Raw genomic sequence first — 51461 nt, 5'->3', positions numbered from 1 at the left:
TCGGCCTCCGGCTCGGCGGCTTCCGGCGCGGCCTCGGTCGGATCTGGCGTCACCGCTTCCGGTTCGCTCTCGGCGGGAGCAGGGGGCGGCGTGTCCTCGGCCGGTTGCTGGACCGGTGTCTCGACGGGCGTTTCCTCTGCGGGAGGCGGGGTTTCATCGACCGGATCCGGCGACCGGGCGCGAACATTGGTGATGTCCGAAAGCGTCACCAGATCGACCGGCACGATCTGTCCCGACGAATACGGTTGCACCGCCATCGGGAAATAGATCAGACCGCTGACGATCAGGGCGCCATGCAGCGCCAGGGATATGATGAGCGCGCGGCGCAACCCTACTCCCCTTGGGATATCGGGTCGGTGATGAGGCCGAGATTGCCGTAGCCGGCGGCGCTGATGCGGCCCATGACGCGCATCACCGAGCCGTAGTCGGCATTCTCGTCGGCGCGGATGAAGACGCGGCTTTCATAGCCAGCCCCGGCGATCGCCTGCAGCCGCGGCACCAGCGTGTCCAGTTCGACCACCGTCTCCTGCAGATAGATCACGCCGTCCGCGCCGATCGTGATGGTCAGCGGCTCCTCGTTCGCGGGCATGGCCCGGGCCTCGGTTTCCGGCAGGTCGACCGCCACGCCGACCGTCAGGAGCGGCGCGGTGATCATGAAGACGATCAGCAGAACGAGCATCACGTCCACAAAGGGCGTGACATTGATCTCAGCCTGCGGCTTCCAGCGGCGGTTTCCCCCGCCTTTGCTGATGCTTCCGGCCATGACCTAGCCCTCGTCGCGGTCGGCGAGGGCGGACAATTCGTCACCGAAGGCTTCGAGCCGTGCGGCATAGCCCGCCAGATTGGCCGACAGCGCATTGTAGAAGACCACCGCCGGGATGGCGGCCAGGAGGCCGAGCGCGGTCGCGAACAGCGCTTCCGCGATACCTGGCGCGACCACGGCGAGATTGGTGTTCTGCGAGGCGGCGATGGAGCGGAAGGCATTCATGATGCCCCACACCGTGCCGAACAGGCCCACGAACGGGGCGGCCGACGAGATGGTGGCAAGAAGGCCGAGACCGCCCTCCATGCGGTTGAGTTCGCGCGAGGCTTCCGCCCCGGCGGCCTTGGCGACCCGCTCGCCGGAGCGGACACCCTTCCATTCGCGCAGCGCGGCGGCGAAAACGCGGCTGAACGGATCGCGGGGTTTGCGGGCAAATTCGTCGGCCAGCGAGTCGATCGATCGGCCGGACCAGAAGCTTTCCTCGAAATGCTTGGCCTTGCCCCGTGCGGCACGCAGCGAAAGCCACTTGTCGATGGCGACCGCCCAGCTGGCGACCGACATGATGATCAGAACGCCCATGACGGCTTTCACGACCCAGTCGGCACGCAGGAACAACTCCAGAAATCCGAATTCTTGCGCGGCGGGCGCGAGTTCGATCATCGTGGCTTCCATGCCCATTCCCCTCGTTTCAACGCGGCTTTCGAATACGGCCTCAGGCTTTTGACCGCAAAAGGGTTAACCCGGCGATTCCAGACACCACCCCAGTGCCGTGATTTCGCCCGCCTGATGCAAGCCTCGAGCCGACCCCGGAAAGACAGGCCGATTGCGGCGATTTGAGGGAGTCGGCAAAGCCGGAATCAGTCGGAAGGCAATGTCAGGACAGGCGTCCACGCCTCGATCATGAATTTCGGCGGGCGTTTCGGGCGGCCCGCCGGGTCGATGATCACGGCCTCCAGCTCGGCTGTACACAGCGTCTGTTCGCCGCGCCTGATCGCCTGCCCCATGATCAGGCGCGGGCCGCGATTGGGACGGTAGAGCGTTTCCACGATCAGCGCATCATCCACCTTGGCCGGCGCGATCCAGTCGATCTGCATCGACCGCACCGCGAAGGCGATCGGGTCGTCGCTGGCGATCAGTTCGCTGTGGTGGATGCCGAGCGCGCGCAAACTCTCCGTCCGCCCGCGCTCGAAGAAATGCAGATAGCGCGCGTGATAGACGATGCCGGAGAAATCCGTGTCCTCGTAATAGACGCGCACCGGAAGGCGGTGGATTTTGTCGGCATCCCAGGCGCCGCAGGTGGGTTGGGCTTGGCTCATTTCCCGAACAACCCGCTCTGAAGCGTCTTCGGCGCGTCGAGCCCCAGATGGGCGTAGGCCCGCGCCGTGGCAGTGCGCCCGCGCGGCGTGCGCTGGATGAAGCCCTGCTGGATCAGGAAAGGTTCGACCACGTCTTCGAGCGCATCGCGCGCTTCGGCGAGGGCTGCGGCCATCGTGTCCATTCCGACCGGCCCGCCGGAGAAGTGATGGATCAACGCATTGAGATAGCGGCGGTCGAGACTGTCGAGCCCGATCGCATCGACTTCGAGACGTTTGAGCGCCTTGTCCGCGACGTCCGCATCGATGATCTCCGACCCGTCCGCCTCGGCGAAATCCCGCACCCGGCGCAGCAGCCGCCCGGCGACGCGCGGCGTGCCGCGGGCGCGTTTGGCGATCTCCGCCGCCCCGTCCTCGGTCGCCTCCGAGCCCATGCGACGTGCGGCGCGCGACACGATGCCGGTCAACTCCTTCACATCGTAGAATTCGAGCCGCACCGGCACACCGAACCGGTCGCGCAGCGGCGTGGCCAGAAGCCCCGCCCGCGTCGTCGCGCCGACCAGGGTGAAGGGCGGCAAATCGATCCGCACCGTGCGCGCTGCCGGACCTTCGCCAATGACGAGGTCGAGGCAGAAATCCTCCATCGCGGGATAGAGGATTTCCTCTACCGCCGGGGCGAGCCGGTGGATCTCGTCGATGAACAGCACGTCGCGCGGCTCGAGATTGGTCAATATGGCGGCGAGATCGCCCGCCCGCGCAATCACCGGGCCGGAGGTGGCACGGAAGCCGACACCCAGCTCGCGCGCCACGATCTGCGCCAGCGTCGTCTTCCCGAGGCCCGGCGGACCGGACAAGAGAACATGATCGAGCGCCTCTTCCCGCCGCCGCGCCGCTTCGACGAAGACTTTCAGATTCGAGATCGCCGCCGGCTGGCCGACGAATTCGGCAAAGCTCAGCGGCCGCAGCGCCTTGTCGCGCGCGTCGTCCGGCTGGGCCTCGGCGGAGATGGGGCGGTCTTCGGTCATTCGCTCAGGATGCGGGTTTCGCCCTCGGTGTGAAGATACTCCGCACCGTTCAGCGCCTCCACGATTTCCGCGTCGGTCGCGGCGGCGGGAATGTGAAAGGCGATCGCTCGGGCCTCGCGATGCGCTTCGAGAAACGCCACGCCCTCGGGCATCTGCAGGAACCAGTAGGGGTAGAGGATGACGTCGAATGTCACACCGTCCCAGATCGAAAAGTCTGCCTGCTGCGGCTGCGTATCACCCAGATGCAGGATCGATACCCCGCCCATCTCGACCCGGTAGGTCCAGTGCTCGATCTCCTCGCGGTGGAAGAGTGGGCGGGCGTCGATATCGAGCGCGATCCGATTTGAGTGAGGAACGGGCATGGTGAGCGTGTATCGGCATTCTGACTGATCGACGGTTTCGCAGCTCCCATCGACAGTCCGTGGTCGCAATGCATGGTCATCATCGCCGCCGGCCTCAATGAACGCATCGACGACCTGATCAGCCGCGAGAAGGTAAGGGCGGCCAGGATTTTCCAGGAGAATCGCTGCCGCGTCCGGGGCATCAAAGTGGTCCCCGTGGATATGCGTGAACAGGATTGCGTCGAGTTCGCCGACGGGATCGCCACCGGTCGTCATCGCGTCCAGCATTTCCGCCGACGGCAGGGCAAACGTCTCGTCGTAGGAGTTCGAAGCCGGTGTATCGATCGCAACCGCCCGGTCGCCATGCCGGATGATGACCCCCTCATTCGCGATGAAGGTGAGCTCGACCGGTTCATCGGCGAAGGCCGGCGGCGCCAGCATCAATGCAAGAAAAAAAGCGAATTTCTTCATCGGGCCAGTTCCTTCAGAGCCGCGCGGATCAAATCGCCTTCCTTCGCGTCAGAGCCGAGCGCGCGGCCCGCGGCGGCGACGCCCTTGCGCGCCTCGCTCTCGCCATAACCGAGATTTAGGAGCGCCGAGACCGCGTCCTCGCGCGCGCCGCCATGGCCGCCGTCCTCGCCCGCCTGCGCGGCGGCGCGCGGCGCGGATTTCATCGCCTCGTCCATCGCCTTGAAGTCGGCGGCATAGCTGCGCCCGCGGGGCGGCGGTTTGTCCTTCAGTTCCGCGGCGAGGCGCTGGGCCAGCTTCGGCCCGACGCCCTTGGCGCGGGCGAAGGCCGAGGAGTCGCCCAGGATCGCCGCGCTTTCGAGATCGGCAGCCCCGAGCGCATCGAGTACGGCGATAGCCGCTTTCGAACCGACACCCTGGATCTGTTGAAGGTGCTGGAACCAGGCGCGTTCGCGTTCGGACAGGAAGCCCCAGAGCCGGATCAGGTCTTCGCGCACCTGCGTCTCGATATGAATCTCCACGGCCTGACCGGGTTCAAGCCGCGCCAGCGACCGCCCGCCCATGCCGACGAGATAGCCGACACCGCCAACGTCGATCACGGCATCGCTCTCGCCGATCGCATCGACATTGCCCTTGAGTTTCGCGAACATGGCTTACGCCGCTCCCGAGAGTTTGCGCGCGCCGCGATGGTGCGCGTGACAGATGGCCACGGCCAGCGCGTCGGCGGCATCCGCCTTGGCCCCGGTTCCCGGCAGCAGAACCTTGATCATCGCCGCGATCTGGGTCTTGTCCGCGGCCCCGGTCCCGACGACCGACTTCTTGACCAGCCGCGCCGCGTATTCGGCGACCGGCAGGCCGGCGCGGGCCGGCGCCAGCATGGCCGCCGCGCGCGCATGGCCGAGCTTCAAGGCGCTCATCGCATTCTCGGCCATGAAGGTTTCTTCCGCCGCAGCCTCGTCGGGCGCGTGTTCGGCGATCACCGCTTCAACGCCGGACATCACGGCCAGCAGCCGGTCGGACAGGGCGGCGGTTGCCGACGGTGCGATAACACCGTGCGCAATGCAGGACAGGCGTGTGCCTTCCACCCGGATCACGCCCCAGCCGGTGCGCCGCAATCCCGGATCGATTCCCAGTATTCGAATCGCGCCTGTCATCTGCTCATCATAGACCGCCAGCACGACCGCGCCGCAATCACTCCAGCGCAGCGCTATTGAGAGGCGGTCGCAAGTAAAGCGGTGGCAGCTACGGCTTTAAGTTGAAAGCCTGAACAAATATTGCGAGCAAGTCGCACTCTCACGAATAATTCTTGACCATTTTGCTCGGCATCTTTCTCTTGGCGGCGCTAGGGACCCGATCTCTATTAAGGTTTGCAGGGGGAGTATCATGGCGAAAAAAGGTAAAATCAGCCGTCGTTCGTTCCTGACCCGCGTTGCGGGCGGGGTCGCGGCGACCGGTGCGATCGCATCGGTGGCCGGCGCGGCAACGATTCAGCGTTCCGGCCGCACCGACAGCGATCCGTCCGATCCGGCGGGCAATGGCCGTACCGGCCGTACGGACTCCGATCCGAACGATATGGTCAATCACGGCACGGCCTACACGGGCTACACCGACGCAGACAGCAACAACTGCGCTGACGCGTCCGGATATGGCCGCGGCAATACCGGCTACACCGACAGCGACTCCGGCTCTTGCGGCGACCCCGCGGGCCGTGGCCGCGGCTAGACCGGACAACGGTCCAGACGGTTTGACGGGAGGTGGCCCATGGCCGCCTCCCGTTTTCGTTTCCGGATGCATGCCGAGCTCCGGGCGCGAAACCGCCCGCTCATTCCGCTCTGAGTGGCAATTTCCGCGGAATTAATAAGAACGACAATCATTCGCGCACGTTGTTGCGAACCGTTCGCGGTAAATCACCGAAAAATCACGGAAAATGGCGGTCCCGAATTGACCGGACCGGCGCGCCCGACCTACGCTGAAGTCGCGGGGGAGCCGGTCATGTGCCGGTTCATCAGACAGGGACAGTTCAGTCATGGCGAAAAAGGGCAAGATCAGCCGCCGCTCATTCCTCACCCGGGTGGCCGGAACGGCTGTCGCGACAGGTGCGGCGGCGACGATCACGGGCGCAGCCAGCGCACAGAATTATACCGGGCGTACCGACAGCGATACCGGCCGCAATGCCGACCGCGTCGGCTATGGCCGCACCGGTGTGACCGATTCCGACTCCGGTGGCGGTGCTGACCGCGCGGGTTATGGCCGCGGCACCCGCCGCTCGGGTGTGACCGACAGCGACCCGAGCGATCCGGTCGGCAATGGCCGTGGTGGACGTACATCCGGCATCACCGACAGCGATCCGTCGGATCCGGTCGGCAACGGTCGTGGCGGCAGCCGCCGCACCGGCTACACGGACTCCGATTCCGGCAGCTGGGGCGATCCTGGCGGCAATGGCCGCGGGCCGCGCCGGGGCTATACCGGCCTCACCGATGGCGACTCCGGCCGCAATGCCGACGCCGCGGGTTATGGCCGCGGAACCGACCACTAAAGAAACGAAGACGGCGCCTCACTGCGGGGCGCCGTTTTCCTGTGGTTCGCAGCGACAAGGAGGCCAATCATGGCCAAGAAGGGCAAGCTTAGCCGCCGTTCATTCCTGACCCGTGCCGGCGGCGTGGCAATCGCAACCGGAGCGGCGGGTGCCGTCAGCGGTTGCGCGACAACGGGCTACTACACCGGCATCACCGATTCGGACGCCGGGGCCTATGCCGATGCTGCGGGATACGGCCGGGGCAGCGGATACCGCTCGGGCGTGACCGACAGCGATCCCTACGATCCTGTTGGCGGCGGGCGTGGCGGCGGCAGTTCCGGGATCACCGACAATGATACGGGTGCCTATGCCGATCCGGTCGGCAACGGCCGCGGAACGCGCGGACGCGGCGGCAATTCCGGCATCACCGATAGAGATACCGGTGCCTATGCCGACCCCGTCGGCAACGGACGCGGCGGACGTGGCCGCGGTGGCAATTCCGGCATTACAGACAGCGACACCGGCACCTATGCCGATCCAGTCGGGAACGGACGTGGCGGCCGCCGCAGCTATACCGACAGCGACACCGGCACCTATGCCGACCCGGTCGGGCGTGGCCGTCGCTGCTGACCGCATGACATCGGGAAATGTCCGCCGCGTTGGCCTTTGCCGGGCTCGCGCGGCGGACTAGCTTGAGACCGGGGTGATTCACGATGCTGAATCGCCGCCTGACAACATATCAAACGACGATTATCCTTACAATCTGTATGGTTTTCGGGGGAGACGGACGACCATGAAGAATGCGCCCTGGCGGGCGAACCCGCTGGACTATGTGATCGGACCGACGGACCGGGACGATTTCTTCGCCAACTATCACGAGGCGAAAGCCCTGATCGTTCGTCGGGACGAACCGAACCGCTACAAGGATCTGCTCTCGATCGCCCGGATCGATGAGATGCTCGCCTCGATCGATCTCGACGGGGCACAGGTCGACATGGCGCGCGCCGAACCCCCGGTTCACCGCGACCAATTCCTGTTCCCCGGCGGCGGCGCGGACCGTGGTGCGATCTCCGATCTTTATCGCGATGGCGCCACGCTGATCCTGCCGCAATTGCACCAGATGGACGCGAAGCTGAAGGATTTCTGCCGCGCGCTGGAATCGGTGCTGTCCTGTCACGTCCAGACCAACATCTATCTGACGCCGCCGAACTCGCAGGGCTTCCGCACACATTACGACGATCACGACGTCTTCGTGCTGCAGGTCGAAGGCGAGAAGCATTGGCGTCTCTACAACACGCCGATCGAGAATCCGTATCGCGGCGAGGGCTTCCAGTCCGGCGCGCACGAGATCGGCGATCCGGTCGAGAGCTTCGTGCTGAAGGCCGGCGAATGCGCCTATGTCCCGCGGGGGCTAGTGCATGATGCATCGACGGCGGGCGAGGGCGACTCGCTGCACATCACCTGCGGTCTGATCGTGAAGACCTGGGCCGACCTCATGCTCGAGGCGGTTTCCGAGGTTGCGCTCGACCATCCCGGCTTCCGCCGCTCGCTGCCGCCGGGCTTCGCACGCGACGATTTTGACCGCACGAAGGCCACCGCGCATTTCAAGGACCTCGTCGCCGTGCTCGGCAAGGAGCTCGAACTCGACAGCGCGATGGATCTGTTCACCGACACCTTCATCCGTTCGCGTCAGCCCGATTCGGCCGGCGCAATCGTCGGCCGGGCCGCCCCGATGCAGCCTGGTGCGAAATTCCGGCTCCGTGCGCTCGCGCCGTGGCGTCTCGCTGAAAATGCGGAGAAGGAAGCCCTCGTCCTGATCACGGCGGGCGGCGAACTGACGTTCAAGCTGGCGGCCGAACCCGCTATCCAGGACATGCTGGACGGCAAGGTGATCTCGCTTGAAAGCTTCTCCATGCTCGAAGGCGGCGAAGCGCAGGAGACGCTGAACAAGCTCTACGCCTTTGGTGTGATCGAACCGGCCTGACGCCGTTTCAGCAGCGTCAGGGCAATCCCGGCAAGGATGAGCGCGCTGGCCCCGGCCAGCCGCCATCCCGCCGGTTCGCCGAGCAGCAGGCTCCCGCCGAGCGCCGCAGCCGCAGGTGTCGCCAGTTGAACGCTGCCCGATGCGACCACCGGCAGGCGCGGCAGGCACAGATACCAGACCGAATAGCCCGCCGCCGACGTGATCACGCCGCAGATGATGGCAATCACGATGCCGTCCCGCGTCACGTCGTCGAAGCCGGCAAGCATCATCGCCGGCAGCAGGAAGGGCCAGGCGAGCCAGAAATTGCGCGCTGTCCGCCCGACCGGCTCGCCGCCGGACCGTCCGAGCAGCGTGTAGACCCCCCAGGCGATGCCCGCGACGACCATGAGTGCTGCGGCCCCGAGCGGTGCCGCTTCCGCCCCGGGCAGGAGCAGCCAGACCAGACCCCCGAAGGCGAGCAACAGGCCGCCAATTTCCACCGGGCGCACGCCATGGCGTAGCGAAGCGATTGTGACGGTCGCACCGACGGCGGCGAACAGGATCAGCGCGCCGCTCGCCGCATCGAGCGCGACATAGGCGAAGGAAAAGAAGCCGGTATAGACCGCCAGCGCGGCCGCCCCGGGCAAGTCGCCATGCCGGGGCCGGATATCCCGGCGGGACAGAAGCCCGAAAGCCATCAGCGCGGCGGCGCCGCTGGCCAGCCGGATCGTGCCGAACGCGCCCGGTCCGATCAGCTCGCCGGACAGGGCCGCGCGCGTCAGCAGGGAATTGCCGGCGAAGGCCGCAATGGCCAGCGCCGCCAGGCCGATTGTCACCGGCAGCGACAGCACGCGCGACTCGGACGGTTTGCTCACGCCTGTCCCTCCCCTGCGGTTACCGCCTAGCACGGCAAGCCAGGCGGAACGAGATCGCCGTTGAGCCGTTCACACCCCGCAGGCGCGATTCGAACGCGTTTGCGGCGAGGACGGGGTTCGATGAATTTATTCCTTCTGAAGCAAGTGGTCCGGTCGATCTGGTTCCGGCCCGCGCTCTATGCGCTGGCGTCGGTCTTCACGATCGGCCTCACTCCCATCGTCGCCCTCTTCATTCCGGACGACTGGGTGGGGTGGATCAATGACGGGGCAGTCGAGCAGACCCTCGAAATCCTCGCTTCCAGCCTTCTGGCGGTCGCGATCTTCGCACTGGCCACGATGTTTTCCGCCTTTCAGGCCGCCGCCCAGGCGGCAACGCCGCGCGCCCGGCCCCTGATGACGGAGGACCGGACCGCCCAGACTGCGGTCTCGACCTTCATCGGCGCCTTCCTCTTCAGCCTGCTCGCCCTGATCGGCCTGTCGTCGGGGCTCTATTCCGAGGCCGATCTGCCCGTCCTGTTCGCGCTGACCCTCATCCTCGTCGGGGTCGTGATCTACGCGCTGATCCGCTGGATCCAGCGCCTGTCGGGGTTTGGCGGCGTGGAAGAAGCCATCCTTGCGATCGAACGCGCGGCCTGCGAGGCGATCCGCAGCGATGTCCGCAATCCCGGCCTTGGGGGGCGTAACGCCGCGGATCCGCCGGCGAATGCGGAAACCGTCGAGGCTGGATGTACCGGCTATGTCCAGTCGGTGGACTCTCATCGTCTCGCAGGGCTGATCGCGAAGCACGACATCAGGATCCACATTCTGGCCCGGCCGGGACATTTCGTCGGGGCGGGCCGGCCGCTGGCCTGCGCAACCGGTCTGACGGAGGAAGTCGCGGACTGCATCCGGGAGGCCTTCGTCGTGTCGACGGAGCGGACTTTCGCCGAGGACCCGCGTTTCGGACTGGTGGCCCTGTCGGAGATCGCGTCGCGCGCACTCTCGCCCGCCGTCAACGACCCTGGCACCGCCATTTCCGTTCTCGCGGCACAGGCACGCTTGTTCGAGAAATGGACATGTCTGCGCGCTGAGTGCGATCCGGCCGACCCGGCGGACGGGCTGACCGCCGAACCGCTCGATATCGGCGAGGCGCTGGAAGACGCCTTTCTCGCGATTGCACGAGATGGCGCGGGTCATGTCGAGGTCGCGTCCCGCCTGCAAATCGTGCTTGCGATGCTCGAACGCACCGACACAGACCGGTATGGCGTCGGTGTCGCTCGCTTGCGCGAGCGCGCCCTGGGCTATGCCACGGGCCGGCTCGGCGAGGGATGGGAATATGACGCGGTGAAGTCCGCCGCGGCCACCTAGCTCGCCGGCAGGCCGATTGCTCTCAGACGTTCGTTGAGGAATTCGCCCGCCGTGACCGGCGCTTCGGGCCGGCCGGCTTCGAGGCAGGACGGAACGCATTCCAGCACCACGTCGGACTTCGGCTGCAGGAAGAAGGGCATCGAATAGCGGCTGACATTCGGTCCCGAGGGATTGACCACGCGGTGCGTCGTCGCCGGGATCACCCCGCCGGTCAGCCGCGCCATCATGTCCCCGGTATCGACCACCAGATGGCCGCGTTCATTCTCGACCGGCTTCCACTGCCCGTCCCGGTCGAGCAATTCCAGACCCGACCCCTCCGCCGCGACCAGCAGCGTGATCAGATTGATGTCCTCATGCGCGGCGGCGCGGATCGAGCGCGGATCGGCCCCCGCCGGGATGGGCGGGTAGTGCAACAGGCGCAAGAGCGACGTACCGCCCTTCACCCGGTCCTCGAACCAGTCTTCCGGCAGGTCGATCCCGATCGCGATCGCTTTCAGGAGTTCGCGGCCTGTGTCGAACAGCCGGTCGAACAGGGTCTCGAACGTGTCGCGGAACCCGTCCGGAGCTTCCGGCCAGACATTGGGATGCTCGACCGTCTCGCCCGGACGCGCTTCATGCCCGATTTGCCAGAACTCCTTCAGGTCCGGCACGTCCTGGTCCTTGGCGTGTTCCACACCGAAGGGCGTGTAGCCGCGCAGCGCGCCGGCATGGCGCCGCTTCTCGGCGTCCGGCAGTGCGAAAAAGTCCGCCGATTTGCGATAGCTGGCCTCGAGCAGATCCGTGTCGACTCCGTGACCTTCCAGCGTGATGAAGCCGTGGCGTTTGAGCCCGTCCATGAGCTGACGGACGAAGCCCGCCCGGCGGGCTGTGTCGCCGCTCGTGAAATCCTTGAGGTCGAGATGTGCGATCGCGTTGGTCATGCGCCTGTGTTTCCTGCCGCGATCAGGGCGTCAACATCCTTGCGCCGCGGCAGGCTGGGCTGCGCGCCCTCGCGTGTCACCGACAAGGCACTGGCCGCGCAGGCGAAGGTCAGGGCGTCAGCGTCTGTCCGCCCCTCGAGCAAGGCGACGGTCAGCGCGGCGACGAAGGTGTCGCCCGCCCCGGTGGTGTCCACGACCTTCACCCTGGGCGGAGCCGCATGTGCTACCTCGTCGCCATCGCGACAGAGCACCGCACCGGCCGCCCCGAGCGTGACGGCCAGCAGACCGCCCGACGCTTTCAACCGGTCGAAGCCGTAGAAGGCGGCTTCCCCTTCATTGACGACGATCAGATCCGCCCGCTGCAGCAATTCGCCCGGCACCTCCGCGGCCGGTGCGAGGTTGAGGGCAACGAAGCCGGTGCATCGCGACGCCGCTTCGCACACCGTGTCGATCGGGACTTCCAGCTGCGCGATCAGCGCGCCGACGATGATGTCCGGCAACAGCTCCGGGGTGAAGGCCGCATTCGCCCCCGGCGCGACGACGATCTGGTTCTCTCCGCCATCGCTGACCGCGATCAAAGCGACGCCGGTTGCTGCACCGGTCAGGGAATGACAGCCTGCCAGACCGACCCCGTCCGCCTGCAAGAGCGACAGCGCCGCTTCCGCATTCGCATCGCTGCCGACACAGGCGAGCATCTCGACCTCGGCACCCAGCCGCCGTGCGGCGAGGGCCTGGTTCGCACCCTTGCCGCCCGGATGCTGCGCGAACACGCCGCCCAGCACGGTTTCACCCGCCACCGGCAGGTGGTCGCAGCGCGCGACGAGGTCGAGATTGACCGATCCGGCCACGGTGATGCGGGGCGCGCTCATAGGCGGGCGATCCTCTCCAGCAGAAGGTCGAAGCCGGCTTCCGCGTCGATCCCGGTCGTCCACACCGCATTGGCGTCCGGACCGCCCCGCGTCACCGAACTGTGCCCGCGCATCTCGCCTTCCGTCAGCGCGGCGATACGCGCCGGTTCGGCTGTGAAGAGGTCCGGGTGAAGCAGGTAGAGGATCACGCAGGGGTCGTGCAGCGCCGCCCCCTCCGCGCCGTAGACCTCGCCATAGATGGCGTTGACGTGCTCCATCATGTCCCAACCCGCGTGCGCGACCGGTGAGCCGATGGCTTTCAGCCGGTCCATCCGCGCGGGCGTGCAGCGCAATTGCAGCGTCGTGTCGAGCCCGATCACGGTGATGGGCCGGCCGCATGCCAGCACGATCTGCGCAGCGTGGGGGTCGGCGTAGAAATTGAACTCGGCATGCGGCGTGATATTGCCGCCCTCGATATCTGCCCCGCCCATGATGACGATTTCGGCGATGCCCGCCGCGATGTCCGGCGCCCGGCTCAGGGCCGTCGCCAGATTGGTCGCCGGGCCTGTGATGGCGAGCGTGATTGGTGCTTCCGCCGAACGCAGCGTCTCGATCAGCCAGCTGACCGCGTCGATCGGCTCCGCACCCCGCTGCGGCGGGGGCAGGATGGCGCGGCCCAGGCCGCTCTCGCCGTGGATGTGATCGGCGAAGACCGGCTCGACCGACAGCGGCTTCTGGCATCCGGCAAAGACAGGCACATCGCCCCGGCCGGCGAGCGCCAGCGCGCCGAGCGCATTGGCGGTACAGGTCTCGACCCGGACATTGCCTGCGACCGTACAGACCGCCATCAGATCGAATTCGGGGGACGCCGACGCCAAGAACAACGCCATGCAATCGTCCACGCCGGGATCGCAGTCGATGATGAGCGGGCGGGGGGCAGATTGCGGCACGCCGGATCCTTCGGCCAAGGGTATGGCCCGAGACTAGCGCCGCGATTCCTCGAGCGGAATGCTCCGCATCACTCGGGCGGCGGCCCGATGGAGATGGCGATGCCGAGATAGACGACCGTCAGGATCAGGCCCACGGCCGTGGCCCGTTTGATCTTCCGCTCCCGGATCAGGTCATAGGCCGGCAGGGCGAAGAGCAGCACCAGCCACATCGGAAGGACGGCAAACGGATTGAGGTCCAGCACGTAGCCGACGCGCGCCAGCGCTGGAAACATCAGCGACAGGCTCGCCAGCATCATGAAGCGCTTGTGCAAAGCCGGCGTATTCCGCCAGTTCAGCGCCATCAGATAGTAGAGGGCGAAGAATGTCGCGTTGAGCGTATTCACGTAGAGGATTTGCGGCGAGCCGGTCCGCAGCATGTTCTCGTAGGAGACAAAGATCCCGGACGGCAGCATCGCGGCGACGAGCACGAGGCTCGTTGCGCCGAGCGTCTTGTGCAGCGCGTACTGGCCGCGCCCGATCAGCCCCGTCTGCAGGACAATCAGCGCAAACCAGAATCCCATGAGAAGCGCATGGACGTGCAGCAGCGGACGCATCGGTGGCAGGTGGTCCGCATTCACAATGGCGTGCAGCGGAAATCCCGTCACGACGATCGCAAACAAGACAAGGCTGTAGAAAAAGAAGAAGCGTTCCCCGCGTGCGGTCTGGTTCATATCACTCCCCCCGGGTTGAACTCATTCTGATGCCGGCGGCAGGATCCGCCTGAACAGGTCCAGCCAATAGGCCTGGGACCGGCTCTCGATTGACGCTTCGACCGTGCGCTGGCGCAGCAGCGGCCTTATCGTGTCGCTCGTGCGCAGGCGCTGCGCGATCCGGGCGAAGGCCTCGTCATGCCCCTCGATCTCGCACGGTGACAGGAGCAGGCCGGGCAGCGCGTCATAGTCGCCGATCGTCAGGGTGCGCGGCTCCGCACAAACATCCGCCAGCGCGTCATAAAGGTCGCGCTCGGCGAGGGCGAAGAAGGCATAGCGGTAGGGGCGATCGGGATTCTGAAAGCTGATCTCGTCCTGCCCCGTCTCGTAATATTCGATGGCTCCGGCGATCAGCGCGTCGTCGGCGATCAGATTGATCGTCCCGGTGGAGACCAGTTCCTCATAGGTCGTGCGGATGACCGGAAAGCTGAAAATCTGCGTGGCCCGGAAGGCCTCGACCACCAGGGTGCGGTCATCGGTCTCGCGCCGGCCCTCCAGCGTGTCGAGCGCACGCTGGGCGTTGTCGGCGACCTGTTCGTAATAGGTGGTGACCCCGATGACGCGCCACTGCTCGGCCTGCATGTCCTCGATCAGGCGCGCGGTCAGCACCTCGGCCCGGTCGTTGGCCATGCGCTGTGCGTTCCACGCCGTGACCTGAAAACCGATCACCACGCCGAGGATCACGATCAGGAACTCGATCGCGACGGCGAACCAGTTCTGTTCGCGGATGGCCTTCGAGATGCGGGAGAGGATCATTCCGGACCGTCCCGACACGCCCGCCCCGTTTCCTCGGCCAGTCTGTGACAAAGTTCGACTGTGTGAGCCTCAAGCGCCACGACATACATTGCGAAGATGGCGTGCATCCGCGCGATCTGGACCAGCGCGCTCTGATAGCGAGGCTCTGCGGCAAGGCGATCCAGATCGACCCTGACATGCGTCACGGTCGGCTCGTCGCTCGGTTCATGAAATACAAATTCGCTCAGCCTGTCGGTGAATTCCGTCAGCCCGCTCCGGAAACCGTTGTGCTGGCTTTCGATCCACTCAAGTCGACCGCGATAGCGGTTAAGCTCGGCAACAAGCTCTCGGTCGGTGATCAGCGCCAGATCGCCGGACTGTTCCAGAGCCAGATAGGTGCTTTGCTGCACGGGCGGCCGGGAGAAATACATCAGTTGAGCCACGGCGCGCTCGAAGGTTTCGGTGTCGTCCGGCAGCAATTCGCCCGACATGGCGACATGAACCATCAGTGTCTGGTCGGCCTGGCGTTCGGCATTCATTGCTATCCGGCTGCGCAGCGTCCGGATCGTCTCTTCGGTTTCTGCCTGCAGCCGGACCAGAGCGAGATCGACCCGTGCAGCCGCCTCTCGCTCCGCATTCCACGCACTGATCTGGAAACCGATCACCACACCGAGAATGACGATCACGAACTCGATCGCGACGGCGAGCCAGTTCTGTTCGCGCAGGGCGCGGCTGATGCGGGAAAGGATCATGGGGCGGGCTCGATATCGAGCACTTCGGCGAGGGCAGCCTCCAGCTCATTCACTTCGGCCAGCATGCCCTCGAGCCAGTAGCGATTGACCGAACTGAGACGCAGCATGTGGCCGAGCGCATTGAGGAATTCTTCGTCTTCGGCGAGCACGTCAAAATCGAACGTCACGTTTTCGGGGTCGTCCGTCGCTGTCTGCAGACGGGTCTGGATCGTATATCCGAAGGGGGGAGCGTTGTTGCTCATCAGCGAGATATAGTCGGCATAGCTGCGCAGTGCGGCGTCCGTCTGCGCGATGCGCCGGCGCAGATCGGGATCGCGGATCAGATTCATCTGCCGGCCACTGATCAGCTCGTTGAGCGTACCCATTTGCGGCGAGCCGACGACCAGGCGGGTCGCGGCGTTAAGCTGCCATCCCGTGCCGGCGGCCTCGCGATCTCCGGTTAACAGGGCGACCCGTATCGCGTTCGCATCCTCATGCCATTCCCTTGAACGGGCGATTTCGTTTTCGAGCACGGACCGGGAGCGCACCATGTCGTCATGCAGCCTTTCAAGATAGGTCTGCTCGAGCGCGACTGCGTTGCGCGTCGCATTCCACGCCGTGATCTGGAAACCGATCACCACGCCGAGGATCACGATGACGAATTCGATCGCGACGGCGATCCAGTTCTGCTCGCGGAGCGCCTTGGCGATGCGGGAGAGGATCATGGCGTGTCCCCCGAGGATTCAAGGTAGTCGACGACATCCTGAGCCCGGACGCGCAACGCCACCAACCAGCTGAGATAGGTATTGTTGAGGTCGCGGCTGGCGACGAACATATCGCGCAGGGCAGGATCAGCCTGCAGGGCCTCCAGATCATAGTGTTCCAGCGTGCTGCGCACACCCTGGGCCGCGCGATAATTGTCGGAGTTCAGAAAGGCACCGGATTCCCGCGCGCGTTCCAGATCAGCAACACTGCCAGGCTCCAGAGACACAGGAAGCGGCGCGCGCTGTGCATTGTTGAAGCGGGCTTCAACCAGCAGGTTCGCCATGCCGTCGACGGCCTCATACCGTTCCATGAAGCGGGCCAGCGCCGCCCGCAAATCCGCGTCCGACAAGCGTGACAGGCCGCCCGAACTGACCAATTCCTGCAACGTGCTCGGAGATTGCGGTGGCTGCACGGCCCAGACCAGTGAGATCAGTCCCTCTTCAAACTGGCCGACTCGGTCTTCCGGAACCACACCGCTATCGATCGCTTCCACGACTACTGTGGCATTCCGTGCGATCTCGAAGGTCCGTTCGATGACGTCGTCGGTCTCGCTGACCAGTGTCTGAAAGTCCTCTTCCAGATTGGCCAGAATAACGGCCTCCTGGACACGGGCCGTCCGTTCCGCATTCCACGCCGTGATCTGGAAACCGATCACCACGCCGAGAATGACGATCAGGAACTCGATCGCCACGGCGAACCAGTTCTGCTCGCGGATGGCGCGGGAGAGGCGGGAAAGGATCATGTCGTGCTCCCTGTCACGGCCTAGTAGACCGGTCCGTCGGGCGGATCGCACGTCCGCCCGGTCAGGCGCCCGGTCTCCGCACACACGGCCCGTGCACTTTCCAGCGTGTCTTCCCACCACCGGTGCATGGAGCGCATCGGATTGTGACCCGCCAAAAGGTATTGCAGGAATTCGGGATCGTTTGCGGCGGCCTCCCAGTCAATCACATGCCCGACTTCGCGCATGGTACCCGGGGCATATTCCAGACGGACATAATCAAAATCCGTCAGGCCCGCGCGCGTTGTGGCGACCAGGCGGGAGTTGTCGATCTGGCCCTGCAGGAAGACAATTCTCGCCTGGTAGTCCCCCAGAGCATCCCGGAACGCCGCGTCCCCCAGGCTGGACAGCATGCCGGAACTGATGATTTCGCTATAGACACCCTGCGGGGGTGAAAAGGCTGGATGGAAACTCGTGGCGATCGCGGCGGTCCGGTTAAGCCCCGTATCGATGCCGTCCAGATTGCCGCCCGAGACCAGGCGCTCGATCACCTCCGTCCTGGCCGCGTTCAATTCCTCATATCTGCCGGACACCACGACCAGGATATTGATCGAATTCTCGATCTCGTCGTGCAGCCTGTCGAGCGCCACGGCCCGCCGCTCGGCATCGGCCCGGTCCGACGCCCACGCCGTGATCTGGAAACCGATGACCACGCCGAGGATGACGATCACGAACTCGATGGCGACGGCGAACCAGTTCTGGGTGCGGATCGCCCGCGTGATGTTCTGCAGGATCATGGCGCGGACTCCGCGTCTGCCGCGTCGCGATTCCCCGCATGGAGGGCCAGCAGCTGCTCGCGTAGCTGCGACGCCCGCCGGCCATATCCCTCGAGGCGCCGCACCTGCCTGAGATGTTGGGCATAGAGGGCCGGCAGAATCTGTGTCGCATCCTCGGAGGCCCGCAAGCGATCAATGATGGCGAGGCCGTCATCCGCGCTCAACGCGCATGCGGCCGCCTCCTCTGTTCGGCCGTACAATTCGTCGATCTGGTCCGGGGTCAGGGCCTGCGTGGCGTACCGGTTGAAAAGGTTGGCCTGGAACAGATGCGACTGCGAGGTCAGGCTGTCCGGAGCGACATCCAGATAATAATCGTCGATTTCGATCCGGACATTCCAGTCATGGAGAAAATCGAGATCGCCTGCCGCCTTCATCTCCTCATAGGCCAGGTAATTGAATTCCGCCCGCCGGACAAAGCCGGTGGACAATACGGCGCGCGCAGTCCCGCAGGGGTCCTCCGAAGCCCGCGACGGCGTCTCGAGGCTTTCGATCAGGAAGCGCGCTTGCGATGCGCGGCGTTCATAGAGGCGGGCCAGTACCGCGGCCGACTGCTGGTCACGGGCCAGATCCTCGGTCAACCGTTGAAGAATTCCGGCTTCCCGCGACCGCGCCTGTGCATCCTGCCAGAATGCATTGGCTTGGATCGCCAGAAAAACGCCCAGCATGACGATGCCGGCTTCGATCGCGACCGCCAGCCAGTCCTGCCTCCGCAGCGCGCGCGACAGTCGGACGAGGATCATTCGGCGGTCTCCTCTCCGTCTGTGTCGAATATCACAAGGGTGAAGGGCTCGGCGTTGCAGGGTTGATCGACGGCCCGGGCGACAGCCTGGCACAGGTTGAATGCCTCCTGGCGGACGAGGTCGGTATAGCGCAGGAAGATGATCTGCCCGTAGATGGAGCCGGTGATCTCCCGGACGAAAACCTCGTTCTGCACCAGGGCGTTGAAATCGGCCCGCGTCTCGCGTCGCTCCGGCAGGTCGGGCCGATAGACCGATGAGAAAGCGCCGTCGGCGATATCGTCCGGTTGAGTGGCAACCTGTCTGAAATAGGGCAGCTGCTGGGCGTAGCGGTCCAGGCTGCGATTATAGCGTGAAACCGCCTCGCGGACTTCGACATCGGTCAAGGCGCCAATGCGTCCCGAGGCAATCAGCTCGTCCGTGACGGCGCGGGGCGGCGTCAGAGCCGAGAAGCGTGTGGAGGCCCAGACGCCACGCTCGAAATCATCAATGTCCAGTCCGTTCAGCGCGCCCTCATTGAGCGCGCGGATGGACCGGTCGAGCATATGGGTGGACTCCAGACTGCTGGCCATGCGGGCGTCCACATAGTTCACCGCGCCCTCGGATTCCGAGAGCAGCCGCAACAGGTCCGCCCGCTCTTCGATCCGGGCGCTGCGGGATTGCGAAAGGCTGGTGAGCTGGAAGGCCAGCATGACGCCGGCGACCACGATCACGAATTCCAGACCGACGGCGAACCAGTTCTGTTCGCGCACAGCCTTGGTGATGCGGGAGAGGATCATTCCGCCTCCTCGCCTTCCGTGACGCAAGGCCGCTCCGTCACCTCCGCGATCGCGTCACACATTTCCTGAGCCGCGTGCAGTGTCGATTCGGTCCAGCCGGTCAGGGCGCGCTGGGTGTTGTTGCCCACCAGCATGCCCTCGATGAAGTCCGGGTCATTCGACAGCGATACCAAATCGAGCTCATAGCGCCGCTCACGGGTCGTGCCCGGCGCATAGGTGACCGTCACGTCGTCACGCTGCCAGTCGACAGGATCGACGGAGACGCTGCGCATGTATTCGATCTGGCCCTGCAGGAAGGTCAGTCTCGAATAGTAATTGCTGATCGCATTGCGCAGCGCCGGCGATCCGATTTCGGCGAACTGGCCCGTGCTGACGAGTTCATCATAAACGGTGCGAGGCGGATTGGAGGCCGGCAGAATGCCGATACTGGTGATGCCTTCGGTCATGGCTTCCACATCGGCGTCCGCCCAGTCGTTCGCGATCAGGCGTTCGATCGCCTCGGTGCGTTCGGCATTGAACCGCTGGTGCATCTCGACGAAGTCGCGGTGATAGACCACCGCCTGCTCGGCTTCGTCATGGAGCCGGTCGAGCGTCGCCTCCCGCGCCGCCGCGGCCTGTCGCTCGGATGCCCAGGCGCTGATCTGGAAACCGATTACCACGCCGAGAATGACGATGACGAACTCGATCGCGACGGCGAACCAGTTCTGCTCGCGCACAGCGCGGGAAATGCGGGAAAGGATCATCAAAACCCTCTCGCTTCGATTTCGTGGGTCACTTGCTCTCTGATGGACTCGATTTCGGAACGATACCGGACGAAATGGGCGGCCTGAAAACGGTTCTGCAAGGCCGCATAGTTGATCCGCCGCAACAATTCGTCGTTCTGGGAGACCGCGTCAAAGTCGAACTGGATGGTCTGAGTGCCATAGCCCCCTTGTGAAATATCCCTGACATCGTCCAGCCGGGCTTCGAAATGGCCGGAAATCTCGAACGCAATCGGGGTCAGGTCTGAGGCCATCTGTTCCAGGGACGCCTGCGAATTGCTGTGCATCTGGGGGATCGACGACAGCGCCGATCGCAGTGCGTCATTGCGGATGATGGTCAGTTCGCCGGCACTGATCATTTCGCGCAAGGCCGCCGGTTCCAGGTTGACGATCTCGACACTCGTGATGGCGTTGAGGCCCCAGGAACCCTCCTGCGCTCTTTCGGGGTCTCCATTCGCCACGCCGTCGAAGAAGATCTCTATCCAGTTGAAATAGGCATCGATCGCCGTTTCCATCGAGTCCAGTTCATCGGTGATGGCCGTCAATTCGGCTTCCAATCGGTGCAGATATGCGGCCTCGCGCTCGATCTCGGCACGCTCGGTGTTCCAGGCCGTGATCTGGAACGCCAGCAAGACACCAGAGACAACAATTATGAATTCCAGTGCGACGGCGAACCAGTTCTGGGTGCGGATGGCTTTGGTAAGGCGGGCGAGGATCATTCGTCGCCATGCGCTTCTTCATAATGCGTCCGCAGCCAGTTCTCGCCGTAATCGTTCGACGGGTCGCGGATCACGATGTGGAAATGGTTCGCATCGCCGCTTTGGCCCTCCCGGGCGAAATCGATGTGCAGAGACGGACCGCTGATGCGCAGCATGAAGGGTTCCGACAGGTCGTCATGATCGCCCCACCACGCGAGGTGCAGCGCCTCGAGCCCGCCGGCTTCGATTTGCGCCAGGCGGGCATCGGCCGACGCCATCGTGGCGACACCGATGAATTCCCGGATCGCGGCATGCAACATCAGCATCTGGTCCGCGGAAAGATCCGCGGCCGAAAGACCGACCGCGTCGGCGTCCATGTCAGGTACCCAGCCAGGACCGGCGAACTCTGATGCATCGCTGCGGTCCTGCGACTGGACAAGTTCGGCAAGCTGGCTCTCGTCCAGCGAGGCCATCAGATCGGCCACCCGGTCCAGCTCGTGCTGCAGGGAGCGCCGTCCGGCAAACACCCCTGACGGCATGGTCTGCGGATTGTTTCCAAGGAAGACCGGGGCGAACGTGATGCGGCCGTCGACCACGGTCGAAGTGACCGCCAGGTGATGGCCATCCAGCACCAGCGACCAGGTGCCGGACGCCGGATCGCCGAAGATACGGATCCAGTAATTCTCCGGATTGGCTGCAGCCATCGCGGCTTGCGCCCGCGCCCGCATTTCGTCCGGCATGTCCTCGCCCCGTTCGGCTATGGCGGTTTCGATCCTGGCGCGACCAAGGCTTTCCAGCGACATGATGTGCATCGCGTCGCTATACCCTTCGCTGGACAGCGAACGGGCGAGCAAACCGTGCAGCGCGACGCGCTGTTCCGCGTTCAGCGTCGCGATCTGCAGACCCACTCGGGGTGCCCTCAAGGTCGGCAGATTGCTCCAGCCTTCCCGCGCCTCGCGGTCGTCCAGGGCGAACAGCACGCGGGCGCGCTGACCCTCGTCCAGTGTTGCGAGGAAGTCGGCGGCAGCCGCCGCCATGGCCGCGGCCTCGTGTTGCATGCCGGTCTCGACGTGATCCGGATGCGCATGGGCAGCGCCGGTCAGAATCGTGCTCAGCAGCACAAGAATGAAATATTTCATGATGTCCCCCCTGACTGTTTTACTATGTCATTGCGGTTCACCGAGTCACCAAATTAATCGAGAGGCTGAGTACAGCCCTTGTACCGGTCAGCTATCCTCTTGCGCCCGGGCATGCATGATTCCCGCATCGTCCCACTGAACTGTACCCTTGAGCGGAACGGCGAACCGGTTCTGCTCACTTATGGCGCGGGAGAGGCGGGGGGGATCATTCGGCGCCCTCTGGGGCAGGCTCGCAAGCCTGTTCCGTCAGCCGCGCCGTCTCCTCGCACAAGGCGATGGCCCGATTGAGCGCCTCCGCCCATCTGATCGTCAACGTGCGGCTTCGCGTGTTCCCGAAAAAGACGAAGTCCATGAAATCCTCGGACTGCGCCGCCCGTTCGGGATCTATCGTATAGCGCCGCCGCAGCGGGTGTTCGGCGTCGTACTCGATCTCGATAAACTCGTCCTGCGCCGCAATCGATCGCGGAAAGGCATAGATTTCTTCCCGTCGCCAGGCGTTGTCCGCGCGGAGACGATCGATTTCTGACCAGTATTCTGCGAGCGCGATCCGCATCGTTTCGTCGCCTATGCGCGAAGTCAGTCCAGCGCTGACGATCTCATCGTAAACGACTCGCGATGGCGTCGGATCCACCACGTTCGATGCGGAAAATACTCCGCCAACCATCGCGCGAGGGTCGACAGTCTCGAAATCGCCGGCCAGCAGGCTTTGGATCAGAACGTCCCGACGCGCATCGTTGTCCCGCCGGGCCTCGACCTGCTGAGTGAAGTAGCGAACATTGGTTTCAGCTTCGCCGTGCAGCCGGGTCAGCATGAGCGTCTCGCGCTCCGCATCCGCGCGCGCCTGCGCCCAGATACTGATCTGCAAACCGATCACCACACCGAGAATGACGATCAGGAACTCGATCGCCACGGCGAGCCAGTTCTGTTCGCGCAGGGCGCGGCTGATGCGGGATAGGATCATTCGGCAATCCGTTCATCGAGTGCAGCGCGCAATGTCGCCACCTCGGCATGGACCGAGTGGAGCCAGAACACGTTGAATCCGTGACCCCGGCGCAGTGTCGACATGGCGGGCAGGAAGTGCGGGTCGGCCCGCATCGCGGCCAGATCGTAGCGCGACACGCCGGGGACGTCGGGCACGCCGGACTCGCCGAGCGTGTCCTGATAAACCAGATACCGGTTGAGATATTCGCCGTAGCGGTCCTGCTGGGTAAAAACGAATGCAAAGACCCGGTCGTATCGCGCCAGGAGGGCGTCGATCTCGATCAGCATTTCGCGCAATTCGGGATCTGAGATCAACGACAGCTGACCGGCCGATTCCATCTCCCGGAAAGTGGTCGATCGCGGTGGCGGTATCGTGCCCAGCAGGATCGACGACAGATCACTGCGGAACGCCGCGTCGTCGGCCGGTTCGGCCTCCCCGCTTTCGATGAAGGCCATGATGCGATCCGCGGCCTCGAACATCTCGGTGTATGAGTCGATGCCGCCCCGCGTCGTGGTCTCGATGTCCACGAAGTCGTCTCGCAGCCGTTCGATATAGGCCGTTTCGCGCGCCTGATTGACGCGCGCCGCATTCCACGCCGTCACCTGAAAACCGATCACCACACCGGCGATGACGATCACGAATTCGATCGCGACGGCGAACCAGTTCTGTTCACGGATGGCCTTGGAGATGCGGGAGAGGATCACCGGGCTTCCTCCTCGAGCGCGGCGAGAATGGCATCGATCTCCTCGAGCGTTTGCAGGGTTTCGAAGTAGAAATCGCGATTGACGTCGGCCATTTCCCAGACGGCGCCGCGCAATTCCAGATCGCTGCAATGCTCCGCCACATCCAGCGTCGCCACGGTATTGGCTGCAGCCGGCGCGTCATCTTCCTCGCTTCCGACCGACTGGATACCGTCCTCTTCCATCGAGAACGCGATGCGCGGCCAGAAAAGTCGCGCTGTGGCGAGCTGATCGACACGGCCGGCCCCCTCGATCACGGTGGCGCGTTCGAGTGTTGCGTAAAAGGTCGCGATGGCTTCCTGAAGCGCTTCATTTCTCAATGCTGAAAAGGCACCGGCGGCGCTCATTTCATCGAACGCAGCCCGATAGATCGGGGCCGCGTGAGTGCGTTGATAGCGTGCGAGTGCGAACCGGACATCGCCCTGGGTCGTATCGATCGGTTCGCAGGCCTCAAGGGCCCGCAAAAGATCGATCCAGCCATTATAGGTGCGTTCGGTATCCGGCAGGGTCGCCGCATTGGCGGTGCGCATCGCTTCCAGATCCCGTGTCAGCCGGCTGATCAACTGGGCGTCCCGGACGGCCATCTGCCGGTCCGCATTCCACGCGCTGATCTGGAAACCGATCACCACGCCAATCACGACGATCACGAACTCGATCGCGACGGCGAACCAGTTCTGTTCGCGGACGGCGCGGGTGAGGCGGGCGAGGATCATGCGGCGTCTTCCTGCCCTGTGTCATGATCCTCGGCGGTCAGACCCAAAGTCTGATCGACCGCATCATGCAGGTGGCGCAGCGCTTCGCTGACAAGTTCGTTCTGCCGGTTGTGGGACGTGAAACTGAAGGCATTCGTCGCGAAGGCATGCCTGAACTCGGTGTTGGCCCGCATGGCGTCAAAGTCGCATTCGAACTGGGGCCTCAACAGGTCGGCGTCGGGCCGGATCCGGACGGTCTCGACCTCGAAAAGCTCGGGGAAGCGGTCGTGCAGGATGACGATCTGGAACTCGGACCCGGTGTTCGCGTCTGCCGCGCGCCGGGTTGCCAGCATGTAGCGCGCTATGGCCTCCCGCACGTCAGGAGACCGGATCGTATCGAAACCACCCACGGACAGGAGTTCGTCGAGAACCCCGAGACGGTCGGTCGGATTGGTGACGGTGAACGACATCCCGATCGCGGTGCAATGCCACTCGCCGGGAGTGATGTCGCGGCGATCGTGCAGAAAGTCGGCGACCTCGACCAGGTTCGCCGCGTGCCGTTGGCGGGACGCCACCCGCCATCCCCGCAGGCTCTCAAGTTCCTCGACCTCGGCGTGAAGGCGCTCGAGATAGGCGGCTTCGCGCACCCGTTCACTGCGGTCCGCGTTCCACGCGGTGACCTGAAAGCCGATCACCACGCCAGCGATGACGATGACGAATTCAAGAACAACGGCGAACCAGTTCTGCTCGCGGATGGCGCGGGTGAGGCGGGCGAGGATCATGGCGAATCCGCTCCCAGATAATCTTCAATTTCAGTCAACAAGGAGCGGGCTTCCTCGCGCCGGTCAATCACGACATTGGCGTGGACGATCGCCCATTCGCGGGTGGAGCGCAGATAGGCCATGTAGGCCTCGCTTTCCGAAATGCGTTCGACGACCTCTTCGAATGGCAGGGCGTCAAACGTGGACAAGCCCAGCTCATATCCCATTTGTGCGCCGTCATTCCGGAATTCCCGAAATAGAGCTTGTGTATCCAGCAAGTTACTATGATTGCTGTAATAGGCCTGAACTTCCCGCGCAATGTCGTGATCGCGTACCAGATTGATATTGCCGGAATTTATGAGGCTGTCATAACCTGAGCGATTTCCCACACTGATCCGCACAAGATTGACATGACCGAGAATATTCGCGCGTCGATCCTCGCCAATGACGGGCAATTCCGGGATGGGCATGGTTGACGTAGACAGCACGAGCTCGCCGGGAAGTGGATCGCGACCCGCAGCCTCGAAGATCAGGTCAACGCCCGCAATCCGGTAGAGCGCAGAGTCGATCAGCTCCTCATAACTCTCGATATCGATCCGCAGATCATCGGCAATCTCTCTGATATGCCGGGCCTCGGTTTCACGATCAGCCATCTCTCCGGCCCACCCGGTGACCTGGAAACCGATCACCACGCCGAGGATGACGATGACGAATTCGATCGCCACGGCGAACCAGTTCTGCTGCCGGATGGCGCGGGTCAGGCGGGCAAGGATCATGGCGCGGTCTCCTGGCCCGCAGTCAGGGCTGCGTGCAGGCTCAGGGTTCGCCTCAGCTGATCGTCATAGATCACGAGGGCGGCGCGCTGGGTCGAAACCCAGAACCGCAACTCGCCATTGAGCCTTTCATCGTTCAGGAGCCGTGCGGCAAGCGCCTCCAGGTCATGCGGGGAGGTTTCGGGCGGCGGGCAGTCAAGGACTTGCTGGTTCCCGGTGCCGCTCCCGGATGAATAGCAATTGTCCCAGATATGCTCCTGCAGTTCGATCGGGATCAGCGTCCGGACATAGGCCCGATAGGGCGGCAGGGCATCCGTGATCCCGGTGATCCCGCTATCCGTGTAGTAGACGCTGAGCGCGTTGCGCAGGTCGAGATCGGCGATCAGGCGCAAATCGCCGGTGGAGAGCATCTCTTCATAGGTTGCGCGCACCGGATAGGCGCTGCCCGACTGGCTGGCATTGAAATAGGTGGCCACCACCTGCCAGCTGCTGTCGGGCTGGCGCTCCCCCGACGCAAAGGCGAGCGCGTCCAGCCCGAGCGCCCGCACCTGTGCCCGGAACGCGATATTGCCTTCCGCACGGGTCCGGTTTTCCGCGAGATCCGCGCTCAGCCGCTCGATATAGAGTTGTCCGCGTTGCAGATCGGCCTGCCGGGCATTCCACGCCGTGACCTGAAAACCGATCACGACGCCAAGAATCACGATGACAAACTCGAGCACGACCGCGAACCAGTTCTGTTCGCGGATGGCTTTCGTAATGCGGCTCAGAATCATGTCCCGAAGCCTCCCCCGGGACGGAGTTAAGCACATTCTTCAATTGCTTGGGGAGAAGAAAGGAAAACCTTGCGTCTCCGGCCCGGCAAACCGGACCGGAGATGAGACGGATCAGGCGCGCCGGGGCAGGACGCCCGGATTACGCAGGATCGCCGCCGACAGGATCGCCACCAGAATCCCGACCGGCGCGATTTCCGTGAAGGTAATCGGCATGCGGAACCACCAGTTCTCGTAGAGCGACATCATCGGGATCATCTCCGCCTCGAAGGCCGCGATCTCCGCTTCGCTGGCTCCAGCCTCGCGCCGGGCCTCGATCTGCGAGGCGAGATAGACGTCCATGAATTCCCGGCCGGACAGGTTGAAATAGAGGTCCCAGGCGATGACGTAGATCAGGCCGGCGACCAGCGTGATGCCGAGCCCGATCGCGAGCGCGGGCCAGAACCGGATCGTGCCGCCGAGATTGACGTCGCGATGACGCTTGACCGCGATGAAGATGAAACTCAGCGCGACCAGCATGAAGAGATAGCCGACGAACATCGCGCCCGAGCCACTGTGTTCGGGGCCGGACAGGGCGATGGAGCCGACCATCAGGAACGCGACGATCAGGCCGGAAATGCTGCCGAAGACGAGAATGATGCGTGTCATGATCTTCCTCCGAGTGTCCCGCCACCATTGCACCGGGACCGGTTGACGAGACGCGCAGTCCAGCCGGATCGCCGCACCTGCGTCGTCACCCGGACGGGTGATTTTCGCGAACGGGTCCAACCGGGTGACCCGCTGGCGCATCCCCCGAAACGTCACCTCGCGCCGGGATCAGCCGCAGGGCGCGCGCCTTTTCGATGGCTTGCACGCGGCCGGAAACCTCGAGCTTGGAATAGAGCCGGGCGGCATGCGTCTTCACCGTGTTGGGCGAGACGCCAAGCGTCCGGGCGAGCGCCTTGTTGCTCTCGCCGGTGACGAGCGCTTCCAGCACCTCCATCTCGCGCGAAGTCAGGCCGAGCGCGGCGATGGCGGCGTCGTTGCGGATGAAGGGGGCGGGTGAGGACTGGCGGGTCAGTCGCATGCCGGTCCACAATCCGAGCGCCGCGAACCCGGCCCCGACGATCAGGAGAAAGACCTCGATGCCCAGCCGCCGCGTCCAGTAGCGGTATTCCAGCCATTCCAGCGCGAAGGCCGCCGCGGCCAGCGCGGCCCCGGCGAGGATGATCGTCGTCCAGCCCCGAATACGTCCCATGGGCGAAGTCTCGCCCAAGGCGGGCCGGACGGCAATCGGTGGTGGTCTATGGCGTTGCGCGGCCCAGCCTATCCTCGAACCAGTCCCGGTCCACGCGTCCGGCAATCTCTTCGAGCATGTCGAGCAGGTCCGGCGTCGTGTTGACCGGGTCGGTCATGTAGCGGCGCATGAATTCGGCGAAGCGCGGGCGGCCGATACGCACTTCCAGCTCCCAAAGGGCCACGGGTCCGGCGAGATAGCTGACCATGTAGGGTGGCCGTTCGGCCGCGCCCGGCACCCAGATCGGTGGCAGGTCCTGTCCCTCGATCCGTGCCCGGTAGCGGTTCATCCGTTCGATGAAGGCCGCTTCGCCGAAGCGTTCCCGAACCGCCATATTCCCTGCCTGGTCAGCGAAGGATTCGTTCAGCCAGTTCTCCACCGTGTTGAAGTTCGCGCCCATGCTCCAGTGGTGCGCCAGCTCATGGCACAGGAACTGGGTCAGCGGCTGGTCTTCGGTGTCGGAAATGTCGGTCAGCGTGATGTAGCTGCGCCGGTTGTAAGCGCTCTCGCCGCGGCGATGGATGACGAAATGCGCTTCGGGAAGCGGGCTGTTCTCCCCGTAGAGCGGATCGAGATAGTTGAAGCAGAAGCGCGCCGCCTCGATCAGCCGGTCCGTGCCGGCCTCCGTGTCGCGCAGATCGTAGAGGGTGAACCCGTCCGCCTCCGTTACCCGGAAATCCGGGGCGAGGGTGAAGGCAATATCGAGCGAAGCGTCGTCATTGCGGATGCGCGCACCGGTCGGCAATGGCTCGACCGTGCCGTTGGCCACGCCCAGCCAGGGCGCACCCACATCCACCCTCAGATCGGCGGTCAGATAGCCCTGGAAACTCGCATCGACCGGCAGCCAGAATCCGTCCACCGACAACTCCACCCGGTCGGGCGCAACGGCGTTGATCTCGTTGTTCGGCGGTTCCGGGAAAAGCACGCCGTCATACCCCAGTTCGATCGTGCGCACGGCACCGCCGGACGGAGCGAGTGCGATCACGATGGCCTGGAACGGCCCCTGTTCGCCGGTTTCGAACCCGGCAATGTCGCCGGAAACCGCGATATTCCGAAGACTCGGCGCAAGCAGGAAAGTGACGCTTTCCGCCTCCGGATCGAGCACCGAAATCCGCCAGTCGAGATCGACGAAGCCGGTCTCCACATCGGCGGCCATCCGGCCTTCATAGTGATAGACCGGCTCACCGAATTGCGCTGCGGCACTCGCCGACATCACGCTCGTCAGGGCCAGCGCCCCGGTCAGAATTTTCATCCAGTCCTCCCTCTCTTCTGCCCCTAGGGATGCGGCAAGGAGGGAAATCGGATGCGGAAGGAGGCGTCAGTTGCCGCGGTCAATCCAGTGACAACTGAAATCGTCCGCTCCAACAGGTTGGCATTGCGGCGGGAAGCCGTGTGAACGCCAGAATTCGTCGACCCGCTCCCGACGTATGCTGGCCTCCACCGCTTCCGACCCGGGCAGACCCGGATATCCACGAAACCAGATCCAGCCGGCCGGTTGGCGCTCTTCGGGAACCCGCTCGTAAAGTCCGTGAGTGAGTGCGAGGGTCGAAATCGTGTAGTCGTCGGGAACATGCCCGTCATCGAGAAGGCGTCGTCGAATCTGGTCGAATGCCGCGTCGCGATCATACGTCTCGTCGCTTAGGGCCCGCAGCAATCCGGGGACGATCCACCGGGTTCTTTCGCCAATGGAATCCGCCAGTTCGCGCAGCATGTAGGCCAGCAGCGTTCGGTCACCCCGCTGCGCCGTAATTCCGAGAAATTCGGGATAGGATTCGAAATGGCTGGTTCCCATGACCGCGATCAGCGCCGCGAATGCCTCCTCGTCACGGCCCAGATTGAGAAGATTGGCCGCGTGATTGTAGAGGCAGACACCATAGAGCGGCTCAGCCTCGATGCAGGCTTGAAGGTCCTGGTCCGCGAGCTCGAAAAATCCGAGATCGCGATAGGCTTGCGCCCGCCACAGCCGGGCGGTTGGACTGCGCGGGTCCGAGGCGATGGCGCGGCTGTAGTAGTCGATTGCCGTGTCCCAATCCGGCGGCACCAGGATGCGCGCCGCCTGACCGATTGTCGTGAGCGCCAACGGATTGTCGGGCTGAACGGCGAGGACCGATCCGGCCATCTCGAGCGACAGTTGACGATAGTCGCGGTCGTGAAAACCCCAGCCAGGCGAAACGGCATAGGCCATCGACAGGATGGCCCGTGCCTCAACGAAATCGGGATCGAGCGCGACAGCCTGTTCCAGCGCCTCGACTGAGCGTGGCAGGTTCTCGTAATTGCGGTCGAAGAACAGCTCTCGCCCGCGCAGATAGGCCGAATAGGCATCGACATCGCTCGTGGTCCGGGCCGCGGTCGGTGCGTCGATTGGCACGCCCAGCCGCGACGCCAGTTCCCGCGTGATCGCGGCGGCGATCTCGTCCTGCACCGCGAAGACATTCTCGGCGTTCAGCTCGCGGTCGAACGTATCCGACCAGAGGTGCTGGTCGGTTTCGGCGTCGATGAGCTGCGCCGTGATCCGGATCATGCCCCCGGACGTGCGCACCGAGCCTTCGAGCACATGCCGCACCTGCAGCGCGTCGGCGATGTCACGGATCGACAGATTGCTGTCGCTGCGGAACACGAAGGCCGACGTGCGCGATGTGACGCTCAGCGCGTCGATCTGCGCCAGCACGTTGAGAATTTCCTCGGCGATGCCGTCGGCGAAATAAGCCTGGTCACTCTGCGCGGAGAGATCGGCGAAGGGCAGGACCGCGATCGTGTTGTCCAGTGGGCCCGTCATCTCGGTCGTGACCGCGCCCCCGTCCGTACCGGCCGGTGCGCCGCGCGTCACCTGCTGCCAGATGATGAGGCCGATCAGCAAGGCCAGTCCGCCGGCGATCAGGACATCTAGCCTGCGCCCGGTCTTGCCGGAAATGCTCTCGTCCTCGGGCACGGCGGCGGTCAGCTTGACGCCTTCGGGCGTGACCTCGAACGCCCACGCGAGGATCAGCGCGACGGGAAAAGCGATGCCGAGCAGGACGATGACCAGCGTGTCGGTCCAGCCCGGCAGGCCGAGCGGTTCGGCAATCACCGCGATGACCTGCAGGATCAGCCAGCCCACGACCAGATAGGCCGCCGCGACGCGAAATACATTGCGGCGGCGAAGCTCGGCCAGCAAACCTGTCATCAATCTGTCTCCCCCTGCCGCCTGACTAGCACACGCGGCAGGGGAAAACGAGAATTTAGAGAGGCTTATCCGGCCGCGACGGCCGCGAGCCGGGCGTAGAGCCCGTCGTCCGACATCAGCCGGTCGTGCGTGCCCTGTTCCACGACACGGCCCTTCTCGAACACGAGAATCCGGTCGGCGTCGCGGATGGTCGACAGGCGGTGGGCAATGACGAGCGTCGTCTTGCCCGCGGTCGCCGCTTCCATCGCCGCCTGCACCTCGCGTTCCGTCTCGTTGTCGAGGCTGGAGGTCGCCTCGTCGAAGATCAGGATCGGTGCATCGGCGAGGATGGCCCGGGCGATCGCCACGCGCTGACGCTCGCCGCCCGACAGCTTCACGCCGCGCTCGCCCACGAGTGTGTCATAGCCCTGGGGCAGGGCGGTGATGAAGCCGTCCGCATGGGCGAGGCGCGCCGCCCGGCGGATGTCCTTCATCGAGGCGTCGGGACGCGCATAGGCGATGTTCTCCGCGATCGAGCGGTGGAACAGGACCGGGTCCTGAGGCACCAGCGCGACGGCGCTCCTGAGGCTCGCCTGCGTCACATGGCGGACGTCCTGCCCGTCGATGCGGATCGCCCCGCCGGTCACGTCGTAGAGGCGCTGGACCAGCTTCACGAAGGTCGACTTGCCGGCACCGGTGGGGCCGACCAGCGCGACCTTCTCCCCCGGCGTGATCGTCAGGGTGAAGTCCTCATAGAGCGCACCGGCCGCGTTCTCGTAGGCGAAGGTGACATCATCGAACACGATCTCGCCCGCCCCCGGAACGAAGTCCGGCGCGTCCGGCGCATCCTCGATCTGGACCTCCATGTCCTCGAACAGGGCGATGTCCTGGATCTCGTCGAGACCGCGCTGGACGTTCTGGAACTCCTCGCCGAAGCGCCGCATGTAACCGGCCATCTGCAGGAAGGCGGTGATCGCGAAGACGACGTCGCCCGGGCTGGCCTGCCCGCTCGACCACATTTGGATCAGAAGGCCCGTCAGCCCCGCCTGCAATGACAGGATGGCGACGATCTGGATCAGCCACGTATTGACGAAGCGCAGCCAGGTCTTCTTCACCTCGGCGCGCCAGCGCCAGGCCAGCCGGCTGAACCGGTCGTTCTCGCGCGCTTCGCCGCCGAAGCTCTTCACCGTCGCGATGCCGCCGACCACGTCGGCCACGGCCCCGCCGAGCTCGCTGTCGATCGCGTTCGAGCGGATGTTCTGCGGCCGGATATACATCGTCGATGCCAGGATCGTCAGGACGACGAAGATCGTCGTGACGGTCAGCGAGAACGCCCCGACCACCGGCCAGTTGAACAGCATGTAGAGTCCCAGCCCGTACATCACGCTGACCGAGGGGATCAGGCCGAACCAGGTCGTCGCCGTGATCACGTCATAGGCCCACATGCCGCGCGTCACCTTGCGGACCACGCTGCCGGCGAAGGTGTTGGCATGCCAGTCGAGCGAGAAGCGCTGCACCTTTGCGAACGCCTCCGACACCATGTCGGCCATGTTCGCCGAGGAGAAACGCACCTCGAAACGGATGGCGATCTGGCGGCAGGCATTCACGCCGATGGCGAAGCTGAGGAAGGCCGCATAGGCCGCCCAGTGCGTGTGGCTGCTGTCGGGGTTTGTCAGTGCGTCGATCAGCGCCCCCGCCGCGATCGGCACAAAGACGTCGAGCACCGTCGCCGTCATCGTGAAGGCGATGATCGTCGCGAAGAATGCCGGACGGCGCCGCCACTGGCGGATCAGGAAGGCGATAACCCGCAGATTGGACAGCGTGCGGGGCGTATTTTCGGTAGAGTCGGTCATGGCACCGAAGGGCGGTCGGCCCTTCTCCCGTCAATCGTGAAACATCGGAACTGGCTTTCGGGATCGCGGAGGCCCGCTGTGCCGTTGGCCGCATCGCGCGGCATTCGGTCAGTGGCGGGTCGGACGATCGATCAGCCGTCCGGCGCGTTTCAGGATTGGTACATGGGTCGGTGCGGACCTCTTTCCGTTATCGGGGCGATGCCTCTACGCCTGTCGGGCGGACGTGACTACCCCTGGTGGAGAAATTTGCGTTCACCGTGTGGCAGGCGCGGCTTTTGGGCCACACTGCGGTTTTCCGAACTGGTCAGACGTGCCGCGTCTGTCTAACAATTTCGTCATGAAGGGGAGCGGGGCCAAAGGACGTGTCCTGATCGTCGCCGGATCGGATTCCGGTGGCGGCGCAGGCATCCAGGCCGACATCAAGGCGGTGTCGGCGGCGGGCGGCTATGCCGCGACCGCGATCACCGCGCTGACCGTGCAGAACACGTTGGGCGTCTCCGCCGTCCACCCCGTCCCGCTCGACATCATTGAAGGCCAGATGCGCGCCGTGCTGGACGATATCGGCGCGGACGCGATCAAGACCGGCATGCTCGCCACGGCAGACGTGGTGCGGCTGGTGGCTCGGGTCTTGAAAGACACCGCTGCGGGCATTCCGCTGATCCTCGACCCGGTCATGGTCGCGACCTCGGGCGACGTGCTGCTCGCGGCGGACGCGATCACCGCCGTCCGCGAAGAGCTGCTTCCCCTTGCTGCGCTGGTGACTCCGAACGCCCCCGAAGCCGAAAAGCTGACCGGGCTTACAGTGTCGAATGTCGGCGAGCAGGCCGAGGCCGGCCGGGCGCTGGTCGCCGCCGGCGCAAAGGCGGCGCTGGTGAAGGGCGGGCATTTGACGGGACCGGTCGTCCACGATGTGCTTGTGACCGCGACCGAAATGCGGGTGTTCGAATCCCCGCGGATCGCCACCACCAACACCCACGGAACGGGCTGCACGCTGGCTTCGGCCATTGCCGCGCGGATTGCGCTGGGAATGTCACTCGTCGACGCGGTCGAAGGCGCGGGCCGCTACCTCCACGAAGCCATTGTCCGTGCACCGGGATTCGGGTCGGGCCACGGCCCGGTCGATCATGTCTGGCCGCTGCGCGACGCGGCGCGCTGACCCCTCCGGGCGATCACGATCCCGACCAGAATGATGATCAGGCCGAGCGGTGCGGAAAGTCCGATCGCCTCGCCCAGAACGAGACCCGCGCCGAGAGCGACGACGGGGACTATGTAATTGGTTGTGGCCAGGAATCCGGCCCCGGCCGTCGTCACCAGCCGCATATAGATCACTGATCCCAGGGCCGTCGGACCGATGGCCAGCCACAGCGCGGCGGCCCAGCCGGCAACGTTCGGCCGGGCATGGGTCATGAGGTCCCAGAGGCCGTAGGGCGCGGTCCACACCGCCGCGAGGATCAGCATTCCCGCTGCGGAAACAAGCGGATGCATGGGCGGCGCGCGCCGGGCGATCACCACGTTGGTGGCGAAGGACAAAGCCGCGCCGAGCACCGCCAGCTGGGCGATGAAATCCCCGCCAACAAGGCCGCCGAGGGCGGCCGGGCCGATCAGCACGACGACGCCGGCAAAGCCGACGAGGAAGCCGATCGCCGTGATCTTCGTCATCTTTTCGTCGGTGAAGACATGCGCCATCGCGACCGTCATCAGCGGCATGAAGGCGAGGAGGATGCCGGCCACCGCCGAGGGGATGAATTGCTGTCCCCAGGGGATCAGGGTGAAGGGCAGGGCGTTCCCGAACAGGCCAAGCGCGATGAACCACAGCCAGCGTTTGTCATTGATCTCGGGGAGTTTTTCGCCGATCGCATAGGCCCACACCGTCAGCATGACGGCGGCAAGCGCCAGCCGCGCAAAGGCCAGCGCGCCCGGCGGGGCGGCGTCGAGCGCGAAACTGATGAAGGCGAAGGCCGTGCCCCAGGTCGCGGCGAGCACGCCCAGAAGCGCCCATTCCTTCGGTCCGGCGGCGCGCAGCGGACTCATTGGAGCGCCGCCTTCATTGCGTTCGCGAAACGCTGAACGTCATCTTCGTCATTATAAAGATGCGGAGTCACGCGCAGCCGGTCGCCGCGCTGCGAGACATGAACGCCGGACACAGCCAGTCGCGCCGCGAGATCGGCCGGCGCTTCGGCGGGAAGCGAGAGGCAGAGATAATGGCCAGCGCGGTCCGGCACGTCGTCCTTCACGCCAAGCGGGCGGATCGTTTCGGCGAGGGCGGAGGTCGTCTCGCGAAGCGTGTCCGCGATCCGGCCGACGCCGACAGAGTTCAGCAACCTGACCGATTCCGTCGCGGCGGGGACAAGCTGGAAGCCGCTGCGCTCGCCCATGTCGAACCGCCGGGCACCGGGGGCGTAGCCGTCGGCATAGTCGACGAGACGGGCGAAATCCTCCGACCCCTGCCGGGCGATCCAGTTCTCTTCCAGAGGCACACCATCGAGATGCCGGTCGGCGATGTGCATCACCCCGATCGTGTAGGGGCCGAGCAGCCATTTGTAGCACGCCGCGACCGCGAAATCGGGATCCACGGCCTTCGCATCGAACGGCTTTGCGCCGAGCGACTGGGTCAGGTCGAGGACAAGCGCCGCGCCGTGCTTGCGGCCTTCGGCGGCGATGGCTTCGAGGTCGAGCGACCCGCCATCGGCCCAATGCACTTGCGGCAGGGCGAGGACGGACGTCCGCGGCCCGAGGGCGGCCATGACCGCCTCGGTCCAGCTCTGATTGGTCGAGCGAGAGACGGTCCGGACCGTCGCGCCCGTGCGCTCGGCCAGCACGCGCCACGTATAGACGTTGGACGGGAATTGGTCTTTCAGGACAAGGATTTCCGACCCGGCTTCCGGGCTCAGATTTCGCGCCGCCGTGGCGAGGCCATAGCTGGCGGCGGGGACGAGGGCGATGTTCTCCGCCGACCCGCCGAACAGCTTGGCCGCTTCGGCGCGCAAGGCGTCCGGTCCGGTGAAGAAGTCGCCCGGCGCCTTCACATTCCAGGGCTGCGCCTTCTGGCGGTAGCTTGCCATGCCGGCCTCGACCGAGGCGACCGGAAGCGGACCCATATAGGCGCAGTTGAGATAGGTGACCTCGCGCGGCAGGTCGAACAGGGCGCGGAAATCCTCTGACATGTGCCGGGTTTGGACCGGCGGCGAAATCGGGTCAACGCCGGAAAATTGTCCGGTACCGCCGCAAGGCGTTTGACGCTTCTCCGGCGCGGGTCTAGGCGGGAAGCGCCAGAGGGAGTCGATCCATGAACGAAATCGCCAAGCCGCACCTGCGTCCCTTCGATCCGCGCTTTTCCTGCGGGCCGACCAGGAAGCATCCCGGCTGGTCGCTCGACCAGCTGTCGAATGCCGCCCTGGGCCGCAGCCACCGCAGCGCTCTGGCGGTGTCGAAACTGCGCGAGGCGATCGACCGGACGATGGCGCTGCTGGAAGTGCCGGAGGGCTTTCGCGGCGCAATCCTCGGCGGGTCGGACACCGGTGCGATGGAAGCCGCGATCTGGTCGCTGCTGGGGGAGCGTCCGGTCGATGTTTTCGCCTGGGACACGTTCGGCGCGCGCTGGCTGAAGGATGTCCGCGACGAACTGAAGCTGAAGGACGCCAATGTCTATGAGGCCAAGGGCGGGCTGACGCCGGATTTCTCCAGGGCGCGCAGGAATGCCGACATCGTCTTCACCTGGAACGCCACCGCGGCCGGGGCGATGATCCCGGACACGGACTGGATTCCGGACGACCGCGAAGGCCTGACCCTGGTTGACGCGACCAGCGCCGCCTTCGCGCTCGAGCTTGACTGGTCGAAGATCGACGTCCTGACCTTCTCCTGGCAGAAGGCGATGGGCGGCGAGGCTCAGCACGGCATGATCATCCTGTCGCCGCGCGCCATCGAGCGGTTGAAGACCCACACGCCGTCCTGGCCGATCCCGCGCATGATGCAGCTGAAGAATGCCGACGGTCTCAATGAAGGCCTGTTCGAGGGCAAGACGCTGAACACCGTCTCCCTCCTGTCGACGGAGGATTACCTCCTGTCGCTGAAATGGGCCGCGAAGGAAGGCGGCTTGGCCGCGCTGATCGCCCGCACAAGGAAGAATTACGCCACCCTGTCGAACTGGGTCGCGGCGACGGACTGGATCGACTTCCTCGTCGAGGACACGGCCAGCCGCTCGCCGGTCTCGGTCACGTTGAAATTCGCCGCGCCGGATGTCACCGCGATGAGCCAGGAAGACCAGTGGGCGATCACGCGCAGGATGGCCTCCCTGCTCGACCGCGAGAATGCCGCGCTCGACGTGGCACCGCACGTGTCCGGCGTGGCGGGCCTGCGCATCTGGTGCGGCCCGACCATCGAGGCCGATGATATTGCCGCGCTCGGTCCCTGGCTCGACTGGGCCTATGCCGAGGCGCGCCGCGAGGCATAGCGTTTCATAAACCCGCCGTCCGGTTTATGGTGCGGCACCGATTTTCGAGGGGAGTTAGCCCGTGATGATTCGTACCCTGGCCGCCTGCGCGGCGACCCTGGCGTTTGCCGCACCGGCGCTGGCCGACAATGAAGGCTGGGAAATCCGCGGCGGCCTCACCGCCCACGACCTGTCCGACCATGTCGAGGACGGCCCGAACGTCACCGTCGGTCTGGCGACCCCGTCGCTCGGCGGGCCAGACTGGATGTTCAACCCGCGCGGCTATGTCTACGGCTCGTTCAACACCAACGGCCTGACCAATTTCGGCGGCTTCGGCCTCGAATGGGACGGAGATCTCAATGACCGCGTCTCGGTCATTCTCGGCCTCGGCCTGACCTATAATGACGGCGTCACCGACATCGACCCGAACTCGCCGCCGTCGGACCCGAACCGAATCCGTCTGGCGACGACGCGGTCGCTGATGGGCAATCACATCCTCTTCCACACCACGCTCGGCCTCGATTTCGAAGTCACCGAGAACCTCGTCGTGCGGACCTATTACGAGCACATCTCGCACGGCCAGATCCTGGCCAATGGCCGCAACCAGGCGCTGGACAATGCCGGCGTGATGATCGGCTGGCGCTTCGGCGGCTAATCTGCCGCCGGAAAAGGATGGAGCGCCGCAGGGGGGCCGCGGCGCTCCGCGCATCCGGGGTAGACAGTAGGGACCGGGAGTCTAGGCCCGAGATGCGTTTTCTGATGCGAGTTCAGTTCGCGTTCGGATCGTCTTCCTGGCGCACATAGCGGCCGATGAACCAGTCATTCCAGACGTCATTGGCTTCGTCATATTGCTGGAAATGCTGGGTGACGCTGCCGTCCTCGTTCGGCGTCCACGTGCCGCGGAAGGGCGCGGACTGGCTGCCGTTCGCGCCGAAATAGGTGATCTCACCGACCAGCACCATTTCGCCGTCCTCATTGAGGCCGCCGGAATAGTCGATATAGGTGTTCGACCCCATCCAGATCTGGCGCCACTGGCCGCTCGTCGGGTCGAGATAATTCATGCTCGTCCCGTCGCCGCCGCCCGTATTGGTCCATTCCTCGAGGATCAGGCAGCCATTCGAGCGCTTCTCGATATGGTTGGTCCCGCCCAGCTGACCGTTCTGGCCATAGACATTCCAGTCGCCGACCCAGAAGTCGAAATCATGCGCGCCGGGCACGTCATCGCAGCCCGGGGGCGGGCCCTGCTGCGCCGTGGCGGCGGGCGCGAAAACCGAGGCCGCACCGAGCGCGGCGATAAGAGAAACTGTCAGGCGCATGGCGGCCTCCCCGTGACGCATAGGGCACCTGTTTCGATGCCATTGGAGCTTTCACTCTAGGCTGATAAACCCCCGCCCGCAGGTCACGTCTGCGTGAGGGATTCCGCGCCCGCCCGAAGGAGCGATTTCATGGCCAACGTCACCGTCGTCGGCGCCCAGTGGGGCGATGAAGGCAAGGGCAAGATCGTCGACTGGCTGTCGGTGCGCGCCGATGTCGTCGCGCGCTTCCAGGGCGGCCACAATGCCGGCCACACCCTCGTCGTGGGCAATGAGACCTACAAGCTGTCGCTGATGCCGTCCGGTGTCGTGCGCGGCAAGCTGTCGGTGATCGGCAATGGCGTCGTCGTCGACCCCTGGGCTTTCCGCGACGAGAAGGCGCGCCTCGAAGCCCAGGGCGTCACCATCACCGCCGATACGGTGAAGATCGCCGAGACCGCCGCGCTGATCCTGCCGGTCCACCGCGAGCTCGATGCCCTGCGCGAGAATCGCGACGATGGCGGCGCGATCGGCACGACGCGGCGCGGTATCGGCCCGGCCTATGAGGACAAGGTCGGCCGCCGCGCCATCCGCGTCGTCGACCTGGCCGATCCCGACGGTCTGACCCGCAAGGTTTCCGACCTGCTGCACCACCACAACGCGCTGCGCCGCGGCTATGGCCAGCCGGAGTTTCAGGCCGGCGATCTGATCGACCAGCTGAAGGAGATCGCACCCGTCATCCTGCCGCACATGTCACCTGTGTGGCGCGATCTCGGCGCGGCGATCCGGGCAGGCGAGAAAGTCCTGTTCGAAGGCGCGCAGGGCGCGCTCCTTGATGTCGACCACGGCACCTATCCCTTCGTCACCTCCTCCAACACCGTCGCGGCGCAGGCCGCTACCGGTTGCGGCGTCGGGCCGAAGGCGGCCGGCTATGTGCTCGGCATCGTCAAGGCCTACACCACGCGCGTGGGCGAGGGACCTTTCCCGACCGAACTCCTCGATGCCGACGGCCAGAAGCTGGGCGAGCGCGGGCATGAATTCGGCGTCGTCACGGGCCGCAAGCGCCGCTGCGGCTGGTTCGACGCGGTGCTGGTGCGCCAGACCGTCCAGTTCGGCGGCATCGACGGCATCGCCTTCACCAAGCTCGACGTGCTCGACGGTTTCGACGAGCTGAAGATCTGCACCGGCTACGAACTCGACGGCGAGATCATCGACCGCCTCCCGGCCGACCGGCTGCAGCAGGCCCGCGTGAAGCCGGTCTACGAGACCCACAAGGGCTGGTCGGAATCGACCCGCGGCGCGCGCTCCTGGGCCGACCTTCCCGCCGAGGCGGTGAAATATGTCCGCCGGGTCGAGGAGCTGATCGGCGCCCCGGTCGCCATGCTCTCCACCAGCCCGGAACGCGAGGACGTCATCCTGATGACGGACCCGTTTCTGGGGTAGACGCCTTCACTCCCTTCCGCACCACACGAAGGGATTGAGCGTCGTCCCGTCCGACAGGACGCCGTGCGGTTCCGGGTTCTGCTGCATGCGCACCATCACCTCGCCCTGATTCTCGGGCGAGGTGGTCCGCGCATCAACCAGATCGGTGCGCCCGTCATTGCGGAAATACATCAGCGCGGTCAGCCGCGTGCCCGCCGCGTCGGCGGCGTGAACCGTGGCCAGACCCGCGAGGTCCCAGACCTGGATCGGCGTGTCCTGAAGCTCGGCGCTGATCAGCCCGTACTCGGCCAGCCCCTGGCCCAGATCGATCACGATGCGGCCGAAATCCTCCGCGTCATCCGGATTGCCCGGGATCAGGCGGAAGATGCGCGGCGTGCCGGTCGTGCAGGGATTGCTGCCATCGCCCGGCCATTCGGCATAGCGCCCCTCGGCCAGCATCGGCCGTCCGTTCGGGAAACGCCCGCCATTGTCCTCCTGCGCCAGAGCCGGCGCGGCGAGGCTGGCAGCGGCCAGTAGGGCTACGAACATCCGCTTTCCTCCCCCGTTTACGGGGGAGGTGTCAGCGCAGCTGACGGAGGGGGGACTATCCCCCCCTCGCCCCGGACTGGATCCGGGGCACTCCCCCCGCAAGCGGGGGGAGAAACGAACACGCGTCGGTTTCGGCATTTTCGGCACTCGTCGCGAAAGCGCGTCTATTCTGTGCCGCAAGCCACGAAGGGTTCAAGCGCAGTCCCGTCAGACGCGATTCCGTGGGGCAGCGGGTCTTCTTCCATGCGAACCGGCGTGATCGGGTCCTGGCCCGCCGCCATGATCTGCACCTGCGCGACACTGTAGCGCCCGTCGCGCGTCATCAAGAGCGTCATGGCCAGACGCTCGCCCGAAGGGCCGCGGCCCTGGATCACGCCGACGCCCTGAACCTCGCCGCCGGCCAGCTCGCGCGGATGCATGGACGACATGGCGAGTTCCATGTCGATCGGCGCGCCGTCCCCGAAATCGGCGCGGAAACGGCCGCGGTCTTCCGGATCATCAGCCGTGCCGGGCGCCAGTTCAAAATGGCGCCGCGAGGCGTCGGCGCAGGCATCCCCGCCACCGGGCAGATCCTCGACATAGCGGCCATCGGGCAGGAGGTTGTCCGGATCGGGCATCTGCGCGTCATCGGCGAGAAGCGTGATCGCGGCGAACAAGGCCAAAATCATGACGTGTCAGTCCTCTGCTTGCGGCCAGTTGGCCCGGCGGTTGGCCGGGCCGTAATGACTTTTGGCCGCTGATCCCGGTGAGAGTGTCATCCGGGGGATGAAATCCGGGTGAACGCCCCTTGCCAGCGCGCGCCGTCTCCGTCAGTGTCGCGCCGCATCCGAGGGGGGCCGCCGGCAGGCGGCTGAGACCCGGGCTGACGCCGCCCTGGCCACCCTTACAACCGGATCCGGATCATGCCGGCGTCGGGACAGGAGAACAGACATGCTTCGCTTCGCCACTATTGCCGCGATCGCCCTGATGGCCGCCGCCTGCACGCCGCCCGCCGACGAGGCCGCGCGTGATGAGGCGTCCACCGCCGAACCCTCCACCGTCGCCGCGACCGCCCCCGCCACGTCGGGCGCGGCCGGCATGCCGCAGATGCAGGCGAGCCTGAACGCGCCGGATGCCGGGGCGCTGCACGCCCTACTCCTCGCCAACGAGGCTGATATCGTCCCGTCCGACTGGCACAGCGGCGAACCGGCGGGCCAGGACTACTGGGATTTCCCGGATACGCTCGAAGGCTTCGACACCTCCGCGGAATGCAACTGGGAGGGCAATGACCAGAGCGCGATGGACTGCCTCCTGACGATTTCCGAACCCGAAGACACCGAAGGCGGACCGCGCCGCGTCATGTACCGCGCCGAGGTCGGCTACACGCCGGAGGGCGAGCTGATCCTCCTCAGCCCGAATGTCCGCTGGGCGACGATGGGGTAGGGGTGCAAGACCTCTCCGAATTCCTCGCGGCCGACCGGGCGTTCGAACCAATGGATGCTTACTACTGGCTCCTCTGGACCTTCTTCGAACTACCGACGGGGTTCTACCGGAACTGGACGCTTCCGGCAGGGCTCCTGCTCTGCTTCCCGGGCGTGCTCATTCCTGTTTCAGATGCGCTCGCTGCCGGGTCTGCGCGGGCGGGCCATTTTCTCGTGAAGGCGCCGAGCTCACAGGGACTCCGCCCTGCGGTCGCCAATCCATTTCCCTACCGATTGATCATATCGGTTGCGCTTGTTTGCCTCGGTGCGTGGATCGCCGTCCTCGGGCTGAACGACAATCGCGATTACAGAATTCTGAGCGCTTTCCGCCCGTGGTTCTCGCTTCCGGTATTCGCGCTGATTGCCGGCGGGGTCGGCCTTGCCGGTATCGGCGTCGCGCTCGCGGCAGCGCCACGCTGGCTCGGCCGGTTTCGCGACCTGCCGGACTGGCGCGCGCTTCTCTTTCGAACCGGCACACGCGTGACCGGCCTCTACCTGATCTTGATCTTTTTTCTTGGTTTCGTGCCCTTCTGACGGGCCGCCACGCAGACGCATCGCAAAGGGATGTCCCAATGAACAAGCCCACCACACAAGACGCTTTCGATACACCGAAGGTCACGACCGGCCCGTTGCCCGGTTCGCGCCGCGTCTACACCGCGCCCGCCGCCGCGCCGGACCTGAAAGTCCCGCACCGCGAGATCGACCTGCACCCGACGGCGAACGAGCCGCCGCTGCGCGTCTATGACTGTTCCGGACCCTATTCCGATCCGGCCGCGAGCATCGATGTCGAGCATGGCCTGGCCCGCACCCGGACGGACTGGGTGATCGAGCGCGGCGGTGTGGAGGCCTATGAGGGCCGCGAACCCTCGCCGCTCGACAATGGCGGGGCGACCGGCAAATACCTCGCGCGCGAGTTTCCGGTGCGCCACAAGCCGCTGAAGGCCGTTGGCTTTGTCCCCCCCTCGCCCCTTCGGGGCACTCCCCCCGCAAGCGGGGGGAGAAAAGATAAGTCTCCGGTTTCCTCCCCCGTTTACGGGGGAGGTGTCCCGGACTTGATCCGGGACGGAGGGGGGAGGTCCGCGAAGCGGGCCCCCGTCACCCAGCTCGAATTCGCCCGCGCCGGCATCATCACCAAGGAAATGATCTACGCGGCCGAACGGGAAAATCTCGGCCGTGCCGCCGCCATGGCGGGCGCCGCCGAACGCCGCGCCGACGGCGAGGATTTCGGCGCCGAAATCCCGGAATTCGTGACGCCCGAATTCGTCCGCGACGAGATTGCCCGCGGCCGCGCCATCATCCCGGCCAACATCAACCATGGCGAGCTGGAGCCGATGGTCATCGGCCGCAACTTCCTGGTGAAGATCAACGCCAATATCGGCAATTCCGCCGTTGCCTCCTCCGTCGAGGAAGAGGTGGAGAAGATGGTCTGGGCCATCCGCTGGGGCGGTGACACGGTGATGGATTTGTCCACCGGCAAGAACATCCACAACACCCGCGAATGGATATTGCGCAACTCGCCGGTCCCGATCGGCACCGTGCCGATCTACCAGGCGCTGGAGAAGGTGAACGGCATCGCCGAGGACCTGACCTGGGAAGTGTTCCGCGACACGCTGATCGAACAGGCCGAACAGGGCGTCGACTATTTCACCATCCATGCCGGCGTGCGCCTCGCCTATGTGCCGCTGACCGCCAGCCGCGTCACCGGCATCGTCTCGCGCGGCGGCTCGATCATGGCGAAGTGGTGCCTCGCCCACCACAAGGAGAGCTTCCTCTACACCCATTTCGAGGACATCTGCGACATCATGGCGGCCTATGATGTCTCCTTTTCGCTGGGAGACGGCCTGCGCCCCGGCTCGATCGCCGACGCCAATGACGCCGCGCAATTCGCCGAGCTGGAGACTCTGGGCGAGCTGACGAAGATCGCCTGGGCAAAGGGCTGTCAGGTCATGATCGAGGGGCCGGGCCATGTCCCGATGCACAAGATCAAGGCCAATATGGACAAGCAGCTCGCCGTCTGCGGCGAGGCGCCCTTCTACACGCTGGGGCCGCTGACGACCGACATCGCGCCGGGCTATGACCACATCACATCCGCGATTGGGGCGGCGATGATCGGCTGGTTCGGCACAGCGATGCTCTGTTACGTCACGCCGAAGGAACATCTGGGCCTGCCCGACCGCGACGACGTGAAGACCGGCGTTGTCACCTACAAGATCGCCGCCCACGCCGCCGACCTCGCCAAGGGCCATCCGGCCGCGAAACTGCGCGATGACGCGATGAGCCGGGCGCGCTTCGAATTCCGCTGGGCCGACCAGTTCAATATCGGCCTCGACCCGGAAACCGCGAAGGACTTCCACGACCAGACCCTGCCCAAGGAAGCGCACAAGGTGGCGCATTTCTGCTCGATGTGCGGGCCGAAATTCTGCTCGATGAAGATCAGCCAGGACGTGCGCGACTTCGCCGCCGGCAAGACCGGCGCCACCGCCGAAGAGGCGAAGAAGGGCATGGAGGAAAAAGCGCGCGAGTTTCGTGAAAAGGGCGGCGAGGTCTATCTGGAGACCGGGGAGTGATAAGGGGGCTGGTCACGGCGATTTTCGCCGGGCTGGCCATCCTCTTCGCTGTGCTGACTGCGCTGCGTGCCCGCCTCCCCTATGACGAGGCGGGGCGCTATTTTGACCCGGCGGACGCCGTCACCTATGATCGGCAGGCGGTGCTGGTCTATGGGGTGCTGGCCTTCGCCGCGGCGGTTGTCGCGGTCGTTCCGGTTGTCTGGAAGCGGCCTTCACGGTTTTGAGGAACCGCGAAGCGGCGAAGAAGGGCATGGAGGAGAAGGCCCGCGAATTCAATGAGAGGGGGGCTATCTCAGTTTGGATGGGATACAGCCAGAGCCGATTGACTAACTGCGCTCCTAGGCTGCCTGCTTCGCCTGTTTCGGGCGCACGCGCACGAATATATACGGTCGCGGTCTGTCAGTGGTTCCGTTTACACGAACCAATGTTGAATTGATGCTTCTCTGAGGTAGCCATTCGGATACTGTTCGGGCTTGTAGTCTGTTAATGTAGCCGAGTTTCTGAGATCCAATCATAGCTAATACCGCATATTCATCAAACTCGTTGCCTTCATCCTGCACCAACGAGACACGCATTCCTATGAAGTTGTTAGGCACATTGGCAAGGTAATGCCGAGTTCCTGCAAGCTCTAATAGTAGATCACACTCCGTCCATTCAGAATGTAACGGGTCAACAACAGAAAACCCATCGTTTGGAGATCTCAGCTCTGTAATGCCCATCAACTGAAAGGTCGACGCAGTGACACTAATAGGCACACAAAAGTTGGCGAGGAACTTCTCATAATCGGGGCGCTTGGGGTCGGGAAGGCGGCGTTGAAACGCCTTTAATACATCTAGACCTTCCCACGCATTCCCAGGCTCGAACTTGAAAGCAGGATATCCAACAAAACCGTAGGATTTGAGGGCTTCAAGAGTTCGACCGTCGTTTTGTTCGATTATCTCATCCCTAGAAAAATATCGAAATTTTGGCGAGACGCCATCTATTTGGGCTAATTCACCAACCGCCCAACGCTTCCTATCAGGACATTTTAGAGGAGCCTCCCAAGCCAATATTAGCTTCTCAGGCGTTTGAATTTGTTCCAGCCAAAGGCTCACAACATCCCTCCTAAATTGCGCGGAGAAGAGCGAGTTTGGCTCTCAGCACAGCCAACATGAATTCGGCGCGATAGCCGGAAAACCGAGCAGGATACGCAAATCCTTGTGCCCAAGTTACGACTCGTTCGAGGTCCGCGTCATCCAATTGAATCACACGCCGGAACGTAGGGCTAGCCGTTTCGTAAACTGACAAATATTTACGACATAATTCAACGTGATAAGCTCCTTGGTGGTCCCCATCAATCCACCCATAGTGGTGTTTGCCTCGGCTTATAAACCTCTGAACCGCATCCGCACTCAGTTGGTTTCTCAAATCTTCGTCTCTAATCCTCCATCCGAGGCTAGAGCCATTGTCGAACGCGGGAGCGAGTCGATAACGCACCACCTCCTCGGGCGCGTGTTCTACTAAAAATCCCCAGTTTTCGGAGTGACGGTCGCCGTTCGATATCAGAGCGTCAAAGGCTAGGGTTTCTGCCCACCAATCCCGCCAGTTCGGGATTCGATGGCTCCGAGTGAGTAGTAAATTGGAACGAAGGCTCCCGCGCCGGAAGTCCACTTCGGAATTGAGTGCTTGAAATCGGTCGATGGCGTGAACAAACCGGCGCTCGTTTTCCTCATCGTGGTATCCGAAGAAGAATTCAATGAGCACGCCGATTTCGTTGGTTCCCGAGTTAAATGCGAGGAAAGCCGGGGGAACAGGAATTCCGCATAGTTTTCCAATCTCGTAGGCGATAACCTCTGACCAAATTTGCGGGTTTTCGGCATCGACATTGGGTTTTTTGAAAAGGTAGCGATGTCTGCCGATTAGAAAACCATACGGTGGTGGACTCGGACATACCAAAATCTCTTTGGCACGCTTCCCGACTGCAGGGATCGGATTATCTTGGTCCGGCTCCCAACCAGCTACATCGACGATTTCGGCTGCGTGTTGTTGAATCCGTGGGCCAATCGGCATCCAGCGCTCACTGACTTCTTCAGGAATCCAAACCATACATCTTCCGGAAGAAAATGAAGAGTGAATGGCAATGGAATATGTGATGTGCCGCCACTCCCACCGCCGCGGTTGTCGCGGTCGTTCCGGTTGTCTGGAAGCGGCGAGGGCGGTTCTGACGCGAAGCGGCGTCTCGATACTCGCTGCACCATTTTCACTGAATTCCCGGACGCGCATGAGCGCGATCCGGGACCTCGAACCGGTGAGGCGCAGAGGCGCAGCAGAACTGGCGCTCGATTATGGAGCCGCCTTTGTCCCGGACCGGCCGGGGTCCCCGCTTCCGCGGGGAGTTCAGGATTCTTGAGTTTTTGGTCTCAATGCCCGCCCTTCGAGAAGCGACCTCTCGGTCGCTCCTCAGGACAGGACGTTGAGATCGAGCCTGTCCTGAGGAGGCCCGGACTTGATACGGGGCGTCTCGAAGGGCGGCTCGTTTTGGCATCCTTCAACCCGACGCGCCCCGCTCCGGGGGAAACGGACGGCACAATGCTTCCGGTCGACACAGGCGGCACTTGTGGGCACCATGAGCGACCGAGATATCAGGGGGGCGGCATGAAACTCACCGCAATCACCGCTGGCGCGCTGGCGCTGCTGACGTCATCGCTCGCGCTGGGCGACCATCACGGCCGCGGCGCCGAACAGGTGAACGGCTTTCCGGGCGTCTATGTTCACCCGCAGATCACGATGACCTTCACCGGCGACGGCTATCTGATCACCACCGTGAATGCGAGCAATGTGACCGCCGGGATCCAGACCTACACCGTCGCCGACGGCATTCTCACGGTGCAGGACGTGTCGCCGCCCGCCTTCTATTCGCAGGACATGGCCGATTGCGTGCGCGACAATCCGGCCACCTATCAGATCAATGATCTGCCGGACGGATTTTCCATGACGGCGATCGACGAGCCGTGTCCGCCCCGCGCCGGTCTTCTGACGCGGTTCGAACTGCGCGACTATGTCCGCCCGGCGGAATAGCCCGCGCTTCTATTTCCGCTTGTTGCCGAGATGCTCCAGGCCGCTGACCGAGCCGGTCTTCTGCGACGGCTGCGAGGCATTGGTCTTTTTCTTCTGATTGTGTTCGGCTTTCGGTTTCTTGCTCTCGCGGCTGGACTTCTGTTGACCCTTGGCCATGGCTTTGCCCTTTCGGGGGACGGAAGGTCCCCGGCACGGTTCACGCTACGCCTGAATCCGTGTGCGCGATAGGCTGATCCGCCGCCGGGGCCGGTCCGGCTCCCCCACCGCCGCCAAATCGGACGAAATCGGGCGAAAGTGCCATCTTGGGGTCCTGCCCCGGATTTACCTGTCCCCGCGAAGGCGGGAATTGCGGGGCCTGCCACCGGTGCGATCCTGCCGCCGTCGGTAGGTCCCGGCACAAGGCCGGGACAGCGAGAGAGGTGTTCGCTCTCAGGATGTCACGGCCTGCCTTCCCCTGAAGGCGGTGTGATGCTAACCGATCCGGGTGGCGACGGTCGGTACGGAGGGTATTTGCCGGAGATGATCGGCCTTCTGGGCCCCTTGCTTGGTGGTCTTGGCCTGTTCATGCTCGGCATGGCCATATTGACGGACGGTCTCAAACTGGCCGCCGGGGGCGCGCTCACTTCCATTCTGTCAGCCTGGACACGAACCCGGCTGCGCGGTCTTTTGACCGGAACCTTCATCACATCCGTGATGCAGTCCTCCAGCGCGGTCACGGTCGCAGTTATCGGTTTCGTGAATGCCGGGCTGCTCACCCTGTCCCAGGCGATGTGGGTCGTGTTCGGAGCCAACCTCGGCACCACCATGACGGGCTGGCTGGTTTCCCAGATCGGCCTCAGGCTCGACTGGACCGCGCTCGCCCTGCCGCTGGTCGGCCTCGGAATGCTGGCGGGGCTTGCTCTCAAAGGGCGCCCGCGCCTTGGCGGTGCGGCACGGGCCGCCGGCGGATTCGGGCTGTTTTTCCTCGGCATCGGCGTGCTGCAGGAGGCCTTTTCCGGCCTCGATCCTCAAATCGCGGGGTTGCCGCTGGCCGAAGCAGGCCTTTTGGGAATCGCCGCTTTCCTCCTCGCCGGCGTGGTGCTGACCACGCTGACCCAGTCGTCCAGCGCTGCGATGGTCATTATCCTTACAGCCAGCGCGGGCGGTGCGCTTCCTCTGGAGCTCGCCGCCGCGGCCGTAATCGGCGCCAATCTCGGCACCACTTCCACCGCGCTGCTCGCCACGATCGGCGCGACACCGGCCGCCAGCCGCGTGGCCATGGCCCATGTCACCTTCAACGCAGTGACGGCGCTGGGCGCTCTGCTGCTTCTGCCGAGCATGTTGTGGCTGTCGGAAGCCGTGCTGGACGGCGTGGGCATTCTGGACGACGGACCGGCCCTGCTGGCGGCCTTCCATACTCTTTTCAACCTGTTGGGAATTCTGATTATCTGGCCGCTGGCGCCTTGGCTGGCGCGCTGGTTGTCCACGCTCTACCGCTCCGAGGACGAAGAACTGGCCCGGCCGGCATTTCTCGACTCCAATCTGACCGGAACGCCTTCGCTCGCGCTTCGTGCGCTGGTGCTGGAATGCTGGCGGCTGCACACGCTGAGTCTCGATCTGGCCCGGCTGCGCCTCACGGCCCCGCAAAACGGAAAGCTTGCCGCTCGCGAGAATTCACTCGCCGAGCTCGCCGTCGTCATCCGTGAATTTCTCGCCCGGGTGTCGACGGAAGCCATGACCCCCGAAACTGCGCGTGCCCTGCCCGACCTGGTCCGGGCTGTGCATCATTCCGAGGTTCTCTGCCTTGAATCGGGTGAGGTGTTCGGCCTGCGCCGGCCCGTTGCGGGTGACGCGATGAAACCGGTCTGGGACAGGTTCGACCGCGCTGTTGCCAAGGCATTGGACAAGGCCGGGAATGCGGACAGCTTTACCGATACACGGCCGTCCATCAGACGCGCCTTCGTGAAGCTGAAATCGGCTCTTCTCGAAGCGTTGTCGGAAGGCCGGGCCGGCGTCAGAGAAGTTGATGCCAGCCTGGCACTCGCCCAGCGGCTGCGTCATGTCGCCGAGGCGGCGCGCGATGGCCGCCTCCGTCTGGACCCCTGGTTGGATGAGGGGGGTCTCGCCCATCCGGCTGCGCAGGACCCGCTTCCGTCATGATGCGCTGAAATTGCCGCAATCCGGCGTCACGGTCATGGTCATTCGAACTTTTTGGGAACTCGACCGGCAATCCCGTTTGCCGCCGCTCCTGCGCGCGCTACCTTCGCCGCATGATCACAGTTCATCACCTTGAGAATTCCCGCTCGCAGCGCGTCCTCTGGCTGCTGGAGGAGTACGGGCTCGAATACGAGATCCGCCACTACAGGCGCAATCCGAAGACGATGCTCGCCCCGCCGGAGCTGCGCGCCGTCCATCCGCTGGGCAAATCCCCGGTGATCGAGGATGACGGCATCAAGGTCGCCGAGACCGGGGCGATCTTCGAATACCTCGCCGAGACCTATGACAAGGGTAGGCTGATGCCGCCGCGCGGTACGCCGGAGGCCCGCGCTGTCACCTACTGGCTTCACTATGCCGAGGGCTCGGCCATGCCGCCGCTTTTGATGAAGCTGGTGTTCGACAATCTGCCGAACCGCGCCGGGGCGCTGGTGCGCCCGCTGGTGAAGGGCATCGCGCAGAAGGCGAAGGACAGCTTCGTCGATCCGCGCGTGCAGGAGCATGTCGAGTATTGGGACGCCGCGCTGAACGAGACCGGCTGGTTTGCCGGGCCGTCGATGACGCTGGCCGACCTGATGATGAGCTTCCCGCTCGAGGCCGCCTCGGTGCGCGCCGGAGCCAGCGACCGGGCGAATATCAAGGACTTCCTGAAGCGGATTCACGACCGGCCCGCCTACAAGACAGCGCTGGAGCGTGGCGGGCCCTACGCCTACGCGTGACGCCCTGGCGCTGAGCGCGGCTGCGCCGGGCCTCGGCATCCCGAAGCCCGGCGGCCATACCGCAAAGTCAGTGTTGGCTAGGGACGGGCGCTGGGCTCGTGCACCGCTCCGCGGGATTCGAGATAGTTGACGGTTTCCCAGTTGCCCGATTGCCGGGCCGCCCAGAGCGGTGACCGGAATTCGGGGGCGTGGTCGAGATTGGTCCACATGGCGAGGTTCACGTCCGCGCCGTTCTCGACGAGATAGCGCACCGTTTCGACCTTGCCCGCGCGTGCGGCATTGATCAGCGGCGTCTCGTCATCGGGGACGTAGGCGTTCACATCCGCGCCGGCCTCGACCAAGAGACGGACCATGTCGTACTTCCGGTTCGCCGCCGCCACGATCAGCGGATTGCCGTCGCCGCGCACGCCGAGATCGACGTCGGCCCCCTGATTGATCAGGTAGAGCGCCAGGCTGGTGTCGCCGGTCCGCGCCGCCTCGATCAGGGCCGTGCCGTCACCGCGGCTGGCGAAGTCGACCGGCGCACCGCTGTCGACCAGTTCCTGCACGCTGACGAGGTCATGGCGCATCGCGGCTTCGACCAGCGCTGCGCCAAGCGCGGCTTCGGTCGCGGACCAGCTGGAAAACGCGACCATTTCCACCGTGGCGGCCGTACCGTTCGTATTCGTCTTCGGCGTCGCCCAGGCGGCCACCCCGACGGTCAGGGCCAGAAGCACCGGCGCGGCGAGCGCAGCCCGCCCCGCCCCGCGCGCCGGGGTCAACAGCGCATCGACGCGGCGGCGCAGTTCCGACGGGTCGTGACAATATC

59 protein-coding genes and 1 riboswitch are annotated in these 51461 nt (G+C 64.6%); of the genes, 16 read left to right on the top strand and 43 right to left on the bottom strand.

All coding sequences use genetic code 11. From position 1 onward, the window contains the following. The 8 genes from L5876_RS08645 to ruvC all read right to left on the bottom strand — a co-directional run. The coding region (locus L5876_RS08645; RefSeq protein WP_272906924.1) for a cell envelope integrity protein TolA at positions 1–329 on the bottom strand (329 nt) is incomplete at its 3' end. Between the two features lie 2 nt (positions 330–331). Beyond that, a complete protein-coding gene (locus L5876_RS08640) occupies positions 332–763 on the bottom strand; it encodes a biopolymer transporter ExbD (RefSeq protein WP_236955847.1) in 432 nt (143 codons plus the stop codon). 3 nt (positions 764–766) lie between these two features. Further along, on the bottom strand, positions 767–1435 hold the full coding sequence (gene tolQ / locus L5876_RS08635) for a protein TolQ (protein ID WP_236955845.1): 669 nt from the start codon (positions 1433–1435) through the stop codon (positions 767–769). A gap of 185 nt (positions 1436–1620) precedes the next feature. Next, positions 1621–2079, bottom strand: coding sequence for a tol-pal system-associated acyl-CoA thioesterase (gene ybgC, locus L5876_RS08630; protein WP_236955843.1), 459 nt, complete (start codon positions 2077–2079; stop codon positions 1621–1623). Then, the gene (gene ruvB, locus L5876_RS08625; RefSeq protein ID WP_236955841.1) at positions 2076–3101 is read right to left on the bottom strand and encodes a Holliday junction branch migration DNA helicase RuvB; all 1026 of its coding nucleotides are present in this window, start codon (positions 3099–3101) and stop codon (positions 2076–2078) included. The genes ybgC and ruvB overlap by 4 nt, the downstream gene beginning before the upstream one ends. Continuing rightward, positions 3098–3913 (bottom strand): MBL fold metallo-hydrolase, encoded by an 816-nt coding sequence (locus tag L5876_RS08620; RefSeq protein ID WP_236955838.1) that lies wholly within the window; start codon positions 3911–3913, stop codon positions 3098–3100. The genes ruvB and L5876_RS08620 overlap by 4 nt, the downstream gene beginning before the upstream one ends. Further along, complete coding sequence (gene ruvA, locus L5876_RS08615; protein WP_236955836.1) at positions 3910–4560, bottom strand: Holliday junction branch migration protein RuvA; 651 nt, start codon at positions 4558–4560, stop codon at positions 3910–3912. The genes L5876_RS08620 and ruvA overlap by 4 nt, the downstream gene beginning before the upstream one ends. A 3-nt stretch (positions 4561–4563) precedes the next feature. Continuing rightward, entirely contained in the window at positions 4564–5064 is a 501-nt protein-coding gene (ruvC, locus tag L5876_RS08610; protein ID WP_236955834.1) for a crossover junction endodeoxyribonuclease RuvC, read from the bottom strand. Between the two features lie 229 nt (positions 5065–5293). Between ruvC and L5876_RS08605 the strand changes: the two genes are divergently transcribed. From L5876_RS08605 to L5876_RS08590, 4 genes are all read left to right on the top strand, one after another. Further along, positions 5294–5632 (top strand): hypothetical protein, encoded by a 339-nt coding sequence (locus L5876_RS08605; protein ID WP_236955832.1) that lies wholly within the window; start codon positions 5294–5296, stop codon positions 5630–5632. Positions 5633–5936: 304 nt separating this feature from the next. Beyond that, positions 5937–6446 carry a hypothetical protein gene (locus L5876_RS08600; protein WP_236955830.1) on the top strand — a complete coding sequence of 170 codons (510 nt, stop codon included), beginning with the start codon at positions 5937–5939 and terminating at the stop codon, positions 6444–6446. A gap of 69 nt (positions 6447–6515) precedes the next feature. Then, on the top strand, positions 6516–7055 hold the full coding sequence (locus L5876_RS08595) for a hypothetical protein (RefSeq protein ID WP_236955829.1): 540 nt from the start codon (positions 6516–6518) through the stop codon (positions 7053–7055). A gap of 163 nt (positions 7056–7218) precedes the next feature. After that, positions 7219–8409 carry a cupin domain-containing protein gene (locus L5876_RS08590; RefSeq protein ID WP_236955828.1) on the top strand — a complete coding sequence of 397 codons (1191 nt, stop codon included), beginning with the start codon at positions 7219–7221 and terminating at the stop codon, positions 8407–8409. Here the strand turns inward: L5876_RS08590 and L5876_RS14815 are convergent. Beyond that, positions 8379–9263, bottom strand: a complete 885-nt coding sequence (locus L5876_RS14815; protein WP_236955827.1) for a DMT family transporter — start codon at positions 9261–9263, stop codon at positions 8379–8381. The genes L5876_RS08590 and L5876_RS14815 overlap by 31 nt on opposite strands. A 120-nt stretch (positions 9264–9383) precedes the next feature. On the opposite strand from L5876_RS14815, the gene L5876_RS08580 reads away from it, so the two are divergent. Further along, positions 9384–10610 (top strand): DUF2254 domain-containing protein, encoded by a 1227-nt coding sequence (locus L5876_RS08580; RefSeq protein WP_236955826.1) that lies wholly within the window; start codon positions 9384–9386, stop codon positions 10608–10610. Here the strand turns inward: L5876_RS08580 and L5876_RS08575 are convergent. The 25 genes from L5876_RS08575 to L5876_RS08455 form a co-directional block, all read right to left on the bottom strand. After that, positions 10607–11530, bottom strand: coding sequence for an isopenicillin N synthase family oxygenase (locus L5876_RS08575; RefSeq protein ID WP_236955825.1), 924 nt, complete (start codon positions 11528–11530; stop codon positions 10607–10609). The two genes, L5876_RS08580 and L5876_RS08575, sit on opposite strands and share 4 nt — an antisense overlap. Then, positions 11527–12399 (bottom strand): ribokinase, encoded by an 873-nt coding sequence (locus L5876_RS08570; protein WP_236955824.1) that lies wholly within the window; start codon positions 12397–12399, stop codon positions 11527–11529. The genes L5876_RS08575 and L5876_RS08570 overlap by 4 nt, the downstream gene beginning before the upstream one ends. Then, a complete protein-coding gene (locus tag L5876_RS08565; RefSeq protein WP_336886689.1) occupies positions 12396–13328 on the bottom strand; it encodes a nucleoside hydrolase in 933 nt (310 codons plus the stop codon). The genes L5876_RS08570 and L5876_RS08565 overlap by 4 nt, the downstream gene beginning before the upstream one ends. Positions 13329–13396: 68 nt before the next feature. Then, the gene (locus L5876_RS08560) at positions 13397–14038 is read right to left on the bottom strand and encodes a hypothetical protein (RefSeq protein WP_236955822.1); all 642 of its coding nucleotides are present in this window, start codon (positions 14036–14038) and stop codon (positions 13397–13399) included. A gap of 21 nt (positions 14039–14059) precedes the next feature. After that, on the bottom strand, positions 14060–14833 hold the full coding sequence (locus L5876_RS08555) for a hypothetical protein (RefSeq protein WP_236955820.1): 774 nt from the start codon (positions 14831–14833) through the stop codon (positions 14060–14062). Beyond that, positions 14830–15564, bottom strand: a complete 735-nt coding sequence (locus L5876_RS08550) for a hypothetical protein (RefSeq protein ID WP_236955819.1) — start codon at positions 15562–15564, stop codon at positions 14830–14832. Before L5876_RS08550 ends, L5876_RS08555 begins: the two co-directional genes overlap by 4 nt. Beyond that, positions 15561–16268 carry a hypothetical protein gene (locus L5876_RS08545; protein WP_236955818.1) on the bottom strand — a complete coding sequence of 236 codons (708 nt, stop codon included), beginning with the start codon at positions 16266–16268 and terminating at the stop codon, positions 15561–15563. Before L5876_RS08545 ends, L5876_RS08550 begins: the two co-directional genes overlap by 4 nt. Then, on the bottom strand, positions 16265–17050 hold the full coding sequence (locus L5876_RS08540) for a hypothetical protein (RefSeq protein ID WP_236955817.1): 786 nt from the start codon (positions 17048–17050) through the stop codon (positions 16265–16267). The genes L5876_RS08545 and L5876_RS08540 overlap by 4 nt, the downstream gene beginning before the upstream one ends. A gap of 20 nt (positions 17051–17070) precedes the next feature. Beyond that, complete coding sequence (locus tag L5876_RS08535; RefSeq protein WP_236955816.1) at positions 17071–17823, bottom strand: DUF6090 family protein; 753 nt, start codon at positions 17821–17823, stop codon at positions 17071–17073. Beyond that, complete coding sequence (locus L5876_RS08530) at positions 17820–18602, bottom strand: hypothetical protein (RefSeq protein WP_236955815.1); 783 nt, start codon at positions 18600–18602, stop codon at positions 17820–17822. The genes L5876_RS08535 and L5876_RS08530 overlap by 4 nt, the downstream gene beginning before the upstream one ends. Next, positions 18599–19378: a hypothetical protein gene (locus tag L5876_RS08525; RefSeq protein WP_236955814.1), complete on the bottom strand. Its 780-nt coding sequence runs from the start codon at positions 19376–19378 to the stop codon at positions 18599–18601. Before L5876_RS08525 ends, L5876_RS08530 begins: the two co-directional genes overlap by 4 nt. Continuing rightward, a complete protein-coding gene (locus L5876_RS08520) occupies positions 19375–20121 on the bottom strand; it encodes a hypothetical protein (RefSeq protein ID WP_236955813.1) in 747 nt (248 codons plus the stop codon). Before L5876_RS08520 ends, L5876_RS08525 begins: the two co-directional genes overlap by 4 nt. Beyond that, positions 20121–20858, bottom strand: coding sequence for a hypothetical protein (locus tag L5876_RS08515; protein ID WP_236955811.1), 738 nt, complete (start codon positions 20856–20858; stop codon positions 20121–20123). The genes L5876_RS08520 and L5876_RS08515 overlap by 1 nt, the downstream gene beginning before the upstream one ends. Beyond that, positions 20855–21976, bottom strand: coding sequence for a DUF3500 domain-containing protein (locus L5876_RS08510; protein WP_236955810.1), 1122 nt, complete (start codon positions 21974–21976; stop codon positions 20855–20857). Before L5876_RS08510 ends, L5876_RS08515 begins: the two co-directional genes overlap by 4 nt. 205 nt (positions 21977–22181) lie before the next feature. Beyond that, positions 22182–22886 carry a hypothetical protein gene (locus L5876_RS08505; RefSeq protein WP_236955809.1) on the bottom strand — a complete coding sequence of 235 codons (705 nt, stop codon included), beginning with the start codon at positions 22884–22886 and terminating at the stop codon, positions 22182–22184. A gap of 47 nt (positions 22887–22933) precedes the next feature. Continuing rightward, positions 22934–23662, bottom strand: a complete 729-nt coding sequence (locus L5876_RS08500; RefSeq protein WP_236955807.1) for a hypothetical protein — start codon at positions 23660–23662, stop codon at positions 22934–22936. After that, on the bottom strand, positions 23659–24411 hold the full coding sequence (locus L5876_RS08495; RefSeq protein WP_236955805.1) for a hypothetical protein: 753 nt from the start codon (positions 24409–24411) through the stop codon (positions 23659–23661). Before L5876_RS08495 ends, L5876_RS08500 begins: the two co-directional genes overlap by 4 nt. Further along, on the bottom strand, positions 24408–25172 hold the full coding sequence (locus L5876_RS08490; RefSeq protein ID WP_236955804.1) for a hypothetical protein: 765 nt from the start codon (positions 25170–25172) through the stop codon (positions 24408–24410). The genes L5876_RS08495 and L5876_RS08490 overlap by 4 nt, the downstream gene beginning before the upstream one ends. Continuing rightward, on the bottom strand, positions 25169–25927 hold the full coding sequence (locus L5876_RS08485; protein ID WP_236955803.1) for a hypothetical protein: 759 nt from the start codon (positions 25925–25927) through the stop codon (positions 25169–25171). The genes L5876_RS08490 and L5876_RS08485 overlap by 4 nt, the downstream gene beginning before the upstream one ends. Continuing rightward, entirely contained in the window at positions 25924–26697 is a 774-nt protein-coding gene (locus L5876_RS08480; protein WP_236955802.1) for a hypothetical protein, read from the bottom strand. The genes L5876_RS08485 and L5876_RS08480 overlap by 4 nt, the downstream gene beginning before the upstream one ends. A 111-nt stretch (positions 26698–26808) precedes the next feature. Next, a complete protein-coding gene (locus tag L5876_RS08475) occupies positions 26809–27342 on the bottom strand; it encodes a DUF4199 domain-containing protein (protein ID WP_236955801.1) in 534 nt (177 codons plus the stop codon). Positions 27343–27427: 85 nt separating this feature from the next. Next, a complete protein-coding gene (locus L5876_RS08470) occupies positions 27428–27931 on the bottom strand; it encodes a response regulator transcription factor (RefSeq protein WP_236955800.1) in 504 nt (167 codons plus the stop codon). Positions 27932–27977: 46 nt separating this feature from the next. Further along, positions 27978–29222: a hypothetical protein gene (locus L5876_RS08465; protein WP_236955799.1), complete on the bottom strand. Its 1245-nt coding sequence runs from the start codon at positions 29220–29222 to the stop codon at positions 27978–27980. Positions 29223–29288: 66 nt separating this feature from the next. After that, positions 29289–31133 carry a hypothetical protein gene (locus L5876_RS08460; RefSeq protein ID WP_236955797.1) on the bottom strand — a complete coding sequence of 615 codons (1845 nt, stop codon included), beginning with the start codon at positions 31131–31133 and terminating at the stop codon, positions 29289–29291. A gap of 65 nt (positions 31134–31198) precedes the next feature. After that, positions 31199–32965 carry an ABC transporter ATP-binding protein gene (locus tag L5876_RS08455; protein ID WP_236955794.1) on the bottom strand — a complete coding sequence of 589 codons (1767 nt, stop codon included), beginning with the start codon at positions 32963–32965 and terminating at the stop codon, positions 31199–31201. Between the two features lie 337 nt (positions 32966–33302). Between L5876_RS08455 and thiD the strand changes: the two genes are divergently transcribed. Beyond that, positions 33303–34121, top strand: a complete 819-nt coding sequence (gene thiD / locus L5876_RS08450) for a bifunctional hydroxymethylpyrimidine kinase/phosphomethylpyrimidine kinase (protein WP_272906932.1) — start codon at positions 33303–33305, stop codon at positions 34119–34121. On the opposite strand, the gene L5876_RS08445 is transcribed toward thiD, so the two are convergent. Together L5876_RS08445 and L5876_RS08440 are read right to left on the bottom strand one after the other, a co-directional pair. Then, positions 34088–34996, bottom strand: coding sequence for a DMT family transporter (locus L5876_RS08445; RefSeq protein ID WP_236955792.1), 909 nt, complete (start codon positions 34994–34996; stop codon positions 34088–34090). The two genes, thiD and L5876_RS08445, sit on opposite strands and share 34 nt — an antisense overlap. Continuing rightward, a complete protein-coding gene (locus L5876_RS08440; RefSeq protein ID WP_236955791.1) occupies positions 34993–36129 on the bottom strand; it encodes an aminotransferase class V-fold PLP-dependent enzyme in 1137 nt (378 codons plus the stop codon). The genes L5876_RS08445 and L5876_RS08440 overlap by 4 nt, the downstream gene beginning before the upstream one ends. A gap of 122 nt (positions 36130–36251) precedes the next feature. Here L5876_RS08440 and L5876_RS08435 point away from each other — a divergent pair, with 122 nt between their 5' ends. Continuing rightward, positions 36252–37415, top strand: a complete 1164-nt coding sequence (locus L5876_RS08435) for a phosphoserine transaminase (protein ID WP_236955790.1) — start codon at positions 36252–36254, stop codon at positions 37413–37415. A gap of 64 nt (positions 37416–37479) precedes the next feature. Further along, complete coding sequence (locus L5876_RS08430) at positions 37480–38049, top strand: outer membrane beta-barrel protein (RefSeq protein WP_039712199.1); 570 nt, start codon at positions 37480–37482, stop codon at positions 38047–38049. Positions 38050–38161: 112 nt separating this feature from the next. On the opposite strand, the gene L5876_RS08425 is transcribed toward L5876_RS08430, so the two are convergent. After that, positions 38162–38710, bottom strand: coding sequence for a hypothetical protein (locus tag L5876_RS08425; protein ID WP_236955789.1), 549 nt, complete (start codon positions 38708–38710; stop codon positions 38162–38164). Between the two features lie 129 nt (positions 38711–38839). On the opposite strand from L5876_RS08425, the gene L5876_RS08420 reads away from it, so the two are divergent. After that, positions 38840–40129 carry an adenylosuccinate synthase gene (locus tag L5876_RS08420; protein ID WP_236955788.1) on the top strand — a complete coding sequence of 430 codons (1290 nt, stop codon included), beginning with the start codon at positions 38840–38842 and terminating at the stop codon, positions 40127–40129. A gap of 6 nt (positions 40130–40135) precedes the next feature. Here L5876_RS08420 and L5876_RS08415 read toward each other — a convergent pair whose 3' ends face one another. Together L5876_RS08415 and L5876_RS08410 are read right to left on the bottom strand one after the other, a co-directional pair. After that, complete coding sequence (locus tag L5876_RS08415; protein ID WP_236955786.1) at positions 40136–40657, bottom strand: hypothetical protein; 522 nt, start codon at positions 40655–40657, stop codon at positions 40136–40138. 164 nt (positions 40658–40821) lie between these two features. Then, positions 40822–41325: a hypothetical protein gene (locus L5876_RS08410; RefSeq protein WP_236955785.1), complete on the bottom strand. Its 504-nt coding sequence runs from the start codon at positions 41323–41325 to the stop codon at positions 40822–40824. Positions 41326–41476: 151 nt separating this feature from the next. Then, a riboswitch (TPP riboswitch) is annotated at positions 41477–41592 on the top strand. Here L5876_RS08410 and L5876_RS08405 point away from each other — a divergent pair. The 4 genes from L5876_RS08405 to L5876_RS08390 all read left to right on the top strand — a co-directional run bounded on the left by L5876_RS08405 (position 41588) and on the right by L5876_RS08390 (position 44908). Beyond that, the gene (locus tag L5876_RS08405) at positions 41588–42079 is read left to right on the top strand and encodes a hypothetical protein (RefSeq protein ID WP_236955784.1); all 492 of its coding nucleotides are present in this window, start codon (positions 41588–41590) and stop codon (positions 42077–42079) included. Its footprint overlaps the riboswitch before it by 5 nt. Positions 42080–42081: 2 nt before the next feature. Further along, on the top strand, positions 42082–42651 hold the full coding sequence (locus L5876_RS08400) for a hypothetical protein (protein WP_236955783.1): 570 nt from the start codon (positions 42082–42084) through the stop codon (positions 42649–42651). 38 nt (positions 42652–42689) lie between these two features. Next, positions 42690–44684, top strand: a complete 1995-nt coding sequence (gene thiC, locus L5876_RS08395; RefSeq protein ID WP_236955782.1) for a phosphomethylpyrimidine synthase ThiC — start codon at positions 42690–42692, stop codon at positions 44682–44684. Continuing rightward, complete coding sequence (locus tag L5876_RS08390; RefSeq protein WP_236955781.1) at positions 44681–44908, top strand: hypothetical protein; 228 nt, start codon at positions 44681–44683, stop codon at positions 44906–44908. The genes thiC and L5876_RS08390 overlap by 4 nt, the downstream gene beginning before the upstream one ends. A 114-nt stretch (positions 44909–45022) precedes the next feature. Here the strand turns inward: L5876_RS08390 and L5876_RS08385 are convergent, their stop codons facing one another. Beyond that, positions 45023–45778 carry a hypothetical protein gene (locus tag L5876_RS08385; protein ID WP_236955780.1) on the bottom strand — a complete coding sequence of 252 codons (756 nt, stop codon included), beginning with the start codon at positions 45776–45778 and terminating at the stop codon, positions 45023–45025. A gap of 10 nt (positions 45779–45788) precedes the next feature. Next, positions 45789–46769, bottom strand: a complete 981-nt coding sequence (locus L5876_RS08380) for a HipA domain-containing protein (protein ID WP_236955779.1) — start codon at positions 46767–46769, stop codon at positions 45789–45791. 549 nt (positions 46770–47318) lie between these two features. On the opposite strand from L5876_RS08380, the gene L5876_RS08375 reads away from it, so the two are divergent. Continuing rightward, a complete protein-coding gene (locus tag L5876_RS08375) occupies positions 47319–47741 on the top strand; it encodes a hypothetical protein (protein ID WP_236955777.1) in 423 nt (140 codons plus the stop codon). Positions 47742–47750: 9 nt separating this feature from the next. Here the strand turns inward: L5876_RS08375 and L5876_RS08370 are convergent, their stop codons facing one another. Further along, a complete protein-coding gene (locus tag L5876_RS08370) occupies positions 47751–47897 on the bottom strand; it encodes a hypothetical protein (RefSeq protein WP_236955775.1) in 147 nt (48 codons plus the stop codon). 363 nt (positions 47898–48260) lie between these two features. Here L5876_RS08370 and L5876_RS08365 point away from each other — a divergent pair, with 363 nt between their 5' ends. Together L5876_RS08365 and L5876_RS08360 are read left to right on the top strand one after the other, a co-directional pair. Continuing rightward, positions 48261–49880, top strand: coding sequence for a Na/Pi cotransporter family protein (locus tag L5876_RS08365; RefSeq protein WP_236955773.1), 1620 nt, complete (start codon positions 48261–48263; stop codon positions 49878–49880). A gap of 110 nt (positions 49881–49990) precedes the next feature. Further along, complete coding sequence (locus L5876_RS08360; protein ID WP_236955771.1) at positions 49991–50653, top strand: glutathione S-transferase family protein; 663 nt, start codon at positions 49991–49993, stop codon at positions 50651–50653. Positions 50654–50730: 77 nt separating this feature from the next. Here L5876_RS08360 and L5876_RS08355 read toward each other — a convergent pair. Continuing rightward, positions 50731–51461 (bottom strand): ankyrin repeat domain-containing protein (locus tag L5876_RS08355; protein ID WP_236955769.1); only part of this gene is annotated, 731 nt, incomplete at its 5' end.

It is taken from the genome of Hyphobacterium sp. SN044 (assembly GCF_021864465.1).
Taxonomy (GTDB): domain Bacteria; phylum Pseudomonadota; class Alphaproteobacteria; order Caulobacterales; family Maricaulaceae; genus Hyphobacterium.
The sequence above is the reverse complement of the archived record's forward strand: the minus strand, read 5'-3'. Positions and strand labels throughout refer to the sequence as shown.

What these genes read in the sequence shown, in the direction of transcription:
- L5876_RS08640 (WP_236955847.1), bottom strand. Translation starts at nt 763, where the DNA reads ATGGCCGGAAGCATCAGCAAAGGCGGGGGAAACCGCCGCTGGAAGCCG.
- tolQ (WP_236955845.1), bottom strand. Translation starts at nt 1,435, where the DNA reads ATGGAAGCCACGATGATCGAACTCGCGCCCGCCGCGCAAGAATTCGGA.
- ybgC (WP_236955843.1), bottom strand. Translation starts at nt 2,079, where the DNA reads ATGAGCCAAGCCCAACCCACCTGCGGCGCCTGGGATGCCGACAAAATC.
- ruvB (WP_236955841.1), bottom strand. Translation starts at nt 3,101, where the DNA reads ATGACCGAAGACCGCCCCATCTCCGCCGAGGCCCAGCCGGACGACGCG.
- L5876_RS08620 (WP_236955838.1), bottom strand. Translation starts at nt 3,913, where the DNA reads ATGAAGAAATTCGCTTTTTTTCTTGCATTGATGCTGGCGCCGCCGGCC.
- ruvA (WP_236955836.1), bottom strand. Translation starts at nt 4,560, where the DNA reads ATGTTCGCGAAACTCAAGGGCAATGTCGATGCGATCGGCGAGAGCGAT.
- ruvC (WP_236955834.1), bottom strand. Translation starts at nt 5,064, where the DNA reads ATGACAGGCGCGATTCGAATACTGGGAATCGATCCGGGATTGCGGCGC.
- L5876_RS08605 (WP_236955832.1), top strand. Translation starts at nt 5,294, where the DNA reads ATGGCGAAAAAAGGTAAAATCAGCCGTCGTTCGTTCCTGACCCGCGTT.
- L5876_RS08600 (WP_236955830.1), top strand. Translation starts at nt 5,937, where the DNA reads ATGGCGAAAAAGGGCAAGATCAGCCGCCGCTCATTCCTCACCCGGGTG.
- L5876_RS08595 (WP_236955829.1), top strand. Translation starts at nt 6,516, where the DNA reads ATGGCCAAGAAGGGCAAGCTTAGCCGCCGTTCATTCCTGACCCGTGCC.
- L5876_RS08590 (WP_236955828.1), top strand. Translation starts at nt 7,219, where the DNA reads ATGAAGAATGCGCCCTGGCGGGCGAACCCGCTGGACTATGTGATCGGA.
- L5876_RS08580 (WP_236955826.1), top strand. Translation starts at nt 9,384, where the DNA reads ATGAATTTATTCCTTCTGAAGCAAGTGGTCCGGTCGATCTGGTTCCGG.
- L5876_RS08575 (WP_236955825.1), bottom strand. Translation starts at nt 11,530, where the DNA reads ATGACCAACGCGATCGCACATCTCGACCTCAAGGATTTCACGAGCGGC.
- L5876_RS08570 (WP_236955824.1), bottom strand. Translation starts at nt 12,399, where the DNA reads ATGAGCGCGCCCCGCATCACCGTGGCCGGATCGGTCAATCTCGACCTC.
- L5876_RS08560 (WP_236955822.1), bottom strand. Translation starts at nt 14,038, where the DNA reads ATGAACCAGACCGCACGCGGGGAACGCTTCTTCTTTTTCTACAGCCTT.
- L5876_RS08555 (WP_236955820.1), bottom strand. Translation starts at nt 14,833, where the DNA reads ATGATCCTCTCCCGCATCTCGAAGGCCATCCGCGAACAGAACTGGTTC.
- L5876_RS08550 (WP_236955819.1), bottom strand. Translation starts at nt 15,564, where the DNA reads ATGATCCTTTCCCGCATCAGCCGCGCCCTGCGCGAACAGAACTGGCTC.
- L5876_RS08545 (WP_236955818.1), bottom strand. Translation starts at nt 16,268, where the DNA reads ATGATCCTCTCCCGCATCGCCAAGGCGCTCCGCGAGCAGAACTGGATC.
- L5876_RS08540 (WP_236955817.1), bottom strand. Translation starts at nt 17,050, where the DNA reads ATGATCCTTTCCCGCCTCTCCCGCGCCATCCGCGAGCAGAACTGGTTC.
- L5876_RS08535 (WP_236955816.1), bottom strand. Translation starts at nt 17,823, where the DNA reads ATGATCCTGCAGAACATCACGCGGGCGATCCGCACCCAGAACTGGTTC.
- L5876_RS08530 (WP_236955815.1), bottom strand. Translation starts at nt 18,602, where the DNA reads ATGATCCTCGTCCGACTGTCGCGCGCGCTGCGGAGGCAGGACTGGCTG.
- L5876_RS08525 (WP_236955814.1), bottom strand. Translation starts at nt 19,378, where the DNA reads ATGATCCTCTCCCGCATCACCAAGGCTGTGCGCGAACAGAACTGGTTC.
- L5876_RS08520 (WP_236955813.1), bottom strand. Translation starts at nt 20,121, where the DNA reads ATGATCCTTTCCCGCATTTCCCGCGCTGTGCGCGAGCAGAACTGGTTC.
- L5876_RS08515 (WP_236955811.1), bottom strand. Translation starts at nt 20,858, where the DNA reads ATGATCCTCGCCCGCCTTACCAAAGCCATCCGCACCCAGAACTGGTTC.
- L5876_RS08510 (WP_236955810.1), bottom strand. Translation starts at nt 21,976, where the DNA reads ATGAAATATTTCATTCTTGTGCTGCTGAGCACGATTCTGACCGGCGCT.
- L5876_RS08495 (WP_236955805.1), bottom strand. Translation starts at nt 24,411, where the DNA reads ATGATCCTCGCCCGCCTCACCCGCGCCGTCCGCGAACAGAACTGGTTC.
- L5876_RS08490 (WP_236955804.1), bottom strand. Translation starts at nt 25,172, where the DNA reads ATGATCCTCGCCCGCCTCACCCGCGCCATCCGCGAGCAGAACTGGTTC.
- L5876_RS08485 (WP_236955803.1), bottom strand. Translation starts at nt 25,927, where the DNA reads ATGATCCTTGCCCGCCTGACCCGCGCCATCCGGCAGCAGAACTGGTTC.
- L5876_RS08480 (WP_236955802.1), bottom strand. Translation starts at nt 26,697, where the DNA reads ATGATTCTGAGCCGCATTACGAAAGCCATCCGCGAACAGAACTGGTTC.
- L5876_RS08475 (WP_236955801.1), bottom strand. Translation starts at nt 27,342, where the DNA reads ATGACACGCATCATTCTCGTCTTCGGCAGCATTTCCGGCCTGATCGTC.
- L5876_RS08470 (WP_236955800.1), bottom strand. Translation starts at nt 27,931, where the DNA reads ATGGGACGTATTCGGGGCTGGACGACGATCATCCTCGCCGGGGCCGCG.
- L5876_RS08465 (WP_236955799.1), bottom strand. Translation starts at nt 29,222, where the DNA reads ATGAAAATTCTGACCGGGGCGCTGGCCCTGACGAGCGTGATGTCGGCG.
- L5876_RS08460 (WP_236955797.1), bottom strand. Translation starts at nt 31,133, where the DNA reads ATGACAGGTTTGCTGGCCGAGCTTCGCCGCCGCAATGTATTTCGCGTC.
- L5876_RS08455 (WP_236955794.1), bottom strand. Translation starts at nt 32,965, where the DNA reads ATGACCGACTCTACCGAAAATACGCCCCGCACGCTGTCCAATCTGCGG.
- thiD (WP_272906932.1), top strand. Translation starts at nt 33,303, where the DNA reads ATGAAGGGGAGCGGGGCCAAAGGACGTGTCCTGATCGTCGCCGGATCG.
- L5876_RS08445 (WP_236955792.1), bottom strand. Translation starts at nt 34,996, where the DNA reads ATGAGTCCGCTGCGCGCCGCCGGACCGAAGGAATGGGCGCTTCTGGGC.
- L5876_RS08440 (WP_236955791.1), bottom strand. Translation starts at nt 36,129, where the DNA reads ATGTCAGAGGATTTCCGCGCCCTGTTCGACCTGCCGCGCGAGGTCACC.
- L5876_RS08435 (WP_236955790.1), top strand. Translation starts at nt 36,252, where the DNA reads ATGAACGAAATCGCCAAGCCGCACCTGCGTCCCTTCGATCCGCGCTTT.
- L5876_RS08430 (WP_039712199.1), top strand. Translation starts at nt 37,480, where the DNA reads ATGATTCGTACCCTGGCCGCCTGCGCGGCGACCCTGGCGTTTGCCGCA.
- L5876_RS08425 (WP_236955789.1), bottom strand. Translation starts at nt 38,710, where the DNA reads ATGCGCCTGACAGTTTCTCTTATCGCCGCGCTCGGTGCGGCCTCGGTT.
- L5876_RS08420 (WP_236955788.1), top strand. Translation starts at nt 38,840, where the DNA reads ATGGCCAACGTCACCGTCGTCGGCGCCCAGTGGGGCGATGAAGGCAAG.
- L5876_RS08415 (WP_236955786.1), bottom strand. Translation starts at nt 40,657, where the DNA reads ATGTTCGTAGCCCTACTGGCCGCTGCCAGCCTCGCCGCGCCGGCTCTG.
- L5876_RS08410 (WP_236955785.1), bottom strand. Translation starts at nt 41,325, where the DNA reads ATGATTTTGGCCTTGTTCGCCGCGATCACGCTTCTCGCCGATGACGCG.
- L5876_RS08405 (WP_236955784.1), top strand. Translation starts at nt 41,588, where the DNA reads ATGCTTCGCTTCGCCACTATTGCCGCGATCGCCCTGATGGCCGCCGCC.
- thiC (WP_236955782.1), top strand. Translation starts at nt 42,690, where the DNA reads ATGAACAAGCCCACCACACAAGACGCTTTCGATACACCGAAGGTCACG.
- L5876_RS08380 (WP_236955779.1), bottom strand. Translation starts at nt 46,769, where the DNA reads ATGGTTTGGATTCCTGAAGAAGTCAGTGAGCGCTGGATGCCGATTGGC.
- L5876_RS08375 (WP_236955777.1), top strand. Translation starts at nt 47,319, where the DNA reads ATGAAACTCACCGCAATCACCGCTGGCGCGCTGGCGCTGCTGACGTCA.
- L5876_RS08370 (WP_236955775.1), bottom strand. Translation starts at nt 47,897, where the DNA reads ATGGCCAAGGGTCAACAGAAGTCCAGCCGCGAGAGCAAGAAACCGAAA.
- L5876_RS08365 (WP_236955773.1), top strand. Translation starts at nt 48,261, where the DNA reads ATGATCGGCCTTCTGGGCCCCTTGCTTGGTGGTCTTGGCCTGTTCATG.
- L5876_RS08360 (WP_236955771.1), top strand. Translation starts at nt 49,991, where the DNA reads ATGATCACAGTTCATCACCTTGAGAATTCCCGCTCGCAGCGCGTCCTC.